Origin of the sequence: Kitasatospora sp. NPDC057015 (genome assembly GCF_042673745.1) — a bacterium.
Classification (GTDB): domain Bacteria; phylum Actinomycetota; class Actinomycetes; order Streptomycetales; family Streptomycetaceae; genus Kitasatospora.
Map to the genome: position 1 here is coordinate 1 of NZ_JBHUSG010000063.1, position 53571 is coordinate 53571.

Annotated in this window: 35 protein-coding genes and 6 pseudogenes; 17 read left to right on the forward strand and 24 right to left on the reverse strand. The window is 68.8% G+C overall.

Translation table 11 applies throughout. From position 1 onward, the window contains the following. The 4 genes and pseudogenes from ACFTWP_RS36875 to ACFTWP_RS36890 form a co-directional block, all read left to right on the forward strand. A pseudogene (locus ACFTWP_RS36875) lies at positions 1 to 285 on the forward strand (TolB-like translocation protein); the annotation flags it as partial. A 923-nt stretch (positions 286 to 1208) separates the two neighbouring features. Then, positions 1209 to 3341, forward strand: coding sequence for a ricin-type beta-trefoil lectin domain protein (locus ACFTWP_RS36880; RefSeq protein WP_380269464.1), 2133 nt, complete (start codon positions 1209 to 1211; stop codon positions 3339 to 3341). A gap of 170 nt (positions 3342 to 3511) precedes the next feature. Further along, positions 3512 to 3652: pseudogene (locus ACFTWP_RS36885) on the forward strand (DUF6009 family protein); the annotation flags it as partial. A gap of 390 nt (positions 3653 to 4042) precedes the next feature. After that, positions 4043 to 6601, forward strand: coding sequence for a SpoIIE family protein phosphatase (locus ACFTWP_RS36890; protein ID WP_380269499.1), 2559 nt, complete (start codon positions 4043 to 4045; stop codon positions 6599 to 6601). 357 nt (positions 6602 to 6958) lie between these two features. On the opposite strand, the gene ACFTWP_RS36895 is transcribed toward ACFTWP_RS36890, so the two are convergent. Beyond that, positions 6959 to 7234, reverse strand: coding sequence for a hypothetical protein (locus ACFTWP_RS36895; protein WP_380269465.1), 276 nt, complete (start codon positions 7232 to 7234; stop codon positions 6959 to 6961). Between ACFTWP_RS36895 and ACFTWP_RS36900 the strand changes: the two genes are divergently transcribed. After that, entirely contained in the window at positions 7233 to 7721 is a 489-nt protein-coding gene (locus ACFTWP_RS36900; RefSeq protein ID WP_380269466.1) for a hypothetical protein, read from the forward strand. The genes ACFTWP_RS36895 and ACFTWP_RS36900 overlap by 2 nt on opposite strands. A gap of 362 nt (positions 7722 to 8083) precedes the next feature. Here ACFTWP_RS36900 and ACFTWP_RS36905 read toward each other — a convergent pair whose 3' ends face one another. The 10 genes and pseudogenes from ACFTWP_RS36905 to ACFTWP_RS36950 form a co-directional block, all read right to left on the reverse strand. After that, positions 8084 to 8773 (reverse strand): discoidin domain-containing protein, encoded by a 690-nt coding sequence (locus ACFTWP_RS36905; RefSeq protein ID WP_380269500.1) that lies wholly within the window; start codon positions 8771 to 8773, stop codon positions 8084 to 8086. Continuing rightward, positions 8756 to 9646 (reverse strand): annotated as a pseudogene (locus ACFTWP_RS36910) (alkaline phosphatase family protein); the annotation flags it as partial. The pseudogene ACFTWP_RS36910 and the gene ACFTWP_RS36905, both read right to left, overlap by 18 nt. Positions 9647 to 10276: 630 nt before the next feature. Next, the gene (locus ACFTWP_RS36915) at positions 10277 to 13153 is read right to left on the reverse strand and encodes a ricin-type beta-trefoil lectin domain protein (protein ID WP_380269467.1); all 2877 of its coding nucleotides are present in this window, start codon (positions 13151 to 13153) and stop codon (positions 10277 to 10279) included. A gap of 57 nt (positions 13154 to 13210) precedes the next feature. Next, entirely contained in the window at positions 13211 to 14824 is a 1614-nt protein-coding gene (locus ACFTWP_RS36920; RefSeq protein WP_380269468.1) for a beta-N-acetylhexosaminidase, read from the reverse strand. Between the two features lie 9 nt (positions 14825 to 14833). Beyond that, the gene (locus ACFTWP_RS36925; RefSeq protein ID WP_380269469.1) at positions 14834 to 15694 is read right to left on the reverse strand and encodes a carbohydrate ABC transporter permease; all 861 of its coding nucleotides are present in this window, start codon (positions 15692 to 15694) and stop codon (positions 14834 to 14836) included. Beyond that, positions 15691 to 16647 carry a carbohydrate ABC transporter permease gene (locus ACFTWP_RS36930; protein WP_380269470.1) on the reverse strand — a complete coding sequence of 319 codons (957 nt, stop codon included), beginning with the start codon at positions 16645 to 16647 and terminating at the stop codon, positions 15691 to 15693. The genes ACFTWP_RS36925 and ACFTWP_RS36930 overlap by 4 nt, the downstream gene beginning before the upstream one ends. 127 nt (positions 16648 to 16774) lie before the next feature. After that, complete coding sequence (locus tag ACFTWP_RS36935; protein WP_380269471.1) at positions 16775 to 18103, reverse strand: extracellular solute-binding protein; 1329 nt, start codon at positions 18101 to 18103, stop codon at positions 16775 to 16777. 147 nt (positions 18104 to 18250) lie between these two features. Further along, positions 18251 to 19453, reverse strand: a complete 1203-nt coding sequence (locus ACFTWP_RS36940; protein ID WP_380269472.1) for an ROK family protein — start codon at positions 19451 to 19453, stop codon at positions 18251 to 18253. Positions 19454 to 20240: 787 nt separating this feature from the next. After that, positions 20241 to 23396, reverse strand: coding sequence for a glycoside hydrolase family 3 C-terminal domain-containing protein (locus tag ACFTWP_RS36945; protein WP_380269473.1), 3156 nt, complete (start codon positions 23394 to 23396; stop codon positions 20241 to 20243). An 813-nt stretch (positions 23397 to 24209) separates the two neighbouring features. After that, the gene (locus tag ACFTWP_RS36950; protein WP_380269474.1) at positions 24210 to 25556 is read right to left on the reverse strand and encodes a hypothetical protein; all 1347 of its coding nucleotides are present in this window, start codon (positions 25554 to 25556) and stop codon (positions 24210 to 24212) included. Between the two features lie 1344 nt (positions 25557 to 26900). Here ACFTWP_RS36950 and ACFTWP_RS36955 point away from each other — a divergent pair. From ACFTWP_RS36955 to ACFTWP_RS36975, 5 genes and pseudogenes are all read left to right on the forward strand, one after another. After that, positions 26901 to 27047, forward strand: a complete 147-nt coding sequence (locus tag ACFTWP_RS36955; RefSeq protein ID WP_380269475.1) for an ABC transporter permease subunit — start codon at positions 26901 to 26903, stop codon at positions 27045 to 27047. Then, complete coding sequence (locus ACFTWP_RS36960) at positions 27044 to 27229, forward strand: hypothetical protein (protein ID WP_380269476.1); 186 nt, start codon at positions 27044 to 27046, stop codon at positions 27227 to 27229. Before ACFTWP_RS36955 ends, ACFTWP_RS36960 begins: the two co-directional genes overlap by 4 nt. Next, the gene (locus tag ACFTWP_RS36965; RefSeq protein ID WP_380269477.1) at positions 27226 to 27546 is read left to right on the forward strand and encodes a hypothetical protein; all 321 of its coding nucleotides are present in this window, start codon (positions 27226 to 27228) and stop codon (positions 27544 to 27546) included. Before ACFTWP_RS36960 ends, ACFTWP_RS36965 begins: the two co-directional genes overlap by 4 nt. Before the next feature lie 58 nt (positions 27547 to 27604). Further along, a complete protein-coding gene (locus ACFTWP_RS36970) occupies positions 27605 to 30445 on the forward strand; it encodes a ricin-type beta-trefoil lectin domain protein (protein ID WP_380269478.1) in 2841 nt (946 codons plus the stop codon). Between the two features lie 201 nt (positions 30446 to 30646). Further along, positions 30647 to 31589: pseudogene (locus ACFTWP_RS36975) on the forward strand (transposase); the annotation flags it as partial. On the opposite strand, the gene ACFTWP_RS36980 reads toward ACFTWP_RS36975, so the two are convergent. The 8 genes from ACFTWP_RS36980 to ACFTWP_RS37015 all read right to left on the reverse strand — a co-directional run bounded on the left by ACFTWP_RS36980 (position 31541) and on the right by ACFTWP_RS37015 (position 40719). Further along, entirely contained in the window at positions 31541 to 32029 is a 489-nt protein-coding gene (locus ACFTWP_RS36980; protein WP_380269480.1) for a transposase, read from the reverse strand. The pseudogene ACFTWP_RS36975 and the gene ACFTWP_RS36980 sit on opposite strands and share 49 nt — an antisense overlap. A 316-nt stretch (positions 32030 to 32345) precedes the next feature. Beyond that, the gene (locus ACFTWP_RS36985; RefSeq protein ID WP_380269482.1) at positions 32346 to 34901 is read right to left on the reverse strand and encodes a ricin-type beta-trefoil lectin domain protein; all 2556 of its coding nucleotides are present in this window, start codon (positions 34899 to 34901) and stop codon (positions 32346 to 32348) included. A 90-nt stretch (positions 34902 to 34991) separates the two neighbouring features. Next, positions 34992 to 35942, reverse strand: coding sequence for a sugar kinase (locus ACFTWP_RS36990; protein ID WP_380269483.1), 951 nt, complete (start codon positions 35940 to 35942; stop codon positions 34992 to 34994). Next, positions 35935 to 36603, reverse strand: coding sequence for a bifunctional 4-hydroxy-2-oxoglutarate aldolase/2-dehydro-3-deoxy-phosphogluconate aldolase (locus ACFTWP_RS36995; protein WP_380269484.1), 669 nt, complete (start codon positions 36601 to 36603; stop codon positions 35935 to 35937). The genes ACFTWP_RS36990 and ACFTWP_RS36995 overlap by 8 nt, the downstream gene beginning before the upstream one ends. Beyond that, positions 36600 to 37538 (reverse strand): carbohydrate ABC transporter permease, encoded by a 939-nt coding sequence (locus ACFTWP_RS37000; RefSeq protein ID WP_380269485.1) that lies wholly within the window; start codon positions 37536 to 37538, stop codon positions 36600 to 36602. The genes ACFTWP_RS36995 and ACFTWP_RS37000 overlap by 4 nt, the downstream gene beginning before the upstream one ends. Before the next feature lie 26 nt (positions 37539 to 37564). Beyond that, a complete protein-coding gene (locus ACFTWP_RS37005; RefSeq protein WP_380269486.1) occupies positions 37565 to 38512 on the reverse strand; it encodes a carbohydrate ABC transporter permease in 948 nt (315 codons plus the stop codon). A gap of 5 nt (positions 38513 to 38517) precedes the next feature. Continuing rightward, positions 38518 to 39819: an ABC transporter substrate-binding protein gene (locus ACFTWP_RS37010; RefSeq protein WP_380269487.1), complete on the reverse strand. Its 1302-nt coding sequence runs from the start codon at positions 39817 to 39819 to the stop codon at positions 38518 to 38520. A gap of 15 nt (positions 39820 to 39834) precedes the next feature. Beyond that, complete coding sequence (locus ACFTWP_RS37015; RefSeq protein ID WP_380269488.1) at positions 39835 to 40719, reverse strand: NAD-dependent epimerase/dehydratase family protein; 885 nt, start codon at positions 40717 to 40719, stop codon at positions 39835 to 39837. A gap of 71 nt (positions 40720 to 40790) precedes the next feature. Here ACFTWP_RS37015 and ACFTWP_RS37020 point away from each other — a divergent pair, with 71 nt between their 5' ends. Genes ACFTWP_RS37020 through ACFTWP_RS37030 form a run of 3 tightly spaced genes read left to right on the forward strand, consistent with a single transcriptional unit; the run spans position 40791 to position 44333 of the window. Beyond that, on the forward strand, positions 40791 to 41996 hold the full coding sequence (locus ACFTWP_RS37020; RefSeq protein WP_380269489.1) for an ROK family protein: 1206 nt from the start codon (positions 40791 to 40793) through the stop codon (positions 41994 to 41996). Positions 41997 to 42034: 38 nt separating this feature from the next. Beyond that, positions 42035 to 43183, forward strand: a complete 1149-nt coding sequence (gene dgoD, locus ACFTWP_RS37025; RefSeq protein WP_380269490.1) for a galactonate dehydratase — start codon at positions 42035 to 42037, stop codon at positions 43181 to 43183. Between the two features lie 25 nt (positions 43184 to 43208). After that, entirely contained in the window at positions 43209 to 44333 is a 1125-nt protein-coding gene (locus ACFTWP_RS37030) for a lactonase family protein (RefSeq protein ID WP_380269491.1), read from the forward strand. Positions 44334 to 44573: 240 nt separating this feature from the next. Here the strand turns inward: ACFTWP_RS37030 and ACFTWP_RS37035 are convergent. Beyond that, a pseudogene (locus ACFTWP_RS37035) lies at positions 44574 to 45212 on the reverse strand (IS982 family transposase); the annotation flags it as partial. Here ACFTWP_RS37035 and ACFTWP_RS37040 point away from each other — a divergent pair. Continuing rightward, positions 45196 to 46519: pseudogene (locus ACFTWP_RS37040) on the forward strand (IS1380 family transposase). The pseudogenes ACFTWP_RS37035 and ACFTWP_RS37040 overlap by 17 nt on opposite strands. A gap of 198 nt (positions 46520 to 46717) precedes the next feature. On the opposite strand, the gene ACFTWP_RS37045 reads toward ACFTWP_RS37040, so the two are convergent. After that, a complete protein-coding gene (locus tag ACFTWP_RS37045) occupies positions 46718 to 47335 on the reverse strand; it encodes a DNA-binding response regulator (RefSeq protein WP_380269492.1) in 618 nt (205 codons plus the stop codon). Positions 47336 to 47626: 291 nt separating this feature from the next. On the opposite strand from ACFTWP_RS37045, the gene ACFTWP_RS37050 reads away from it, so the two are divergent. Beyond that, positions 47627 to 48388: a winged helix-turn-helix domain-containing protein gene (locus tag ACFTWP_RS37050; protein WP_380269493.1), complete on the forward strand. Its 762-nt coding sequence runs from the start codon at positions 47627 to 47629 to the stop codon at positions 48386 to 48388. 274 nt (positions 48389 to 48662) lie between these two features. On the opposite strand, the gene ACFTWP_RS37055 is transcribed toward ACFTWP_RS37050, so the two are convergent. Then, positions 48663 to 48974, reverse strand: coding sequence for a hypothetical protein (locus ACFTWP_RS37055; RefSeq protein WP_380269501.1), 312 nt, complete (start codon positions 48972 to 48974; stop codon positions 48663 to 48665). Between ACFTWP_RS37055 and ACFTWP_RS37060 the strand changes: the two genes are divergently transcribed. Then, positions 48937 to 50073, forward strand: a complete 1137-nt coding sequence (locus tag ACFTWP_RS37060) for an MFS transporter (RefSeq protein ID WP_380269494.1) — start codon at positions 48937 to 48939, stop codon at positions 50071 to 50073. The genes ACFTWP_RS37055 and ACFTWP_RS37060 overlap by 38 nt on opposite strands. Positions 50074 to 50238: 165 nt before the next feature. Continuing rightward, positions 50239 to 50511, forward strand: coding sequence for a hypothetical protein (locus ACFTWP_RS37065; protein WP_380269495.1), 273 nt, complete (start codon positions 50239 to 50241; stop codon positions 50509 to 50511). A gap of 757 nt (positions 50512 to 51268) precedes the next feature. Here ACFTWP_RS37065 and ACFTWP_RS37070 read toward each other — a convergent pair. Together ACFTWP_RS37070 and ACFTWP_RS37075 are read right to left on the reverse strand one after the other, a co-directional pair. Beyond that, the gene (locus ACFTWP_RS37070; protein ID WP_380269496.1) at positions 51269 to 52375 is read right to left on the reverse strand and encodes an ROK family protein; all 1107 of its coding nucleotides are present in this window, start codon (positions 52373 to 52375) and stop codon (positions 51269 to 51271) included. A gap of 186 nt (positions 52376 to 52561) precedes the next feature. Continuing rightward, positions 52562 to 53422, reverse strand: coding sequence for a carbohydrate ABC transporter permease (locus ACFTWP_RS37075; RefSeq protein ID WP_380269497.1), 861 nt, complete (start codon positions 53420 to 53422; stop codon positions 52562 to 52564). Positions 53423 to 53571: the final 149 nt, after the last annotated feature.

The following is a 53571-nucleotide window of genomic DNA, read 5'->3' on the forward strand; positions in this document are numbered from 1 at the left end:
TCCCTGTCGCCCGACGGCACCAGGATCGCCTACAAGAAGCGGGTGACCGGGGTCGACGACGCCGCGCCCTGGCGGCTGTACGTGCTGGACCTGGCCACCATGACGGAGACCGCGACCGCCGAACAGCGCAGCATCGACGACCAGGCCCTCTGGTCGGACTCCTCCACCCTGGTCTACGCCCTGCCCGGCGACTTCGGCGCCGACCTGTGGACCGTCCCCGCCGACGGCAGCGGCGCGGCCACCGAGCTCCTCGGCGCGGCAGTGGCACCGGCGTACTTGGAGTGACCCTGCGGGGGCCGCACCCGCCCGCCCCCGCAGCACCGGCTCGTGCCGGAAGGGGAAGTTGACGGGATGGGCATGAAGCACGACCTCTGCCAGGCCCTCGACATGCCGGTGAGTGGGTGTTCGGCCTGGTGGGGCTCCTGCATCCCGCGCACGTGCGGACCTCGGTCTCGCACTGCGGCTCGGCCACCCGGTGGACCCGCGCGGCGCCCGCGGCCGCCGGTTCGAGTCGGCCTACGACTGCCGGGGCCAGGGCAACGGTCAGGCGCGGTGAGGGAATCTCCTGCCGCCCGTCGGGCAAGCGCACGAGCACGAGCACGGCCTCCGGCTCGTGCTCGTTGCGCTTGCTCACCGTCTTCACCGGCGCCGGCCACCCGATGCGGGCCCGATACCGGACACCAGCTCACGTGGCGCCGCCGGAGCCTGGCGCATGGATCGCACCGGACTGCCAGACCGGCCGACTCGCCCGTACTGGATGCACAGCGTGGATGTGCGGACGCTCACTGCTTAGAAAGTGAGCTCAAGATGCTCGTTGTTGTTGACTGAGGCTCATCCCCGAGCAGATTATGTCATGTCCCGTTGGATTGGACTCTTCCAAGGGGCAGGCGATCCCAGGCCGTACGGCCCGGCGTCGAGGACGAGCTGCTGGCGCGTCCGGCACTTCGCTGGGCAACTCCGCGATTCCAGACCGGATCAACAGAAGCGATCGGACCGAGCAGCCCTCTGTTCTCAGCGGCCCGAGGGACGGCTGCCGACACACCCGCTGTTGCGCTCTGCCAGCACACAGCTCCACGGAGGTCGGAAGCCACCCAGGGGCCAAGACCTACCGGCACCTGAGGAGGCCGAGCCTTCCGGCCGGCCTGAGACCAACGATCAGGAGCACCAGAAGAGTCATGCGAAATCCACCCCGCCTCAGAGCCCTGCGTGTGGCCGCCACAGCCGCATGCACGATCACGGCACTCGCAGCCTCGCTGCTCACCCCGACCTCGACCTCGACCGCACACGCGGCGACGACGCCGGGCGCCCCGACCGGCAGCCCGCTGGCGGTGACACCGCCGATGGGCTGGAACAACTGGGCGCACTACGGGTGCGCTGCGAACAACCCGTACACGGGGCACGTCGGCCCGTCAGAAGCGCTGTTCCACACGGTCGCGGACAACCTGGTCAGCAGCGGACTGGCTACCAAGGGCTACACGACCGTCACGGTGGACGACTGCTGGATGGCCCGCAGCCGCAGTGCCGACGGGCAACTGGCCGCCGACACGGCGAGGTTCCCCGGCGGAATGAAGGCCCTCGGGGACTACTTCCACGCCCGCGGTCTGAAGTTCGGGATCTACCAGGACTCCGGCTTCGCCACCTGTACAGGACAGCCGGGCAGCGGCGCGTCGGCCAGCAGCCCGGACCACTACGTCGTGGACGCGAACGACTTCGCTTCCTGGGGTGTGGACTACGTCAAACTGGACGGCTGCAACCAGTACGTGCCCAGCGGCCGGACCAAGCTGCAGGCCTACGACGCCGCGTACACGGCGATGGCCCAGGCCATCGCGCAGACCGGCCGCCCGATGACCTACTCGGTGTCCGAGCCGGCGTACTTCTACATCGGCCAGACGAACAAGTCCGACTGGTACGCCTCGCTGGCCACCTCCAAGCAAATCGGTCAGCTGTGGCGTGAAGGCGACGACATGGCCATGTGGACCTCGACCGCGAGCCCCGGATACGCCAACGGCTTCATGAACACCAACTACCAGTACAACTGGCCGTTGGCGCGCTACTCCGGACCGAACTCGTGGAACGACCCCGACTTTCTGCTGGCCGGCGACGCCATCCTGACGCCGGAGCAGCAGAGGACCCAGGTCGCCCTCTGGTCGATGATGGCCGCGCCGCTCATCGTCAGCAGCGACGCCACCAAGCTGATCGACCCCGCCACGGTCACGATCCTGGGCAACAGCGCGATCCTCGGCGTCGACCAGGACCCACTCGGGGCCGCGGCGACCGTGGTCTCCAGGACCGCCACCACCGACGTACTGGCCCGCCCGCTGGCCAACGGCGACCGCGCGTTCGCGATCTACAACAGGACCGGCAGCGCGCAGAACCTCTCCACCACCCTGACCCAGGTCGGCTACACCGCGACCGCACCGTGCAACTACAGCGTGAAGGACCTGACCGCCGGCACGACGACCACGGCAGGCGCGACCACCGCGATCAGCGCCTCGCTCCCGGCCAACGGCACCGCGATCTACCGGGTGAGCAGCCCGTACGGTTGTGGCACGACCTCACCGTCCTCCCAGGTGACCGGGGCGATCAACAGCACCTCCGGCTGCGCCTCGGTCGGCGACGGCACAGCGGGTACCCCCGCCGGGCTCGCACCCTGCACCGGGGAGGCCGGACAGCGTTTCAGCCTGACGGGTGACGGCACCATCCACAACGGCAGCACCTGCCTGGCGGCGACCGGCGCCAACGGAGCCGCTGTCAAGGTGGCCACCTGTTCGCCCGGCGCGGCGGTCCAGAAGTGGACCTACTCGGCCACCGGCAACCTGGTGAACAGCTCCAACAGCCTCTGCCTGGACGTGTTCGGCGGGGTGGGCGGCACCACCCTGGACACCTGGCCCTGCGGCAACGCCCAGGGCAATCAGCAGTTCCAGCTGCCGGTGTCCCAGGCGACCGGTGAACTGCACGTCTTCACCACGGCTGCCAATCAGGGCACCTGCCTCACCGTGCAGAACGGCGCTACCAGCAACGGGACCCCCGTGGTCAGCTCGGCCTGCAACGGTAGCGCCTCCCAGAACTGGACGGTCCCGGGAGACGGCACCCTGCGTCTGGCCGGCAAGTGCCTGGACGACGCCGCGTCCGGCGGAGCGGGCACACTGGGGATCCTGTGGCCCTGCACCGGCAACCCGAACCAGGCCTGGACCTACACCCTCGCCGGCAATCTGATCAGCCACGTCCCCGGCGGACTGTGCCTTGGTATCAGGGGCGCCAGCACAGCCGACGGCACGCCTGTGGAGTTGGAAGGCTGCGGCTACAACACGGCCAACCAGATCTGGACGCTGCCGCAGTAGCCACCTGCCGGGCTCGATCGCAGCCCACCGGATGCCAGAAGGCCGTCGGAACGGTCCGGGCGGGTTGCCCCGGTCCCCGCGGCCTTCTGGCAAGCGCGCGGCCACCCGAGAGGACGGAGCCACATCGGGCGCGACATGCCGGGCAATGATCCACCGGATGTCCTTGGCGCGTGGCCGCGTGGCTGCTGCCTCACGACCGGGACGAACAACCCGACCGCCCCTACTCCACCCGAGCCCCCTCCGAGCCAATCGACCCGCGCACCGTCGCACCGCGCGGCAAGGGCCACAAGGCGAAACGCTCCGGAGGCGGCCCGCGTCGCCGGCGTGCTGGCGCTGGGGACAACGCCTCCCACGACCTGATCCACGGCGAGGTGGACCGGCTGCAGCCGGGCGCCGCGAAGTCATCATCGCCGAAGCCCTCCAGACCCCCGAGGTCGGCACGCTGCGCCCTGACCGGCGGCCGGTCGGCGCCGGCGGGTCGACTGCCGAAGAGGGCCTGGGACGCCGCGGTGGGGCAGACAACCGATAATGGCTATGAAGATGAGCCCGATCCCCCGGTATGCCGGGGCGGAGGGAGCAGTGACGTGCTCCGGCAGTCCGGACGTCGATGGCCGTGGAGGCGGTCCGGGGCACAGGTGCGCAAGCGCAGGCTCTCCGCTCGCATTCTCCTTGCCCTGCTGGCGATCCTCACGGTGACGAGCGTGATCGGGTTTGTCCTGCTGGCCCTGGCCCAGCGTGCCCAGCTGGATGTTCTCTACCAGAAGCAGGCTGTCTCGATCGCGCAGGTCGCGGCGTCGGATCCGCTGATCCGCAGCACGATGGCGTCCGGGGCCCCGCCACAGCGCGATGGCGTCGTACAGAGTCAGGCGCAGCGCATCGCGACCGCGTCCGGGGCTTCCTACGTGGTGGTGATCGGCCTGAACCGCGTTCGCTATTCGCATCCCCACCCGGAGCTGATCGGTCAAGCAGTCTCCGAGCCGATCGCGGTGCTGGACGGGAAATCGCACACGACCATCGATGTGGGCGCGACCGGCCGGTCGGCCAACGGCAAGGCTCCGCTGTACGGGCCGGACGACCGTCTCGTGGGGGAGGTCTCGGCGGGTATCCCGCAGGAGCAGGTGACCAGCGAGCTCTGGCAGGAACTGCCCACGTTCGGCCTTTACGCCGGTATCGCCCTGGCGATCGGAGCCGTCGCGTCCGTCCTGCTGGCCGCCCGGCTGAAGCGGAGCACCTTCGGACTCGAGCTGGACGAGATCGCCGGCCTGCTGCAGGACCGCGAGGCGATGCTGCACGGCATCGGTGAGGGTGTGGTGGGCTTCGACGCGCAGGGCCGGATCACCGTGATCAACGACGAAGCGCGCCGACTGCTGGCTCTGCCCGAGAACGTCGAGGGGAAGAGCCTTGCCGACCTGGGCGTGGACCGCGCCACGCTCGACATGCTGGCGCCGGGACACGTGGTCACCAACGAGGTGCTGAGCGTCGGCGACCGACTACTGGCGGTGAACAACTGGCCGACCGGCCGCGACGGGGGACCTCCCGGCGGCGTGGCCACCTTGCGCGACTCCACCGAGCTGAAGCTCCTCTCGCACAGGGCCGAGGCGGCACGCAAACGCCTCAAGCTGCTGTACGACGCCACCGGGGGCGTCGGTACCACGCTCGATGTGACACTCACCGCCGAGGAACTGGCTCAGGTGCCCGTCCCGCAGTTCGCCGACTACGTCACGGTCGACCTGGTGGACTGTGTCCTGCTCGGAGAGGAGCCGCCGGCGGACGCCAGCGGGCGGATGTACCGGGTAGCTGTTCACGGCATCAGCGCGGACCATCCCTTCATCCCGACGGGAAGCTCCTTCCAGCTGGTCGCCAGCACAGCGCCGGCGTGGGCCTTCGGTCACGGGCAGGCCGTGCTCGAACCGCACCTGCGCACCGCCACCGAGTGGCGCGCCCAGGACCCTGCGCGAGCCCAGGACGTTCTCGACTTCGGGATCCATTCGCGCATCGCCGTTCCGTTGGGCGCCCGCGGCATCCTGCTCGGCATGGTCACCTTCTGGCGCTGCGAGAAGCCCGAACCGTTCGAGGAAGACGACCTCTCACTCGTCGAGGAACTGGTCGCCCGAGCGGCGGTATCCATCGACAACGCCCGCCGCTACACCCGCGAGCACGCGGTGGCCTTCACCTTGCAGCGCAGCCTGCTCCCCCGCGCCCTGCCCGAACAGAACGCTCTCGACCTCGCCTACCGCTACCTGCCCGCCCAGTCCGGGGTGGGCGGCGACTGGTTCGACGTCATCCCCCTTCCGGGCGCCCGCGTCGCCCTGTCCGTGGGAGACGTGGTCGGCCACGGCCTGCACGCCGCCGCCACCATGGGCCGCCTGCGCACCGCGGTCCACAACTTCTCCGCCCTGGACCTCGCGCCCGACGAGCTCCTGTGGCACCTGGACGACCTGGTCGCGCGGATCGACCAGGGCCAGACGCCCACCGACGGCACCACGGCCGTCACCGGCGCCACCTGCCTGTACGCCGTCTACGACCCGGCCACCCGCATCTGCACCATGGCCCGGGCCGCGCACCTGCCGCCCGCGATCATCCTGCCGGACGGAACCGTGGAGTTCGCCGACGTACCGGCCGGCCCACCGCTCGGCCTCGCGTCCCTGCCCTTCGAAAGCACCGCACTGCAGCTGCCCGAGGGCAGCCAACTGGTGCTGTACACCGACGGACTCATCAAGAGCCGCCACCGCGACATCGACCAGAGCATGGCACTGCTCCGTGACGCCCTGAGCAACGGCGACCGAGAACCCGAGGACACCTGCACGGCCGTACTCGACGCCCTGCTGCCCGCCCATCCCACCGACGACGTCGCGCTGCTCGTCGCGCGCACCCACGCACTGGCCGATGACCAGATCGCCGAATGGGACGTCACCCCGGACCCGGCCACAGTGGCCGACATACGGAAGCGAGCGGTGGACCGACTCGCGCAGTGGGGCCTGGACGACGCGGTCTTCGCCACCACGCTCATCCTCAGCGAACTGGTCACCAACGCCATCCGCTACGGCAGCGCCCCCATCCGGGTCCGCCTCCTTCACGACCGCAACCTCATCTGCGAGGTCTCCGACACCAGCAGCACCTCACCGCACCTGCGCTACGCAGCCACCACCGACGAAGGCGGACGAGGCCTGTTCCTCGTCGCACAACTCGCCGAACGCTGGGGCACCCGCTACCTGGCCACCGGAAAGATCATCTGGGCCGAGCAGACGATCCCCACATGAGAGTCCTCCGGCAGCAGAGGAAGTGGCAGCATCCCTGCGGCACTGCATCCTCAAGATGCCGCCCGCTTCGCACACCGGCCCGGCCGCGCACCGCCGGCGCCGGCGTCGCACTGATCAACGGGCCCGAAGAATCGCCTTCCTGCACCGCTGACAACAGCCGTGGTGTGGGCGGACAGCCGCTACGCTGCCCGTCACACCCCGGCCCCCCGTCGTCCAAGCGGAGCATCCGGCAGCACGCGCGTGGCGTCGAACAGGAAGGTGGTGGTGCCTTCGCGAGCCGTCACCACGGCTCGCGACGCGCGCACCTGTTCGGCCGAGGGTGCGCGCGGTCGTTCGCGAAGTCGGGCGCCGCGGGGGTCAGTAGTCGATGTTGAAGGCGGCGACGAGGTTGCCGCTGCTGTCGATGGCGATGGCCGGGCCGGCGTTGCGGGAGCTGGCGTAGGTGAGTGCCTCCTTGTGCAGGGGGCTCTTGAACCAGGCGTCCATGATCTGTTCGGGGGTGTTGCTCTTGGATCCCGCGAACAGGTCCTCGTGACCGCAGTGGCTCAGGGAATGGTTCGCCAGACTCTTCTGTGCGCAGGCGTCGGCTTCCTGGACCTCGATGTTTCTGAGGTGCACCTCCACCAACCCCATGGCCCGGCGCCTTTCATTGAGCAGATCCAGCAGTTTCAACTCGTCAGCCGACAACTGGGCCGACGCCGCCGACGCCCCGGTTGTCGGCTTCGGCGTCGGCGGCCGTGTGATGCCTGCGGGACTCGGCACGGCTTTGGAAGACGGCACGCCGGCCGGCGACGGCAGGACTTTCACCGCGCTCCCCGACGGCGCCGCTGAGGCGGGACCCACGGCGTCCGAGGACGGCCCCGAGGCCGACGGGCTGGGCAAAGCCGAAGGGGTGGCTGCGCCAGGGGATGACGAGGCGGACGTCTGTACGAGCGGTGCCGGACCGGCGGCCTGCGACGTGGTCGTCGCTTCGCCGCCTTCACCGTTCGCGAAGCCGACGACTGCCAGGACGCCGACGGTCAGCGTCGCGGCTGAGGCCGCCGCGACAGCCGATATGCGGACGACCTTGTGGTGGCGCCCCGCCGGTCGTGGTGCGCTGCTTCTCGGCGCCGGCTGCTGATGAGGCATGGATTCGCTCCCAGGTGCGTGTGGGTGGGTTCCCGGTACGGGTACCGCGTCTTGCGGATCGGACGTGACGGGCGTCGGAACGCCTGACGGCATTGAAGAAACGGCGAAGTCGCCGCAGGCCAAAGGAAAGGTTTCCTTTTGCCGTCTCGGTGGTGGAACGTCTGGCACGTCCGAGCTCCGGTGGTTCGGGGCGCCGTGGGAAGGTCACCCCGAACCACCGGAGCCGTGGTGCGTGTGTGGCGGTCCGGCTGGAGAGCGCGGGCTTGCGGACTCACGTGATCACTCGATCACCGGCCACGGAAGTCCCGCAGAGACCGTTGGTCAGCCAGGTCGGATGGCGATCGTCCGGGCTTGCTAGAAGCCGTACACCTGGAAGGACCAGAGCGAGTAGCCGTAGACGGTGCCGCGGGTGGTGCCGGTCATCCGGATGTAGCGGCCGGAGCCGGTGAGGCCGGTGAGGTCGTCGGTGCCGCCGTCGCCGGTGGTGGTGGTGTAGATGGTGGTCCAGTTGGTTTGGTCGTTGGAGGTCTGGATCTGGTAGGCCTTGCCGTAGGCGGCCTCCCAGGTCAGCTTGACTTCCTTGATGGGCTGGGTGGTGCCGAGGTCGACCTGCAGCCACTGCGGGTCGGAGTAGTCGCTGGACCAGCGGGTGGCGGTGGTGCCGTCGGTGGCCTTGTCGGCGGTGAGGTTGGTGCTGTTGCCCTCGACGGAGGAGGCGGTGGTGAACCGACCCTGGGCGAGGTCGGTGCTGGTGACGGTCCAGGTGAAGGTGGCGGAGCCGGAGGCGCCGGTGGTGTCGGTGGCGGTGACGGTGACCGTGGCGGTCCCGACGCTGGTCGGGGTGCCGGTGATCTGGCCGGTTCCGGCGTTGATGGTCAGGCCGGTGGGCAGGCCGGTGGCCGAGTAGGTGAGGCTCTGGCCGGTGGCGGAGTCGGTGGCGCTGATCTGGACCGGGGTGACGGCGGTGCCGGCGGCCGTGCTCCGGGCGCCGGGGTTGGTGACGGTGACGGTGTTGCCGGTGCCGGTGGTCCAGATGCCGGTGATGGCGGAGGCGGTCGCGGCGTTGCCCGCGTGGCTGGTCAGGCCGGCCAGGTCCTCAAGAGTGCGCAGCACGTTGTAGTGGTTGTAGGTGGTGGCGGTGGAGCTGCCGGGGGTGACGTTCGCGCCGTAGAACACGGTCGGGATGCGGTTGCCGGCGAGGCGGTTGTCCTCGTCGAAGGTGACGACGAGCATGCTGTTGTGGGTCTTGGCCCAGGTCGCGTAGGCGCCGAGGTTGTTCTGGATCCAGCTGTCGCCGGTGCCGACCGAGCAGTCGTGCATGTCGTTGCAGAGGTCCGGGACGACGAAGGAGATCTTCGGCAGCGTCGTGAAGTCGGTCGTCGGGAACTGTGTCATGGTCTTCGCCGTGTTGGTCGGCACGTTGTTGAAGCCGAACCACGGGTTGTGCTTCTGTGCGTAGTCGCCGCTGCCGCACACGGTCGAACCCTGGCTGGGCAGGCCCTCGTTGTAGCTGGCCCAGGTCTTGCCAGCGGCGATCAGCTCGGAGGCCAGGTTCGGTGCGGACATCGAGCCGACGGACACGCAGCTGTCGTCGGTGCGGCCCTGGTTGGAGCCCGAGAACAGCTGGTAGTAGTTGGGCTCGCTGGGGTGGGTGATGCCGTACGACTGGGTGAGGCTGGCCCCGCCGGCCTTGAGGGTGTTGTTGATGTACGGCGCGTTGGCGCTGTCGACGACCTGCGAGTAGGCGTGGTTCTCCATCACCACGACCACGATGTGGTCCGGGGTCGGAAGGGTGGCAGCCTGAGCGGTGCCGCCGGTGGCGGCCCAGGCGCCGAGCGATCCGGCGGAAAGGGCCACCGTGCTCGCGAGGGCGGTGAAGGTGCGCCGGGTGCGCTTCGGGAACCGAACGGTAGTCATGCCCGTGAACTCCTCGGAAAGGTGAATGATGTTGCCATCCTTCGCAATGAGCGCCCTGAATGTAAGGAGTCGGAGGGAAACACCATGCGAACCTGCCGTTTCCAGAGAATACGTAACTCGTGCACGATCTCATGAATGCGCGCAGTTCCTGTGACCTGGCGGAGACTCTCGCCGAGAAAATCTCTGCCGCTTTCATACCGGCAGCTCAGGCGGTCTCTCCGCATTCGGCGATGCGGTGCTACTCGAACGGCGAAACCTCGATGCGGCGCACGCTCCGGACAATCCCGGTGGGACAGTTCTGTACCTTCCAAAGTTCCGGGTGATCTGCGAGGGCTGTTTGATCGGCCGCCCCGAAGGATTCCCTTGTCGTCTGGTAGTGGAACATCTGGCGGGGTACTCACGGGTCAGGGCGGGCGACGTGAGGAGACCGGTGGTGCCGGACTGCCGACATGCCCGAACTCCGGTGGTTCAGGGGTGCCTTTGGAAGGCCACCCCTGAACCATCGGAGCTGTGCGCGGCCCGGCCGGACGGCTTCCCGCCTGCGGGCTTTACGCGGTCACTTGTTCACCGATCGCGGAGGTCCTGCTGGAGCCGTTGATCAGACACAAGTCGGATGACGGAATCGTCCCGCTACCAGCCGTACACCTGGAAGGACCAGAGCGAGTAGCCGTAGCCGGTGGGGGCGCGGGTGGTGCCGGTCATGCGGATGTAGCGGCCGGAGCCGTTGAGGCCGGTGAGGTCGTCGGTGCCGCCGTCGCCGGTGGTGGTGGTGTAGATGGTGGTCCAGTTGGTTTGGTCGTTGGAGGTCTGGATCTGGTAGGTCTTTCCGTAGGCGGCCTCCCAGGTCAGCTTGACCTCCTTGATGGGCTGGGTGCTGCCGAGGTCGACCTGCAGCCACTGCGGGTCGGAGGCGGCGCTGGACCAGCGGGTGCCGGGGTAGCCGTCGGTGGCCTTGTCGGCGGTGAGGCTGGTGCTGTTGCCCTCGACGGAGGAGGCGGTGGTGAACCGACCCTGGGCGAGGTCGGTGCCGGTGACGGTCCAGGTGAGGCTGGCGGAGCCGGAGGCGCCGGTGGTGTCGGTGGCGGTGACGGTGACCGTGACGGTGCCGACGCTGATCAGGGTGCCGGTGATCTGGCCGGTTCCGGCGTTGATGGTCAGGCCGGGGGGCAGGCCGGTGGCCGAGTAGGTGAGGCTCTGGCCGGTGGCGGAGTCGGTGGCGCTGATCTGGAGCGGGGTGACGGCGGCGCCGACGGCCGTGCTCCGGTTGCCGGGGTTGGTGACGGTGATGGTGTTGGCGGCGGTGCCGCCGACGGCGGTCAGGGTGAGGGTCTGGGCGTTGGCGGGGCGGGTGTCGGAGCCGGTTCCGGCGTTGTCCCAGTTCCGCTGGGGGGAGGTCAGGACGGACTGGGCGCCCTGGTTGGTGAGGCTCAGCGCGAGGCCGCTGTAGCGGTTGACGAGCCGGAAGGCGCCGGTGGGGGTGGAGGCGCCGCTGGGGGTGGGCGTGGTCCGGGTGGCCTGGATGGACCACTGCTGGCCGATGCCGGCGGGGGTGCTGAGGGAGCCGGGGGTGACGGCGGCGCTCCAGGCGCGGCCGGCGTTGCCGGTGCCGACGCCCAGTGCCTGGCCGGAGGCGGTGTTGGTGATGGTGTAGAAGCCGTCACCGGTGGCGGTGAACCTCCACTGCTGGGAGGGGGCGGTGCCGCTGGTCACCAGGCTGCTGCCACTCTGGTCGAGGTAGCGGCCGTTGCCCGCGGCGATCTGGTACGTCCGACCGGTGTCCACCGGGGACGGCAGGTCGGCGCTGGTGCGGGGCGCGACGGTGATCTCCCGCGAGCTGCTCCCGCAGTCGGTGCTGCAGTAGGAGCGGAAGGTCTTGCCGAGGACGGTGCCGTCGGTCTTGTTACCGGAGTCGACCAGCCACCGGTACCAGGAGGCGTTCTCGGTGCCCGGGACCAGGCCCATGTCGGTCCACTTCTGGGTGGCCAGGTCGTCGGTGGAGTAGAAGTGCAGGGGGGTCATGTCCGCGTTGTTCTTGGTCAGCTCGTAGTTCTTCTGGGCGATGGTGTTCTGCGGGGTGCCGATGTACTTGCCGAGGTAGGCGTTCCAGGCGATGTTCATCACCGTGAGCGGGGAGTTGTCCGGCATGGTGCCGGCGGCGACCTGGGCGGCGGCTGAGCCGGTGGTGGACGGCTTGTAGTCCTCGTTCGGTGCGGTGTAGCCGGTGCCGCCGCCGTCGGCGGGGATGATGTTGCTCTCGGCGCCGCCGACGCCGGGGGTCGTCCAGGCGCCGTTGTACCACTTCGTCCAGGAGGAGCCCGCCATCTTCCCCGAGATCGGGGCACGGGCGACGTGCTGCTCCCAGACGTTGCCGCCGGTCGTGCCGGGCTTGGCAATGACGCGGGTGGCGTAGAAGACGTAGAAGTAGCCGGAGGCGTAATCGACGAACAGGCGCTGGTCGCCGTCGCCGTAGTAGTACGTCTGGTTCGGGAACGCCGCGGTGTCGCCCCGGGTGGTGCTGTAGGGCGAGGTGAGGGCGTGTTCCTGGATGGTCCAGGTGGCGCCGTGGTCCTTGGAGACGGCGTTGTCGATGCCGTCGAAGTGAGAGCCGTCGCCGAAGGGCGAGCCGGTGAACTCGTTGTGGACCAGGCCGTACCACCAACCGGTGTCGGGGTCGACCCACACCCCGGCCAGGTCGCAGTAGTTGGGCTGGGAGTAGGTGGTACCCGGCCCGGTGGAGGTGGCGGTCAGGCCGGTGGGGCTGGTGTTGCACCGCGAGATGGTGACCTTGTTGTCGGGGGTATCGCTGATGGGGTCGCTGAGGAGGCTGTCGTAGTTCGCGCCCGAGTAGAAATGCCACTCCTTGGCATCGTTGCCGTAGCCCGCGTTGGCGTTCTGGACGTAGAACTTCCCGTCGGCGTCGGTGTAGCCCGCGCTCGGGGTGTCGCTGCCGTTGCCGGAGGAGAGGCTGTTGCCCGCGGTGAGGATGACGCCGGGCTGGGGGACGGTGGTGGAGCCCCACTTCTGGGTGGTCTGCGCGGGGTCGCAGGTGGCGAGGCCGATCCGGGCGTAGTTGACGACGGTCCCCTGGACGGCGAGGCACTTGCCGGACTTGGCGCTGTAGATGGTGCCGTCGGGCAGGTACTTGAACTTCTGCTGGGGGCGTGCGCTGACGTCGCAGTCGTAGAGCTGGACGAGCGCACCGGTGGCGTTGGAGCCGCCGGTGACGTCCAGGCACTTGGTGACGCCGCTGATAGTGACGGTGAGGCTGCCGTTGTCCTGCCAGGTCCAGTTCTGCGCGGTGGCGCCGTTGCAGGTGAACAGCTGGACGGTCGCGCCGTTGGCGGTGCCGTAGTCGGCGTCGTCCAGGCACTTGCCGCCGATGGTGACGGTGCCGGGGGCGCTGGCCGCGTCGGCGGTGGGGGTGAGGGTCACGGCCGCGGCTGCGGCCACCGCCAGGGAGAGGACGGCGGCGATGCCGGCCCGTCCCGCGGTCATTCTTCGGTACATGGGGCGTTCTCCGTACCTTGTGGGGAGTGGGGGTGAGCTGAGCGCCGTGGGGGGCGCTCAGATCTTGATGTGGGCGACCAGTTGGTCGATAAGGGAGGCCCACTCAAGCCTGGTGGAGGGTTTCCCCTCGATGCCGGGCCGGGTCTGCCAGGGCAGGGGGCCGGTCTCTCGGCGGAATTCGACACCGATCGCCTCCAGCCGGGGCAGGTGCGCGGCGAGGCGGGTGCGGAAGTCCTCGAAGTCGCGTTCGCCGGTGCTCCACAGCGCTTCCGCGATGGCGCACAGCCGGGGGAAGGCGTAGTAGTCGACGGTGCGCGGGGAGTCCATGTGCTCGGTCCAGATGTTGGCCTGGCCACCGAGGACCTGTGCCGCCTCGTGCGGGGCGAGGCCGGGGGGGACCGGGTCGAAGCCGTAGGCGTCGTGGAGGGTCAGCGGGACGGCGAAGGGGATCGGCTCCTCGGGGTGCTCGGACTGGCGGTAGTCGAGGTAGACCTGGTCGTCCGGGCAGGAGACGACGTCGTGGCCCCTGCGGGCCGCGGTGCGGGCCCCGGTCATGCCGCGCCAGGAGGCGACAACCGCACCGTCCGGGACCGGGCCCTCCAGGATGTCGTCCCAGGCGAAGACCCGGCGCCCGCGGGTGGCGAGGTGCTCTCCGAGCCGGCCGATGAACCAGGACTGCAACTGCTTCTCGTCCGTCAGCCCGCGCTGACGCATGAGGTCCTGGGTGCGAGGGTCGGCGCGCCACTGGTCCTTGGGGCACTCGTCGCCGCCGATGCCGATGAACAGGCTGGGGAAGAGGTCGGTGATCTCATCCAGGACATCGCAGTAGAACGCGACCGTGCTCTCCTCGGTGTTGAGGACGTTCGGGTTGACGCCCCACCGGGTGTGGACCTCCAGCGGCTCACCGCCGACGCCCAGCGCCGGGTAGGCGGCGATGGCCGCCTGGGAGTGTCCGGGGACGTCGATCTCCGGCACCACGGTGATGTGCCGCTCGGCGGCGTAGGCGACGATCTCCCGGATGTCGTCCTGGGTGTAGTAGCCGCCGTGGGGCCGGCCGTCACCCGGCGCGCCCTCCTGCGCCCCGAGCTGGGACTCACGGCGCCAGGCACCGACCTCGGTCAGCCCGGGGTAGCGGCGGATCTCGACCCGCCACCCCTGATCGTCCGACAGGTGCAGATGCAGGACGTTCAGTCGGTGCAGCGCGAGCAGGTCGACGAACCTCAGCAGGTCGTGCTTGGGCATGAAGTGCCGTGCGACATCGAGCATCGCGCCGCGCCAGCGGAACCTCGGCGCGTCCTGCACCGTCACGGCCGGCACCGCCCACCGCTGCAGCCAGGCCCGGGAGCGGCGGTGGACCGCCGGCGGCAGCAGTTGGAGCAGCGCCTGACAGCCGTAGAAGACCCCCGCCTGCGAGCCGCCCTCGATCAGCACGCACTCGGCGGTGACGGTGAGACGGTACGCCTCCTGCCCGAGGTCCGAGCGAAGCCCCAGACGGATCGGCCGCCGGGCGACGGGGCTGATCGGGAGGGCCAGGCCGGTGGCGGGACGCAGGACGCTCTGGAGCCACAGGGCGGTCGGGGTGAGGTGATCGCCGGCGGCGATGGCGGTGGCCTCGTCGAGGAGGAACTCGCCTTCGCCGGTCCGGAGCGAGGCGGGGCGGGGCAGGAGCATGGGGTGGGGTCAGCCTTTCACAGCACCGGCGGAGACGCCGGAGACGAGCTTGCGCTGGATGATCAGGAAGAACACGACGACCGGGAGGGAGAAGATGACGGAGCCGGCCATCTGGCCGCCGAAGTCGGTGCCGGTGATCGGGGTGCTGAAGGAGGCGAGCCACACCGGGAGGGTGTACTGGTCCTGGTCCTTCATGAAGGTGTAGGCCACCAGGTAGTCGTTCCAGGCCGCGATGAACGCGAAGATGCTGGAGGCGACGACACCCGGGGCGACCAGCGGAAAAAGGATCTTGTAAAGGATCTGCCAGGTGGAGGCGCCGTCCAGACGGGCGGCCTCCTCGACCTCCACCGGAACGGCGAGGAAGAAGCCCCGCATCACCCAGATGGAGAACGGCAGCACCACGGCGACGTACGCGAGGATCAGACCCGCGTAGGTCCCCAGCAGCCCGACCCGGTTGAACACCAGGAACGTCGGGATCAGCAGGGCCGAACCGGGCAGCATCTGCACGACCAGGATCGCCACCATGATGGCGCGCCTGCCCCGGAACCTGAACCTGGACAACGCGGCGGCCGCGAACATCCCCAGCACCACGGCCAACAGCACCGTGCCGCCCACCACGATCAGACTGTTCCACAGGTTCCGGTAGAACGTGGTCTGGTTGACCGCCGCATCGAAGTTCGACAGCGTCGGGGACTTCGGAACGAACAACGGGGTCGAGGTCATCGCCTCGGAGCGCGGCTTGAAAGCGGTGTTCACCATCCAGTACACCGGAAAGACCCACACCAGGCAGAACACGACCGCGATCGTGTTGGCGAACGCACCGCCCTTCGGATTGCCGGCCCGACTGCGGCGCGTACGAAGGTAGTTCACAGGTCCTCCCCGGAGCGCAGCAGGTTGCGGATGTAGAGGGCGGTGATCGCGACGAGGATGGCGGTGGTGATGACCGACAGGGCTGCGCCCTGGCCGATCCTGAAGGCGACGAACGCGGTCCGGTAGGCGAAGATCCCCAGCGTGGTGGTCGCGGAGTCGGGGCCTCCGGCGGAGACCAGCCAGATCTGGTTGAACACGTTGAAGTCCCAGATCACCGACAGGAGCGAGACGAGCATCAGGGTGGGGCGCAGGAAGGGCAGGGCCACGTGCCACCAGACCCGCAACTCTCCGGCGCCGTCCAGGCGGGCGGCCTCCTGGAGCTCCAGGGGCAGTTGGGTCAGCGCGGCGTACAGGGTCAGCGCGATGAAGGGGACGGCCTGCCAGACGATCAGCAGCCAGATCGACAGGTAGGCCAGGAACGGGTCGTTGGCCCAGTCGGTGTTGGTCATGTCACCGAACACCCCGACCTGGGTGAGCAGCCAGTTGACGACACCGTAGCCGGGTTGGAAGAGCCACTTCCACACCAGGGACGACGCCACCGTCGGCATCGCCCAGGCAAGGATCAAAACGATCGTCACCGTCAGGCGCATCGCAGTGGCAAGACGGGTCAGGAGCTGGGCTACGGCCGTGCCCACCGCGACGCTGCCGGCCACCATCGCGGCCGTGAACAGCACACTGCGCAGCAGGGCGCGCCAGAACTGCGGATCGTCGAGCAGCACGGAGTACTGCCGCAGGCCCACCAGATGGTAACTGCCGGTGAACAGGGAACGCTGGTTGTAGTCGGTGAAGGAGGTGTAGATCAGGAACACGATCGGCGCGGCGGTCACGGTGAGCATCACCAGACCCGCCGGGGACAGCAACCACCACGGGGCCCACGAGGAGCGACGGCGGGAGGAGGTGTACGGGCGGAGCCTGCTGGTGCGGCTCGTGCCCGCCATGGGTTGGGTTGTCATTGGTGTTCTCTTGTCCGGTCGGCGTAGAGCGTGCCTCACCGTTCGCGTCGTGCGCCCGGCGGGAAAGGTGAGGCACGGCCTAGGGCGGGAGGGGCGCCCCGGGGGTTCGTCGGGGCGCCCGGGGGCGCTACTGACCGGCGTTGAGTGCCGTGTTCGCCGCGGCGTCGAAGGCGCTCGCGGCTTCCTGGGGGCTCTTGCTTCCGGAGGCGACCGCCACGAAGAGGTTGTTGATGTCCTTGTTGCTTTCCAAATGGGCCCAGTTGGCGTTGGCGGGGGTGGCCTTGGAGTTGAGGGCGGCGTCGAAGAAGCCCTTCTTCAGCTCGCCGATGGAGGCCGTGGCGGCCTTGATGCCCTCGATGCTGTTGGGGATGAAGCCCTCGTGGCCGACGACCCACTTGCTCTGGATGTCCGGGCCGGCGGCGATCTTCGTCCACTGCAGGGCGAGGTCGGCGTTGGCACTGCGGGCGGCGATGCCCCAGTCGGAACCGCCGAGCATGACCGGCTGGGCCTTGCCGGACTTGCCGGGCAGCGGGAAGGTGCCGAGGTCGGCGTCGGTGAGCTTGGGATTGGCCTTCTGGATGCGTCCGACGAAGCCGCCGGAGGCGATGATCGCGGAGGCCTTGCCGTCGGCGAAGATCTGGGCCTGGTCGGGGGTGGCGGTGTCGACGGTCCGCGAGGCGGCGGTGGAGAACTGGTTCTGGAAGGCCTTGAAGTCGGCGAGGCCGGCCTGCGCCTTGTCACTGCCGAAGCCCGCGGTCCACTTCGACCCTGTCTCGGCGGCGATGTCGCCGCCGGCGTCCCAGACGAACTGCATGCCCGCGTACCAGTTCTGGCCGGGGAGGTAGAGCGGGGAGAAGTCTGCGTCGGGGTTGGCGGCCTTGACCTTGGTGAGGTCGTCGGTCAGCTCGGCGAAGGTGGTCGGGGCCTTGACGACGCCGGCCTTGGCCCACATGGTCTTGTTGTAGATCACGGCGCGGGCGCCGGCGAAGCCGGGGACGGCGTAGAGCTTGTCGTCGACGGTCGCGGGGGCGACCAGACCCGCCAGCCAGGTCTGGCCCTGCCTCAGGTCGGCGGCGTAGGGGGTGAGGTCCTTGAGGCCGCCGTTGGCGGCGAAGCTGGCGACCTGGGTGTTGCCGAGGTCCAGCACGTCCGGCGGGTTCGAGGTGGCCAGCGCGGTGGTGACCTTCGTGTCGATGCCGTCCCAGGCCTGGATCTGGACGTCGACCTTGGCGCCGGTCTGCTGCGTGAACGCGTCGTTGATCGCCTTGAGCGACGGGTCCGAGTAGTCGCCGTCCATCACCCAGACGGTGAGGGTCTTGCCCTCGCCCTTGACGGTGGAGACGGGTTGCGGTGTGGTGTCCGCGGAGGTACCCGTGCCGGTGCTGGCGCAGGCGCTCAGGGCGACGGCGATGGCCAGGGCGAGGACCGTGGCGGCACCGCGTGATCTGTGGTTCATGGGATTTCCTAGCAGTATGTCCGGCGGGTAACATCACCGGACTGTTGGGTAGTACTCACGGGTGTCTGGGTCGGGCCGGCGACGAGCGGTTGCAGCCGCGGCGTCACCGGGTGTTCTCGGCCCAGAGATCTGTGGGTCGGCCGGAGCTCAGAGGACACCGAGCTCCGCGGCGAGCACCAGGCACGCCCCGCCGAGCAGGATCAGGTCGTCGTCCCCGGCCAGTGACCGGATGGTCAACGACGCGCCGATCGGGGCGAGCGTGCGCGCCTGCACCGTCTCGACGGCTGCGCGCAGTAACGGGCCGTCGATCAGGTCGGCGGGCCCGGTCAGGACGATCTCGTTCAGGTTGAGTGCGCAGGCGATCGGGGCGAGTACCGTGCCCAGGGCCTGGCCGGCGTCGGCCAGGATCGCGTCGTGCCCGGAGTCCGCAGTGGCCGCCAGGCGTGCTCGCAGATGCCCGGCGTCGATCATCGGGTCCAGGCAGCCCCGGCGTCCGCAGACGCACGGCTCGCCGTCGACGTCGACGTCGACCGTGAGATGTCCGATCTCGCCCGCCGCGAACTGCTCCCCCGCCACCAGCTCGCCGCCGACCACCAGCCCGGCACCGACACCGTGCTCGGTGGCGATCACCATCAGGTTCTGCGCCTCGGAGCCGCGGAAGTGCAGTACGGCCAGGGCCGCCGTGTTGACGTCGTTGCCGACGTAGGCAGGGATGCCGAAGCGGTCGGTGAGCCGGCGGGCCAGCGGCAGGTCGTGCCATTCCAGGTGGGCGGCCTGCCGGACGGTGCCCGTGTCGTCGACGATGCCGGGAGAGCCGACGCCGATCCCCAACACCCGTCGGGGAGCACGCTCCAGCAGATCGGCGACCAGCTCGTTCACCAGGTCGTGGGCCGCCTCGCCGAGCGCGTCGCCGACGGCCACCTGCGACCGCTCGACGACCTCACCCCGCAGGTTCGTCACCGCCCCCCGGAAGTACTCGCCGTGCGACAGGTCGAGCACCACCAGGTTCACCGCGTCGTCCTGGATCTCCACCAGCATCGACGGCTTCCCCTGACGCCGGGCGCCCTCCAGGCGGGGCACGACGTCCGCGACCAGGCCGTCCGCCTCCAGATCGGCCACCAGCGCGGAGACCGTCGGCGCGGTCAGACTCGACACCCGCGACAGGTCGGCGCGACTCATCGCACCCTCGCGGTAGAGCGTCGCCAGGACGAGCGAACGATTGTGGACCCGGTTGTCCTGAGTCTGCGCCTTCGTTCGCTCCTGCCGCCGGCGCCGCGTCGGCGGCAGATCGAACAGACCCCGCGGCGGGCGGCGGCCCGCGGCCACAGCGGTACGGACGGACTCACTCACGGCGTAGCACTCCTTCCGATTCCAGCCACCCGCATGCACTTTCTTAGACGGCTTTACTTAAGATGGTTTAAATAATCAGTTCTGGCCGAACCCCTGTCAAGGGCCTGAAACTCAGCGGATGTAACGATTGCGCACACCCGCCGAGCGGCCGAATCCGGCCTCAAGGGGGGAGAGAAGCACAGGTACGCGGTACGCGGTCCACCTGATGACTACGCGCTTCGGTGACTGCCCCGGTCGTGGCGGCGGCTGCCTCCGGCTCGGCAGCGTCCTCGCCGGGGCCCGTCGCTGCGGGACGGCCTGCGCGGTGGCGTGGGTCGCATGGCCCAGGGGTGAGCGAAGCGGCTGTTCCACGCCCGGCAGTGGCGTAGGGCGGCCTGGTGGGCCGGCCGGCCGTGTCCGGCCCCGCCTGCAGTGGCCGGTGTACTGGCGAGGGACGACGGGACCGGGAGCACCGGGGTGCAGGCCCAGACGGACGGGCCGCGCAGCCGCCAGGCCGGTCGCCACACGCGGTCACGGGCCGAGCGGGCGAAAGGCGGCACTTGGAGGGTTCACCGGACTGCCCAGTGGGTGACACCACGGTCGGGGTTCCCGGGTCAGTGCTGGCCGCCGTCGGGCTGGCCGCGCCGTTCCTCGACCTGGCGCAGGCAGCGCGAGGTCCGGGCGAACGACTTGCGCGACTTGCGAGCGAGCTGCAGCCTCGGCCTTACATGAAATGGTCGACTGCCCCATCCCGCGAGTGCGAGAGGGGCAGCCGACCAGTCTGGTTCGGGGTTGTGCCGTCAAGAGGTCAGGGCAGGGTCCACTTCTGGTTGGCGCCGGCGCTGCAGCTGAAGATGACCAGCTGGGTGCCGGAGGGGCCGGAGGCGGGGTCGGTGAGGCACTTGCCGGAGGCCGGGTTGCGCAGTTCGCCGGTGGCTTGCGGCTGCCAGTTCTGTGCGCCGGTACCGTTGCAGGTGTACAGCTGCACGAGTGTGCCGTCCGCCGTGCCGGCGCCGTTCACGTCAAGGCACTTGCCGAACGCCCGGAGTGTGCCGTCGGATTGGGTGGTCCAGCTCTGCGCGCCGGTTCCGTTGCAGGTGTACACCTGTACGGGAGTGCGGTCGGCGCTGCTGGCTGCGCGTACGTCCAGGCACAGTGAGGCGTAGCCCGTGACGGGTCCGGTCCGGGCCACGGTGGCCGCCGGTGCGACGGTCCAGGTGAACGAGGTTGTCGCCTGGGCGCCGTTGCCGTCCTTGGCGGTCACCGTGACGGTGCTGGTGCCCGTGGTCGTCGGCGTGCCGGTGATCAGGCCGGTCGAGGAGATCGACACTCCGGCGGGCAGGCCCGTCGCGGTGAAGGCCGGCGTCTGCCCGGCGGTCGTGTCGGTGGCGGCGACCTGCACGGAGGGGACGGTCGTGCCGGCCAGGCCCTCCTGCGGGCCGGGGTTGGTGACGCTCACCGGCTGGCCGAGCTGGCCGGCGGAGACCGTCAGGGTTCCGGTCAGGGTGAGTGCGGCGGCGGAGTCCGCGTCGCCGACCGCGATGCCGTAAGCGCCGGTGCTGGTGGCCCAGGCGTCCGTGCTCGTGTTCCAGTACCGCAGGTTCTGCTCGGTCAGCGGGAAGCTGACGCTCTGGCTCTGGCCCGGCTGCAGGTTCACCCGGGCGAAGCCCTCGAGATGTCGTGGCTGCTGCCCGGAGGCGGCCGGGTCGGTGACGTACAGCTGCGCGACATCGGCACCGGCGCGCGAGCCGGTGTTGGTGACGGTCGCGGTCACCGTCGCGGACCCGCCCCGCGTCAGGGGGCTGATGCTCAGGTTGCTGAAGGCGAACGTGGTGTAGGACAGGCCGTAGCCGAACGGGAACATCGGGGTCAGGCCCTGGCTGTCGTACCAGCGGTAGCCGACGTTCACGCCCTCGGGGTACTGCACTGTGAGGTTCTGGCCCGGCCACTGCGCGGGCGTGCCGGCCGGGACCTGGGCGAGCGAGGTCGGGAAGGTGATCGGCAGGTGCCCGGACGGGTTGTAGTCCCCGAAGAGCACGTTCGCGATGGCGGTGCCGCTGCCCTGTCCGGCATACCAGGCCTCGATCACGCCGGCGACCGAGGGCAGCCACGGCATGGTGACCGCGGAGCCGGTGTGGAGCACCACGACCGTGGGCTTGCCGGCCGCGGCGACAGCCGAGATCAGCTGGTTGTCGTTGGCCGACAGGTCGATGGCCCCGGGCCCGGTGAGGTCGTTGGGCTCTCCCTCGTAGTTGCCGGCGAACACCACGGCGATGTCGGAGTTCCTCGCCGCGGCGACGGCCTCGGTCAGCGGGTCCGGGGTGCCGGGCGGCTGCCAGCCCAGGGTGATGCTGGCGTCGTTGCCGCCGGCCTGGTAGTAGTCGGTCTCGATCGTCACCGGTGTCCCGGCGGTCAGGCTGATGGTGCCGGTCCTGGTGGTGGCAGCCTGGTTCTGCCAGGCGTCGATGACCGGCTGGCCGTTGACGAACAGGCGGCTGCCGTCGTCACTGGTCAGGGAGAACGTGTAGGTCCCGGTGGTCGGCGGGGTCAGGGTGCCGGTCCACTTGGCCGACCAGCTGGCGCCGTTGCTGTTGATCAGGCCGGGCAGCGGGGTGAGCGAACCCCATTCGCCCCTCCAGTTGAAGTCGACGGCGGCGTCCGTGCGGGTGGCCACCGGTGTTCCCGACAGGCTGGTGTTGGCGTAGTAGGCGCCGGTCAGGCCTGAGCCGCTGCCGGATGACGGGTGCAGCACACTTGCGGGAACATCGGGCAGGGCCCCGTTCTTGCGCGGGCCGAACGCCTGGGTGACGCTGATGCCGGAGGCTGCCGCGCGAGTGGCGATGCCCTGATAGGGGGTGACCTGGTTCTGGCCCAGGACCACCGCGCTGCCGCCGCCCGCGTACCGCGTCAGGGGCCCGGAGTCCTCGCCGATGACGGCGACCGAGTGCACGCCGGGGCTGGTGATGGGCAGCGCGCCGCCGTTGTTCTTCAGCAGAACCGTGCCCTCCTGGGCGATCTGCGTGGCGCTCGCCTGGTTCGCCGCGGTCGTGGCGTTCTGGTTCAAGGACCCGGGGTTGGGCTTGTCGAACTGTCCGAAGGCGAACATCTGGGTGAGGATCTGCGCGGTGAGCGTGTCCACCGTGGCCTTGGAGATCGAGCCGCTGTTGACCGCGTTCACCAGGGTCTGGCCGTAGAAGCCGCCCGCATCCGGCATGTTCTGGTTCAGTCCCGCGTTCACGGCGCCGGTGGTGGATTGTATGGCGGCCCAGTCGGAGGTGACGAAACCCTTGAAGCCGAACTGTCCGCGCAGCACCGTGTTGAGCAGGTAGGGGTTCTCACATGCTTTGGCGCCGTTGACCTTGTTGTAGGAGCACATCACCGAGGAGGCGGCACCCTGCTGGACGGCGGCCTGGAAGGCCGGCAGGTAGATCTCCTGCAACGCCTGGTTGCTGACGACCGCGTTTTCCTGCTCGCGGTTGGTCTCCTGGTTGTAGACCGCCAGGTGCTTGACCTGGGCCATGACACCGGCGGACTGCACGCCGCGGATGTCTGCGGCGCCCATCTGCCCGTTGAGGTACGGGTCCTCGCCGATGGACTCGAAGGCGCGGCCCCAGCGCGGGTCGCGCACGATGTTGATGGTCGGCCCCAGCTGGACCGTGGTCCCCTTGGCCGCCTGCTCGGACCCGACCACCCGGCCGTAGGTCTGCTGGGCCGAGGTGTCCCAGGTGGCCGCGGCGGCGACCGGTGCGGGCAGCTGCGTCGCTCCCCCCAGGCTGTCGCCGACCCCGGCCGGGCCGTCCTCCAGGTGCATCGCAGGGATGCACAGCGAACCGATCGGCGCCGTGGACCCGACATAGCCCTGGGCGTACTGCCCGTCCCCGGTCATCAGCTGGACCTCCTGGGCCAGCGTCATCTGCGACATCAGCTGGCTGACGCGCTGCGGGATCGGGGCGCTGGAACCCACCCACGGACACGCGCTGCTGACATCAGCAACCGCCGTGGCGCCGGCGCCCGTGGTGCCAGCGTCCGTGCCCAACACACCGACACCTGACGCGACCAGAGCCAGGGCGGCGAGAGCGGACGTTCGTCGCCTCGCTTGCCTTCGAGACTTGTACACAGGACCTCCAAGGATACGTGGGGATACGTTGGGGTCGAGCTCAGGACTGGCCGGGACCGCACGGTGAGGGAATACCGCGGTCGTTCCTGTGAACAGCGGAGATAGCGGCATATGGGCGCAGGAACAGTCCTGGCGATGCACCTGCATGAAAGGTGCGCTGCTGGGTTGCAGCATGAGACTGCCTATGGGTGCCGTCAAGACTTCCGTCGAAGATTTAACATGCTTCAGCCCATGAACCTGGATGACGTTGGTCCTGCGAGGATCCGCCCATGCCCACCCGGCACAGGTGCCGATCGCTTTGATCGAGCCGCGGTGCGACTGGTTGACGGATCGGACCCAGGTACGAATACCCAGGTCACATGGGTAATCACCGTTGCCCACCGGGCCTGTATGACTGGTCGGCGGGGCCGCCCACAGGCCGAGCACGGCGATCCCCCGCTGGGGCGAGCTCGAAATCAGGCATGCTGCTCGCCCAAATGACGGCCGACCGCGCCCACCCAGATTTGGTATAGACCTGTCACTACTCGAAGGCAAGGGGTCAGCGCCTTTTGACCGCCGAGATGAAGCGCCCCCGAAGTATCGGTCAGTGCCGCACCGGACGCGGGCCCTTCTCTCCGCCTCCCAACGGGAGTGCGCCGCCCGGAACCGGGTGGTGCGGTGTCAGTGTTTGCGGTGGGTGTGGTGTGTGCGGCGTCTGCGGAGGATGAGCAGGGTGCTGGCGCTGGTGGTGATGAGGGCGGCGATGATGCCGGCTCCGGTGTTGCCGCCGCTGGTGTGGGCGAGCCATCCGCCGTCGGTCCGTGTGGCGGTCGGGGTGGTGGAGTCGATGGCGGTGTGGTCGTCCGGTTGGTCGGAGGAGGGTGGGGCTGGTGGCGTGGCGGAGGGGAGGGGTTGCGTGGGGGTGCTTCCCGGGTCGGTGGGGGTCGGGGTGGGGGTGGTGGGCTTGCCGGTTGGCGGGGTGGTGGGGTCGTCGCCGAACTTGATGGCGATGTCGGCGCCGGTGGCGGTGGTCTGGGTGATGCTGATGGATAGGTGTGCGGTGGTGTCGGAGAGCGGGGTGCCGGTGGTGGTGAAGGAGCCGGTGGCGGTCTTGTTGTCGTGTTTGGTGTTGCTGATCATGACTGCGTGGTCGTAGTGGCCTGCCGGTATCCGGTAGACGTCCACGCCCTTGGCGACGTCGCGGTCCGCGGTGGCGGGGTCGGGTACGCGGTACTCGACGACGATGCGGTCCTTGCCGGTGCCGAGGGGGAGGTCGACCGCGCGCACTCCGGAGGTGCCGGGTGCGTGGAGTGGGGTGAGGTGCACGGTGGTGGTGGTCGAGGGGGTGGTGACCTGTTGGGCGGTGAGCCACTTCTGGGAGAGGAGTTCTGGTGCGGTGAGGCCCTTCTTCTCGCCGCCTCCGCCCATGGGGGTGCGGGTGCTGTAGCCGTCCGCGGTGCAGGTGGTGTAGCTGCCGGTCTTGCAGAGTTGGCGTTCCTGGTGGGCGAATCCGAGGTTGTGGCCGGATTCGTGGACGATGGCGGCCTTGTCGGCCATGGCGCCTTCGTGGTACCAGGAGTTGGGGCCGGGCATCGAGCCGAGTCCCCACCAGTCGCTGCAGTAGGCGCTGTTGAAGACGACTGAGATGTGGTCGAACGTCACGTCGGGGATCGTCTTGCGGGCGAGGTCGTTCATCTGTCCGGTGTCGCAGGTGGAGGGGTCGTCCATGTCGATCGTGAACGGTCCGAAGACGCCGTCGCCCTTGGCGGGGAGGATGCTCAGCCGGTTTCCGGAGTTCGCGGCGTAGTAGGCGGCGAGGGAGTCCTTGGCGCCGAAGAAGTTCTGTACGGCCTGGTCGTGGGCCTTCTGGGGGTCGGCGAGTGCGCGGTTGCGGAAGTTGACGAGCACCACGGCGCGGTGGTCGACGCTCTGGGGCGCGGGTTCGGCCGCGGCCGGTGCCGCGAGGACGGCCGATCCGACGGTCACCGCGCAGGCAGCGGCCGCGCCGAGCAGCACGGGGACCTTCACCACAGTGGCTCCCGCGGAGCGGGGTGCCGGGGCTGCACCTGTGGGTCGGGCCGGGAGTAGGCGGAATGCCATGAGTAGGGAGTCCTTGGTCGTTCGGTCCGAGGGCGGTCGCGCAGACGGGTTCTCGGGGCGGCCACAGCACCATCTCGTCCACGCCGGGCAGGAGCGCTGCCGCTTGAATCTGCTCGATGGGCCGCCAAAGCAAGCAGATTCAAGCAACGGTGCCAGTAGCTGAGAGTTACGTCAAGGAGGAGGAAGTCGCCTCCTTGACGTCCGGGGCGGAGTGGCCGCCCGACAGGTACAGCCCTCCCGCGGGTCCAGCCCTGGCGGGGAGCGTATCCCAGCTCGGGCCGAACGTGGCTCTGCATGACCGTCCTTCGCGCCGGATCTCGACTGGCACCGCAGGGCGCTCCCCGAGGAGGGACCTGCGACCGGCGCGGGCCCCGGCGGCAGATCGCCCTGCTTACGCTGAGCGACCAGCCCCGGGAGTTGTGCGATTTTCGACCCGCGCACCTCTTGACAGGGGCGAGAACGTGGACCAAATATTTAAACCATCTTAAGTAAAGGCAGCTTAAGAAAGACCGGACGGGCGATCTGAGGGAGTGCCCGCGTGACCGACTTTGCTGTTCCCACAAAGCCGCGCGCCTGCAGCGCGGCCTGTTCCAGGTGTCCCCCACCGGGCGCAGACCGGCGGGTCGCACGAAGGCAAGCACGCAGGACAGCCGAGCCCACAAACGCTCGCTGGTGCTGTCCACCCTGTACCACCAGGGTGTGATGAGCCGCTCCGACATCGCCCGGCCATCGGGGCTGACCGCTCCGACGATCTCGGTTCTCGTCGCGGACCTGGCGCGCGACGGACTGGTCGCCGACGTGGGTCCCCGTCAGGACGGCGGTGCCCGAGTGGGCAAGTCGGCGTCCCTGCGCCGGCGCAGGCCGGCGGGTCCTCGGCACCGTCCTCGCGCCGATCATCAGCGTCCTCAACCTGCATGAGGTCGTCCTGACCGAACCTGCCGACCCCATCGAAGGCCCCTCCTCCCGGACACGGCCCTTGAGACCGCGAGGGCGCACACCCTGTCGCCCATCAGCGCCTTTCTGAGGATCCGCTCCCTCGCGGGCGACGACGACCTCGTCCTCCTCGGTGTCGGTGCCGCCAGCCCTGTCCTCTCCGCGGAACCGGGGATCCTCTGAAGCCCCTGCCCGCCCCCACCTGTCCACCCCCTACACATCCGTCCCCGACCGCCTCGCGGCGACGCGACTCGCGCACGTCCGCTACCTGCAACGGGGCCAGACACCCGTGACCCCTGTCCGGCGGCCGGCCCGCCGGACGCACCCCTGGGGAATGCGATGAACGGTGCGCGCATCGACGGCGCCTCCACCTGGCAGATCCTGCGCAAGATCCTCTTCCCGCTTGTCGTCCCCGGCGTCGTCGCCACCGGCATCCCTGCCTTCATCGCCGCCTGGAACGACTACCTCATCACTACACCTTCATGAAGGACCGGAGCCGCTCCACCGTGCCCGTGTGGCTCGCCTCCTTCAGCACTCCCCTCGCCGGGACCGATTTCGGCGGCCGGTCGGCCGGGTCTGTCATCTTCTCCCTCCCGGTGGTCGTCTTCTTTCTGATCATCCAGCGCAAGCTCGTCTCCGGGGTCTCCGCCGGAGCGGTGAAGGGATGACCGACGCCATGCTCGTGCCCCGCCCCTCCCGTCTGCGCGCCGACGAGGGCCAATTCCTCCTTCATCGAGGCTGGCGACATCGCTGGGTGTTCTACGCCTGCCAGCCACTCCTGCAACTCCTCCTCGCCGCCGTCTACGACGACTTCCGCACCCGCCTCGCCGCGCACCTGCCCCGACTGGGAGCGGTCGGCGTGGAATTCCGCCGCGAGACCGGCCCCCTGCCCTGGCAGACCCGGCCCGGCATCGAGGGCAAGCCCTCCACCAGGCTTGAGTGGGCCGCCTTCATCGACCAACTGGTCGCCCACGTCAAGATCTGAGCGCACTCCACACCGCGCTCGTCCGCAGTACCCGATCCCCACTAGGTAAGGAGAAACGATGCGCCACAGAACAACCACCGCCAGGGCAGGCCTCGCTGCGGCCCTCTCCCTGGCGGTGGCCGCAGCCGCGGCCGTGACCGTCACCCCCACCGCTGAAGCGGCCAGTGCCCCCGGCACCGTCACCATCGGCGGCAAGTGCCTGGACGACGCCGACTTCGGCACCGCCAACGGCGCGACCGTCCAGCTGTTCACCTGCAACGGCGCCAGCGCGCAGAACTGGACCTGGCAGGACAACGGCAGCCTCACCGTCACCATCGGCAGTACCACCAAGTGCCTGGACGTCACCGGCGGCTCCAACGCCACCGGTGCGCTCGTCCAGCTCTACGACTGCAACGCCGGCGCCCCCCAGCAGAAGTTCAAGTACCTGCCCGACGGCACCGTCTACAGCGCCAAGTCCGGCAAGTGCCTCGCCGTCCAGGGGACCGTCGTCAACTACGCCCGGATCGGACTCGCCCCCTGCGACCCCTCGCAGACCACCCAGAAGTGGGGCTCCACCACCGCACCCCAGCCCGGCGTCATCCTCACCGCGGGAGCCACCGTCTCCGGGGGCGGCGGAGACGCCCCGACCGCGGGCTACACCGACGCCGACGGGAAGTTCTACTTTCAGAACGCCAACGCGGGCTACGGCAACGATGCCAAGGAGTGGCATTTCTACTCGGGCGCGAACTACGACAGCGCCACCCGCGACCCCATCAGCGATACCCCCGACAACAGCAACACCACCTCGCGGTGCAACAACAGCCCCACCGGCCTGACCGCCACCTCCACCGGGCCGGGCACCACCTACTCCCAGCCCAACTACTGCGACCTCGTCGGTGTCTGGGTCGACCCCGACACCGGCTGGTGGTACGGCCTCGTCCACAACGAGTTCACCGGCTCGCCCTTCGGCGACGGCTACCACTTCGACGGCATCGACAACGCCGTCTCCAAGGACCACGGCGCCACCTGGACCATCCAGGAACACGCCCTCACCTCGCCCTACAGCACCACCCGGGGCGACACCGCGGCGTTCCCGAACCAGACGTACTACTACGGCGACGGCGACCAGCGCCTGTTCGTCGACTACGCCTCCGGCTACTTCTACGTCTACTACGCCACCCGCGTCATTGCCAAGCCCGGTGTTGCCGGCGGCAACATCTGGGAGCAGCACGTCGCCCGTGCCCCGATCTCGGGGAAGATGGCGGGCTCCTCCTGGAAGAAGTGGTACAACGGCGCCTGGCAGACCCCCGGCGTCGGCGGCGCCGAGAGCAACATCATCCCCGCCGACGGCGGCGGCACCGGCTATACCGCACCGAACGAGGACTACAAGCCGTCCACGACCGGTGGAGCCGCCGCCCAGGTCGCCGCCGGCACCATGCCGGACAACTCGCAGCTCACCGTCATGAACATCGCCTGGAACGCCTACCTCGGCAAGTACATCGGCACCCCGCAGAACGACATCGCCCAGAACACCCGCGTGTTCACCCCCCTGCACTTCTACTCCACCGACGACCTGGCCACCCAGAAGTGGACCGACATGGGCCTGGTCCCGGGCACCGAGAACGCCTCCTGGTACCGGTGGCTGGTCGACTCCGGTAACAAGACCGACGGCACCGTCCTCGGCAAGACCTTCCGCTCCTACTGCCTCGTCGACTGCGGGAGCAGCTCGCGGGAGATCACCGTCGCGCCCCGCACCAGCGCCGACCTGCCGTCCCCGGTGGACACCGGTCGGACGTACCAGATCGCCGCGGGCAACGGCCGCTACCTCGACCAGAGCGGCAGCAGCCTGGTGACCAGCGGCACCGCCCCCTCCCAGCAGTGGAAGTTCACCGCCACCGGTGACGGCTTCTACACCATCACCAACACCGCCTCCGGCCAGGCACTGGGCGTCGGTACCGGCAACGCCGGACGCGCCTGGAGCGCCGCCGTCACCCCCGGCTCCCTCAGCACCCCCGCCGGCATCGGCCAGCAGTGGTCCGTCCAGGCCACCCGGACCACGCCCACCCCCAGCGGCGCCTCCACCCCCACCGGCGCCTTCCGACTCGTCAACCGCTACAGCGGCCTCGCGCTGAGCCTCACCAACCAGGGCACCCAGTCCGTCCTGACCTCCCCCCAGCGGAACTGGGACAACGCCGGAACCGGCTCCGACACCCGCCCCGCCAACGCCCAGACCCTCACCCTGACCGCCGTCGGCGGCACCAACACCAACACCATCACCGTCACCAACCCCGGCAACCGGACCACGTCCCCCGGCGCACCCATCACCCCGCTCCAGATCAGCGCCACCGACTCCGCCACCGGCCAGAGCCTCACCTACACCGCCACCGGCCTGCCCCCCGGCCTGACCATCAACGCCGGAACCGGCCAGATCACCGGCACCCCCGTCAGCGTCGGCACCACCGCCGTCACCGTCACCGCCACCGACACCACCGGCGCCTCCGGCTACACCATCCTCACCTGGACCGTCACCGGCACCGACCTCGCCCAGGGCCGGCCCACCACCGCATCCTCCGTCGAGGTCAGTACCCTCGGCGCCACCCTCGCGACCGACGGCAAGCCCGCAACCCGCTGGGCGAGCAACTACTCCGACCCGCAGTGGCTGCAGATCGACCTCGGCACCACCCAGTCCGTCAAGGAAGTCAAGCTGACCTGGGAGGCCGCCTACGGCAAGGCCTACCAGATCCAGACCTCCAACGACGGAACCACCTGGACCACCATCTACACCACCACCACCGGCACTGGAGGCACCAACGACCTCACCGGCCTCACCGGCTCCGGCCGCTACATCCGAATGAACGGCACCACCCGCGGCACCACCTTCGGCTACTCCCTCTACTCCTTCGAGGTCTACAACTTCTGACCATCAGGGCTCGGCCGGCGCAGTGACCTGCGCCGGCCGAGCCGGCGCGCGCCGGCCTGGGCAGCCATAGAGGTTGCCCGGCCGGTCGCCGCCGACGTCCCCGACACGCACAGGACCCCGACGCGGGAATCGAACCCCGGGTCGGGGTCCGTCGGTCATCGGTGTAACTCCCGATCGTGGAAGTAGCACCTGCTGAGCGACATGACTGTCTCGGTTGAGGCGGTTGAAGAGGTCCGGCTGGCAGAGCTGTCGGCGGACCTGCTGGATGACCGGTTGACCGGGCAGCTGGTCAACCGGGCCCGTGCAGGCGGCCTGCAGTGACCGGCACGGGCGGACTGCTTCAGCAGCTGACCAGGCGCGGGCTGGAGTCCGCCCTCGAAGGCGAGATCACCGACCGCCTCGGCTACGAGAAGCACGACCCGGCCGGGGTGGGAAGCGGCAACTCCCACGACGGGATCCGGTCCAAGACCGTGCTGACCGAGGTCGCCCCGGTCGCGATCGAGGTGCCCGGCGACCGGGACGGGAGCTTCGAGCCTCAGATCGTCAAGCAGCGGCAGCGCCGCCTGGCAGGCGTGGACGAGATGGTGCTGTCACTGTCCACCAGGGGTCCGACGCACGGTGACATCTCGGCCCACCTGGCCGAGGCCTACGGCTCGAACGTGTCGAAGACGACCATCTCCAGCATCACCCACAAGGTCACGGACGGGATGCCGGACTGGCAGAACAGGCCGCTCGGCCCGGTCGGCCCGGTCTGCCCGGTCTGCCCGGTGACCTCCATCGACTGCGTGCACGTGACGGTCCGCGACGGGCACGTGGCGAACCGACCGGTCCACGTCGCCCTGGCCGCCAACGTCGACGGCACCCGCGACATCCTCGGGCTGTGGGCCGGCGACGGGGTGAGGGCGCCAAGTACTCGGCGGTCGTTCGGTTCTGGGAGAACGCCTGGGCCGAGTTCGTACCGTTCCTCCGGTTCGACGCGGAGATCCGCCCTATCGTGTGCACGACCAACGCCATCGAGTCGGTCAACGCGCGCATACGCAAGGCGGTCCGAGCCCGCGGGCACTTCCCCACGGAGACAGCGGCGCTCAAGTGCGTCTACCCGGCCGTGATGAGCCTTGATCCCACCGGCCAGGGACGGAAGCGCTGAACCATGAGGTGGAAGCCCGCACTCCAGGCGTTCGACATCGCCTTCGACGGTCTACTCTCGGTCGGCCGCCGGTAACTCACACAACCCGAGTTACACCGCTGGCTGGCTGTACGGACCCGCCACTCGCGCTCGGCCTTACGAAGCCGCACGGGCTCGGCCCGCTCGCCGTCGTTCAGCGCCGGCCCGGGCACCGCCGTCTCGGCGTCGGCGGCCCGCACCCGGTTCCGCAGGGTCTCGTGGTTGACCGCGGTCGTCCTCGCGACCGCGGCGAACGTGCGTCGGCCGCCTGCGGCTCGGTACAACGCGACAGCATCACGTCGGAACTCGTCCGAGTACTTCGCCGGACGTCCCATCTGGACTTGCCTTCCCGCGTCGAACGCGATGCCCTGCCACGGGACGTCAGCACCTACGCGGTGCTCAAAGGGAACCTCCGCCATTCACTGAGGTGCTGGCGGCGGGTCGACGCACTGGACTCATCGGGCCGACCCGATGTTTCGAGCGAGGACGAGCCGCCGTCTGTTCATCACGCCGACGATGCCGGCCGCGCTCGGCCGCGGTAGAGCATGACTGGTGTGCGTTGCGGGCGGACGTGCCTCGTTGTGGAAGGTTGCGGAAGGAGCTGCTGTGCTCCGTCGACAACGCCCGCCTGTTCCGACAGTGGAGCCATGGACCAGCGCTGTGCCTCGCCCGACCCAACCGACGCCCAGGGACCGCGGCGCACCGTGGTGCGCCGCGGTCCGAGGTGACGGAGTACTACCTCACGCTGAAGGCGTCGAGGCTGACGAACGTCCCGGAGGAGCGGGGATCGGTCCGCCCGGTGGAGCTCACCACCACCGTGTGGCTGCCTGCGGAGAGCAGCGGGCTGGTGTAGACGGGCAGGCCCAGGGTCTTCGTCGGCGCGTAGAGGTTGACGTCCACGGCAGTCCCACCGTCGATCGAGATCGACGCGATTCCGTTGTCGGCGGTCTGTGAGGCGTAGTAGGTCACCTCCGTTCCGGCGAACGTGAAGGACGCCGACGCGCCCGAGCCGTTGGTGTAGTGGTCGTTGTGATTACTGCAGGTGGTGCTGCCCCCGGAGCTCCAGGGGCCGGCGTACACCACTGTGGCCGCGCCGTCGTCCGTGCACGTGGCCGCTGCGAGGGCGGGGCCGCCGTACGCTCCGCGGTTCGGCGTGGTCGGACCGGCCGGGTTTCCCCAGTAGTCGACGGCCGAGGTGCCGCTGAGCGCGATCCCACTCTGGTAGGCGGGCGATCCGGAGGCGAGCTGGTATCCCCCGACGGAGTTGATGCTGTAGTTGGCGGTTCCCGGGGCGGTGAACTTCGGGTCTGCGGTGGAGGCTGCGGGGTCGGTGCTCGGTGCGGCGAACCCGACGTACGTGTTGTGCTGGTAGGCCGGGCCGACGGGCAGCGTCGATCCCGCCGCGGCGCCGGTGAAGATGTTGTTCGCGACGGTCGTCTGGTTCGGCAGCTGAATCGTGGCTGCCTTCCCGCGGCAGTCGATGGTGTTGTTGGCGAACAGGAAGTTGTAGGGCGAGCCGGTGTTGATGATGCGGCAGTCGTTCACCGAGACGTTGTTGCGGAACACGATCGAGGGCGTCGTTCCGCCTCCGCAGCCACTGCACTGCAGGAAGATGCCGCCGAAGTTGTCGTGGTCGTAGTTGTACTGGTAGGTGCAGGTTCCGGTCATGAAGCCGTCGCAGTCCCAGGCCTCGCTGTCGAAGGTCTGCGCGACGATGTTCGACACCTCGTTGAACTGGAACGTGGGGTTGTCGTCGGCCCAGCCCCAGATGCCGGCGATGTTCTCGGGGTTGATCGCGTTGGTCCCGGCTCTGTCCGAGGTGTTGTACTCCACCAGCGGGGAGTCGGAGACGCAGATCACGATGCCGTCGCTGGTGTTCCGCTGGATGGTGTTGCCGAAGATATGCACGAACCGGTTGTGGACTGCGTTGCTGTTCTCCCCGGTGGCCTGGTTGCCGTAGAGGCCGATGCCGTTGACGTGGCTGTCACGGACGTAGTTGCCCGAGATCGTGATGCCCTTCACGAAGCTGCCGTCGGTCGGCAGGTCCACGCCGATGCCGTGGGAGAGGTAGAAGCCAGTGTGGTTCGCTCCCCGGTCGGAGACACCCATCACGTCGTGGACCACGTTGTTGCGAATGGTGATGCTGTCGTGTTCGGTGAGGTCGTCGACGACGACGAGGATGCCGGAGCGCTGGGATTCGGTGGCGGCATTGTTGGTGACCTCCAGGCCTTGGATGATCCAGTAGGACTGGTTGTGCAGCAGGACCGCGGAGGTGGTCGTGCCGCCGGCGGCGATCACGGGGCGGGTGCCGGTGCCGTAGGAGCCGAGGGTGACGGGTGCCGTCGCGCTGCCGCTGCCCGAGGGGGCGAGCTGCCCGTTGCAGGTGGTGCCTGCCTTGATCAGCAACGACTCGCCCGGGGTGTACGTGTGGCCGTTCGCGGAGGCCAGCGTGTTCCACGGGGAGGACTGGGTCCCGGACCCGTTGCCGGGCGCCGAGCAGTCGACGTACCAGGACGTCGCGGTGGTCGCCGAGGTGATGTTCCACGTGAAGGTGGTACTTGCGCTGTTTCGGCGGCTGTCGGTTGCGGTCAGGGTGACCGTCGCGGCACCGGTTGAAGCCGGCGTGCCGACGACCGTTCCGGTGACGTAGTTGAGCCGCATCCCTGCGGGCAGGCCCGAGGCGGACCAGCTGATGGGCGCGACGCCGCCCGATGCCGTGGGCAGGAGACCGGTGGCCACCCCGATGGTGCTCACGCGCGTGCCGGGGTTGGCCACGGTGGGCGCAGGGGTGCTCGGCGGCGTCCAGATCTGGCTGGTCGCGGTTCCGCAGGCGGCGAGTGCGGTCCTCGTGCCATCGGTGGAGGAACCGCCCACGACGTCGAGACAGTTTCCCGACTTGGTGTTGACGATCGTGCCGTTGTTCACCAGGGTCCACCGCTGGGCGCCGGAACCGTTGCAGTCGTAGAGCTGGATGAGCGTACCCGGCGCGGTGGCCCCGTTCGTGGCGTCGAGGCATTTGCCGAAGACCTGAATGCTGCCGTCGGCTGCCGGAGTCCAGCTCTGCGCGGCGCCGGCGTTGCAGGTGGAGATGGTGATCGGGTTTCCGTTGGCGGTGCTGGCACCCGAATCGGTGAGGCACTTCCCTGCGATGCCCGTGATGGTGCCGCTGCCGGTGGCGGCCGCGGCGGGGGTCGCCGTGGCTCCGGCGATGACGGCGAGGGGTGCGATGCAGGCCGCGGCCACGAGGGTGGTCGCGGCGCGTTTGAGTCGAGAAGGCTTCAGGAGATTCATGGGGGGGTCGTCTCTTGCCTTTCGTTGGTCGGTCGATCTTGGTCCTCGTGGTGTCCGCCGACCGGCGGGCACCACGAGAGTCGAGGTGGCTCAGCGGCTGACCTCTCCGGGTGCCGCGGCGCTCTGGACGAACTCGGCGTGGGACGGCAGGCCTTCCCAGTCGCCCTGGGCCGAGACGGAGAAAGCCGCGACGCGGCCCGCGATGGCCAGGCGTGTCGCCTCATCGGCCCCGGAAAGCACACCGACGAGATATCCGGCCACGAACGAATCGCCGGCTCCAACGGGGTCGGTCTCGGTCACAGCCTCTGCCGTGCCGCGCAGGATGCCTCGCGGGCCGGCGGAGAGCGCGCCGTCGGCGCCCATGGTGAGGACAACGGTGTGGGGTCCGCTCTCCAAAAGGGCCCCGGCCAGGACGGCCGGTTCGGTGATGTCGCTGCCGAGAAGTATCTGCGCCTCCTCCAGGCTTGCGAACAGCAGGTCCACGGAGGGCAGCAGTCGCGTCACGGCGGAGCGGAATTCCTCCGCCGCCCACAGCTTCGCCCGGTAGTTGGCGCCGAAGGAGACCAGCGTGCCGGCCGCCCGTGCCCGGCGAACGGCCTCGTCCACCGCCGCGGCGGCAGTCTCGGACAGCGCGAGGGTGATCGCGCCGGTGTGCAGGATCGCAGCCTGCTCGATCACGTTGTCGGGGAGATCGGCGGTGCTCAGACGTGACCCGGCCGAGCCCGACCGGTAGTAGTGGACACGGCGCTGGTCCGCGGTACGCCTCTCCTTGATCATCAGGCCGGTGGCGGCGAGCGGGTCCTCGCCCGCATGCACCGCGACACCCTCGGCTCGTAGCGTGGCGCGCACGAGTGCACCGAGCTCGTCGGCGCCGAGGCGTCCGATCCAGGCCGCCGAGCGGCCCAGGCGGCACGCTCCGACGGCCACCGTGGATTCCGAACCGGCGATCGACAGTTCGAGGGAGCGCGCGTGGCGCAGGGGACCGATGCGCATGGCGGCCAGGGCTGCCATGGTCTCGCCGAGGACGGCCAGCTCAGCCATGCCAGCCACTGGCCGCCGCAGCGACGAACTGGCCGGCGCGCCGGGTCAGGACACTCAGATCCTCGCCGATCAGCGCCTCGCCGAGCAGTGGGGAGCCCACCGCGACGGCCACTGCGCCCGCGTTGATCCACGCACTGACATCGTCGAGCGCGATCCCTCCGGTGGCAACGAAGGGCAGGTCGGGCAGGGGGCCGCGCAGGGCCGCCACGAAGGCCGGACCGAGGACATGGGCGGGGAACAGCTTGGCCGCGGTTGCGCCGCCCTGCCAGGCCGCCACCGCCTCGGTCGGGGTGAACACCCCGGGAAGAGTTGCGAGACCGAGCTTCTGGGCGGCCTGGACGACGGGCTGGTCGAAGTTGGGGCTGACGATGAACTGAGCGCCCGAGTTCGCGGCGTGCTGGACGACCTTGGCGGAGAGCACGGTGCCGACGCCGATCATGACGTCGTCGGCGAACGTCCTGCGCACGACCTCGACGGCAGCGAGGCTCCCGGGGGTCGGCAGCGTCACCTCCAGGCAGCGCACCCCGGCGTCGACGAGGGCACGGATGGCCGGCAGCAGGACGGAACCGTCGTTTGAGCGCAGGATGGCGAGCAGCCGATGAGTCCTCAGCGCGGCCAGCAGGCGCGTCCCTGCATCGGGAGCGGGGGTGAAGGCGCTCACTTGCTCACCCCGGCGGTCATACCCGAGATGAGGCGCTGGCCGAGGACCGCGAAGACGGTGAGCACCGGCACCATGATGAGTACTACGCCGGCGAACATGCCGCCCCAGTCGGTGCCCTGGAACTGTTGCTGGTCGATGAAGGACAGCAGGGCGACAGGCAGAGTCCTGTTGTCCGAGCTGGTCAGCAGGACCAGTCCGAACAGCGTCTCGTTCCACGCGCCGAGCACCTGCATGGTGAACGCGGTGATCAAGCCGTTGCGGGCCATGGGGAGCACCACCTGGACGAAGGTGCGCAGGGCCCCGGCTCCGTCGAGGCAAGCGGCCTCCTCGACCTCGACCGGCAGGGAGCGGAAGTAGCCGGTCAGGAGAAAGACCGTGAACGGCATGGCGAGACCGACGTACACGAACATGAGGCCCTGCATGCTGTCGAGCAGCTTGAGGTGAGTGAGGGCCTGGGTTTTGGCGAGCGCCACGTAGACCGGGATGATGATCAGCTGTGTCGGCACGCCCAGACCGAGCGCGAACAGCATCGTCAGCGGGCTTCCCACCTTCCGCTTGGTCCGCGAGAGCGCGTACGCGGCGGGGGCGGCTATGGCCACGGCGATGACCGCGGAACCGACCGACGCGAGGAGAGAGTTCACCAGCGCGGGGCCGAAGCCGCCGGTCTGCCAGGCCCGCGTGTAGTTGTCCCATTGCGGATGCGTGGGCAGTCCGACGGGACTTTCGAATATCGACTTGGTGTCGCGGAACGAGGTGAGCACCATCCAGAGGAGCAACAGGATGTTCACTGCGCACAGGGCTCGGATCGCTCCGGCGCCCAGGTGCCGCGGCCGCAGGTAGGCCAGGGCGTCGCGGGGGCCCCGGGGGCGCCGGCCGGATGTGTGCCCGGGCCGGTTGACCCGGCTCGTGCCGGGGGCTCGTGTTGTCACGGTCATTGCGGATCCCTTGGGGCGTTCATGGGCTACGAGAGCTGGATCGAGTCACGGCGCAGCATCCGCCGCAGGACTACTGCGACGACCGTGATGAGGACGAGGCTGACCAACGCGGCCGCCGAGGAGACCCCGAAGTCCCGGGCACTCCTCGCCGAGAATGCGCTCTCGTAGACGTACAGCGCGGTGGTGTAGGTGCCGTTCGGCGGGGTTCCGCCAGTGCTGCCCCCGAAGACCAGGACCAGTTCGAACACCTTGACGGTGGAGATGGTCCAGAGGACCGCGCAGACGGTCACCACGTCCCAGGAGAGCGGCAGGGTTACGTGGCGGAAGCGGCCCCAGGCACTGGCGCCGTCAAGTTCGGCGGCCTCGTAGTAGGTCGTGGGGATCTGCTCGACCCCGGACATCAGCACCGTGGTGTAGAAACCGGTGCCGGCCCACACCGTCACAGCGATGATCATCGTCATGAGGTTCTGTTCGGCGAGCCACTTCGGCGGGTCGCTGACTCCGAGGTGGCCGAGCAGGGTGTTGACGATGCCGGAGGGCCTGAAGAGCAGGCCGGTCATCACGCCGAACACAAGAGGATTGACGAGTACCGGGAAGAACAGCACGTACCGGACGAACTTTCGGCCCGCCATCTCGCGCAGCAGCACCGTGATGGCGAAGCTGAGCGCGAAGACGAGGGCGCCGCCTACGAGGAGGATGAGAGCGGTGTTCTTGAGCGCGGTGGTGAACACCGGGTCATGGATGAGGTTGACGTAGTTCTTGAAGCCCCTCGGTTTCACTTCCGTCACGCCGTCCCAGCTGTGGAGGCTGAGCCAGCCGCTGAAGACGATGGGAGCGACGAAGAACAGGACGAACATGATCAGCGCGGGGGCCAGGAAGGGCCAGAACGTACGACGCTGGGCCCGTTCCATCGGACTGTCCGCCGGGCGGCGGGTGCGCTGCACCAGCCGCCCGGGTCGTGTTGCAGAGGACACGGTGATCAGCCCTTGGCCTTCCAGTACCCGGCGCTGGCGCCGGCAGCGCGGGAGACGAAGGAGGCCGCGTCGGCCTTGCCCAACCACAGGTCGTTGAACTGCGCCACCAGCACCTTGTCCTGCCAGTCGCCATCGACGTTGTCGTCGGGCAGGCGCAGCGGATCGCCCTTCAGCTCCTGGGCGACGTCGGCCAGTTCGGCGGGCGCCGGGATGTCCTCGCGGGGGGTGATGTTCTTGGCCACCGTCGATATCGCGCTGAGCTGGTCCTTCTTCAGGAAGAACGCGATGAACTTCTCGGCGGCCTCGGCGTTCTTGGAGCCCTTGGGAATCGAGAAGCCGAACGGGATGACGTCGACGGCGTTGCGGTCCGGGTTGGCGGTGACCGGGAAGGCGACGGACTTGAACTCGAAGCCTTCCGGCTTGAACTTCTGTTCCTCGCTGGGCAGCCAGCTCCCCATGAGGAAGAACACGGACTCGCCGCTCACCCAGTGGTTCTGCTGTTCGGGGTACTTGGTGGCGTCGTAGTCCTTGGCCAGGTAGCCGCCCTTGACCAGCTCCTGGATCTGCTGGGCGGTCTTGAGTACGGCCGGGTCGTTGAACGCTGCGCCGCTCTTATCCGTTGCCAGGGCCGCAACCGAACCGCCGTTGCGCTGGAGCAGGTAGTCGAACCAGTACTGGGTGGCCCAGCCCTGGTCACCGTCGGTCCCGATGCACGCCTTGCCGGCGGTCTTGGCGGCCCGGCAGATGGACAGGAAGTCGTCCCAGGTCTTCGGGGCCTTGGCAACCAGCGGGTCCTTGCCGTTGTAGAACAGGGAGACGGAAACCGTCTCGTAGGGGATCATCCACGGGGTGCTGCTATTGCCCGCCGGAAGCACACCCAGGAGCTTCTGCGGGATGACGTCGACGACCTTCTTACCGTCGCCGACGTCCATGGACAGGACCGGGGTGAGGTCCTCGGCCTGACCGTTGGCGGCAAGCGTCGGGAGCAGGCGGTCGAAGCCCTGGTCCACCAGGTCGGGCGCGTTGCCCGACAGGAGCGCGGGGCCGACCTTGTCGAGGACCTTGCGGCCCTGCCACTGCACGTCGACCTTGATGCCCGTCTCAGCAGTGAACGCGGTGATCGAGCTCTGCAGGGCCTGGGCCTGGGGCTCGGTCTGGGTCCACATGGACCAGTAGGTGAAGTGCTTGGAGGCCTGTGCGCCGTCGCCGGTGCCACCGGAGGTCGTCGAGCAGGCGGCGGTTGCCAGCACGGCGAGGACTGCCGCGGCAGCGCCCGCTTTGGTGGACTTGGAGGAGAATCTTTGCATGGTTGTTCCCTTGGTTCAGGTTGTCGGCGCGGTGGTACCGGTCGTGTGTGGGTCGAACATCAGGCAGGGTGGTGAGGGCGCCCACGGCAGGCTCTCGGCGCGGGCCGGTAGTACGTCGCGCGGCTTCCAGCCCAGGTCGGTGCGGGCGTTGGCGAGACTCCAGAACGCCTCGGCGTGGCGGGACATCCCGAAGTAGACGCCGTGGCCGACGGGCGAGCGCAGTACCGCACCGACGAGGGCGGCGGCGTCCCGGTCCGAGAGCCACATGGCGTTGTAGTCCCGCTCCGCCAGCGCCCAGCCGACCAGACCGAAGCGGATGCTCATGACGGACGCACCGGTTCGCACCGCATGCAGCCGCCCCAGGGCCTCCTCGGCCAACTTGGCCGTGCCGTAGGCACAGCACGGGCGGGGCGCCGCGGCCGGGTCGACGGGGCACTCGCCGTCGCGGTAGTTGAGCCCAGCCGCATGGTTCGAGCTCGCCAGCACCACTTTGTCGATGCTGTGGTGCTCGGCGGCAGCCAGGACGTTGTGTGTCATGGCGATGTTGGGCGCGATGGCCGGCCAGGGAGCTCTCGGGCTGGCGTAGGCCGCCAGGTGCAGGATCGCGTCCACGCCTGCGACGGCCTCCGTTGCGAAGCCTGGGTCTGTCAGGTCGCCGACGAGAACCTCGTCCGGACCGGACGATCCTGCTGCGTCGCGATCGCTGACACGAAGCGAGTACTGATCACGCAGTGTGGGGCGGAGGAGGGATCCGAGTACACCCCGGGCGCCGGTGACCAGCAACAAGGGTCGTTGAGGCAAGTTCTCGCCCCACTTCCATGAACGGTCCGGTGTACCCGGTCCTTGTGGTGGTGCCTCATTTAGGGGCCCAGCTCCAATGAGTGTCAACACTCTCAACACACATTTGACATGCGTGACCCATTCGTTAGGAGTATTGACGCACTTTCGGAGCGCATGGCACTGTCTCCTCTGTGACAGAGCAGACCGGTGGATCTTTGAAGTCCCTTCGGCGGACGAACCAGGAGCGTGTCCTGAGGCTCCTGCTGAAGAACGGCGCCATGCATCGCGCCGAGATCGCCCGACAGATAGACGTGTCGCGGGCCACGGTCTCCACGATCGTCAACGAGATGCTCGAACGGGGGGTCCTGGTCCCGGTCGAAGTGCCGACGGCGGGCGCACTCGACGGGCGCATCCGCGAGCAGGTGGCCATCAGCCGGAGGGCCGGCGTCGCCGCCGGCCTGGACTTCACCCTCGACCGGGTCGCCGTGCACATCAGCGACCTGGAGCACCACGAACTCGCCAGCCACAGTGTCCGGGTCCCCGCCGACGCCACCGCCTCCGAGCGCATGGAAGCGGCAGCCCTGCTGCTCTTCGGATCACTGCAGGAGCATGGACTCGGACAGGACGACCTGGTCGGACTGGGCGTCGGCGTACCGGGCCAGGTGTCAACCGTGAGCGGTGTGGTGGGGCCGTCCCTGCCCGGTCAACCATGGGCAGGCATCAACGTCCGCTCGATGTTCGCCGAACGCTTCGGCCAGCCCACCCTGGTGGACAACAACACCCGCCTGGAGGCGATGGCCGAGTACCTCTGGGGCGCCGGCCGGCAGGCCTCCACCATGCTCTACGTGTCGCTGACCAGCGGCATCGGTGCAGCCCTCGTCACCGGAGGGACGCTCTACCGGGGCGCCCTCGGCGGGGCAGGAGAGTTCGGTCACGTCTCCGTCGACTTCGACGGCCCCGCATGCCCCTGTGGCAACCGCGGCTGCCTGGTCCAGAAGGCCGGATCGCCGGCCATCCTCCAGCTCGTGAGACCCCTGCTCGGTGCCGACGTCGGCATCGGCGAGGTGATCGCGGCCGCCCAGGAAGGCGACCGTGCCTGCCTCGGCGTGCTCGCCGACGTCGGCGCCGCAGTCGGTCACGCCCTGGTCAACGTCTGCAACCTCCTCGACCCCGGAAGGATCATCGTTGGAGGGCCGATCACCGCCCTGGGGGACATCGTTCTCGATCCCATCAGGGCCGCGATCAGCCGGCGCGCCATGCAGGCCGTCGGCTCTACCACCGAGGTCGTGCGCGCCGAGTTCGAGGAGGCCACTCAGGCCGGAGCGCGCGGCGGCGCCGCCCTGGTCCTGCAGGAAGCACCCCAACTCGCCTCCGTACTGAGGCGCCTGGCCGGCTGACCGGCCCGCACGCATCCCCACGAGAGACCGAGGACACCTTGAAGATCGCAAAACTGGAGACCTTCCTCGTTCAGCCACGCTGGCTGTTCCTGCGCATCGAGACCAGCAGCGGCCTCGTCGGCTGGGGCGAGCCGATCGTCGAGGGAAGGGCCGAAACCGTCGCAGCGGCGATCCGAGAACTCTCCGACCTGCTCATCGGGGCCGAAGCATCGCGCATCGAAGACACCTGGCAGACCCTCACCAAGGGCGGGTTCTACCGCGGCGGACCAGTCCTGAGCAGCGCCGTCGCCGGCATCGACCAAGCACTGTGGGACATCAAGGGCAAGGCACTGGGCGTGCCCGTCTACGAGCTCCTCGGCGGACCGGTCAGGGACAGAGTCCGCATCTACTCCTGGATCCACGGCGACGAGCCCGAGGAACTGGCCGACAGCGCTCAGAAGGCCGTGGCCGCAGGTTTCGACGCGATGAAGTTCAACGGCTCCGACCGGCTACGCCCCCTGGACACCCCCGAGGCCGTCAAACGCCTAGCGCTTCGGACCGCCGCCGTCCGGGCCGCCATAGGCGACCGCGTCGACCTGGCCATTGACTTCCACGGCAGAACCTCGACCGCGATGGCACTCAGGATGCTCCCGCTGCTTGAGGAACACCTCCCCCTGTTCGTGGAGGAGCCCGTACTGCCGGAGTACTCACGCGACCTCGGCCGGATCGTCCGGAGCACCTCCATACCGGTGGCCACCGGCGAACGCCTCTACTCCCGCTGGGACATCCGCGACGTGCTGCCCACGGGTGTCGCGGTCCTCCAGCCCGACCTCAGCCACGCCGGAGGAATCTCCGAAGTACGGCGGATCGCCGCGATGGCCGAGGCCCACGATGTACAGATCGCGCCGCACTGCCCGCTGGGCCCCATCGCACTGGCCGCCTGCCTCCAGATCGACTTCGCCACCCCCAACTTCCTGATCCAGGAACAGAGCCTCGGCATCGGCTACGGCGACTCTCCCACGGGCTTCCTCGACTACCTCATCGATCCCGAGATCTTCGCCCACCAAGACGGACACGTCACACGCTCGAACGCACCAGGTCTCGGCATCGACGTCGACGAGGCCGCGGTACGAAGCGCCGCTGCAACGGGCCACCGATGGCGCAACCCCCTCTGGCGCCACGCCGACGGATCACTGGCCGAATGGTGACGACGAACGAGGCAAGATCATGCACATGACCACACCGGCCGACCCCCTGTCCATCCGACGAAGCCCCGAGCCCCGCACCCCCGGAAACCTGCTGCTCATCGGGAGCTACACCAGCAGAACCGGCCAGAACCCACCCGAAGGCGGCGGACTGCACCTCACCCGCTACGACGACTCCGGGCACCTGACCCATGAGCAGGTCCTGTCCATCACCAGCCCGTCCTACTCCGCCTTCGACGCCCCTCATGGGATCGTGCACAGCACCGTCGAACAAGAGGCCGGGCAAGTCGTCTCCACCGGGCTCGACCGACGGCGCGGCCTGCACGGACCACTCACCGCCGCCTCCACCGGAGGCTCCCTGCCCTGCCACATCGCGATCCATCCCCGTCACACGCACGTCTTCGCCACCGACTACGGCTCCGGTACCCTCGCAGTCTTCCCCACCTCCACGGATGGCCGGATCACCGTGACCCAGCCATCCCAGCTCTTCCGTCACCCCGGGCGCTCCCCCCGGGAAGGGCTCCTGGAGGGGCCGAACGCCCACATGGCCGCCGTATCCCCCGACGGCCGCTTCGTCCTCTGCACCGACCTCGGCACAGACAGCCTCTACACATACAGATTCGACGCCACCACCGGAACGCTCACACTCCATCTGACCATCCACCTGCCTGTAGGACGCGGCCCCCGCCATCTCGTGTTCCACCCATCGGCCCGATACATCTACCTCCTGAACGAGCTCTCCTCAAGCATCACGATCTGCGCCTTCGACCCCGAATCCGGATCCGTGGACCCCGGCCTCGACCTCCCGGTCCGTCATCCCCACGCCACCGGGGCGAACTACCCCGCAGCGATCCGCCTCTCCCTCGACGCCCGGTTCGTCTACACCTCGAACCGCGGTGACGACACCATCGCCACCCACGCGATCACGGCAGACGGATCCAGGCTGCAGCTCCTGGGAACAGTGCCCTGCGGCGGTACCTGGCCACGCGACATCGCCCTCTCACCCGATGGAAGCCTGCTGTTCTGCGCCAATCAGCGTTCGGACTCCGTGACCGTCTTCCACATCGACCGAGGCTCCGGAGCCCTGAAGCCGGCCGCAGCCCCCTTCCCCATCACCTCACCCGCCTCAGTACTTCCCCTGCCGGCCGAATGAGCCAGTCCTCGGAAGACCTCGGACAACCGCAGGGCCGGGGAACGGCGGCACCTGCTTGCCCTGGACGGTGGGCAGTTGGAGCTGGTGGTCGGGGTGCGAGCTCATCCGCCCAGCCACTTCACCATTGCGACGTCATCTCGATCAGCGGCCCGGTTCATCGGCCGATGAACCGGCTCGCCGCCATCAACGGTGACGCCGAAGTCCCTTGACCGCCTGCCCAGATGATCGATTCCAAGTGGTTCAGTGGTCGTAGGCGATCAGCGAGCGCATGGTCGGCTGGCCGGTGTGGTCGTTGTGCCAGATGACGGCGGTGAGCGCGAGGATGCGTTGCAGGACGCGGATGGCCACGCCGCCGGGGGTGCGGGCGCGGTGTCGTTCGAGGTCGAGTTGACCCTTGAAGGTCTCCTTGACCGACTCGACGACCTGCCGCAGCGGCTTGAACAGCTGCGCTCCGGCCCGCTCTGCCTCGCCCCTGCGAGCCGGCCGGAGCAGCCGGATGTCCAGCTCGACCAGCTGCTGCTCGAAGTCGCGGCCGGAAGTAGTTCTCGTCTCCGATCAGTGTTTGCCCGGGGCGGTCGGCGAGGAGTCGGGGCTGGACGGCGAGCAGGTCCAGCAGGGTCTCGCGTTCGTCGGCTTTGGCGCCGGTCAGCGCGAACGCGACGGGGAAGCCGTGCAGGGTGCACACCAGGTGCAGCCGTAGTCCCCAGAAGTATCGACTGTGGCTGGCGTAGTACCCGTACTGCGCCCATCCGGCCAGGTCGGAGCACTTGACGGTCTCGCGTGAGTGGCCACACTCGACGGCGTGGAGTCCACGACCCACACGTCGTCGCTCCACAGTGTGGTGTCGCCGGCCAGCGTGCGGATGAAGCGTCGGAGGAGCGGTCAAGGCCCGGTGGAGACGGTCCGCAAGACCGGCCTGAACAGTGCGATATCGGCGGCGCTGGAACCGTGGCGCAAGCCGCGGGCGGTGCACGATCCGGGCAAGGTGCTGCTGGATCTCGCGCTGGCGGTGGCGCTGGGCGGGGACTGCCTGTCGGACGTGGCCGTGCTGCGGGCCGAGCCGCAGGTGTTCGGACCGGTGGCCTCCGATCCCACCGTCTCCAGGCTGGTCGACACCCTGGCCACCGCCGGCCCTCGCGCGCTGACGGCGATCCGCCGGGCAAGGGCCGAAGTCCGCGAGCGGGTGCGGAAGTTAGCCAATGCCGATGCCCCCGACGCGGGTGGCCAGGTGGTCGTGGACATCGACGGTGTGCTGGTCCTGGCGCACTCCGACAAGCAGGACGCTGCGGCGACCTGGAAGCGGACCTTCGGGCACCATCCGCTGGTCGCGTTCGTCGACCACGGAGCGGCCGGGGCCGGGGAGCCGGTTGCCGGGCTACTGCGGCCGGGCAACGCGGGCAGCAACACCGCAGCCGACCACATCACCACGACCCGCCTGGCTCTGGCCCAGCTACCGAAACGCCACCGGCGCGGCCGGCGGGGACCCTGATACGCACCGACTCCGCCGGCGGCACCCACGACTTCCTGAACTGGCTGACCGCGCGGGGTCGGTGGCTGTCCTACTCGGTCGGGAGGACAATCACCGAGGCCGTCCACCGCGCTGTCCTGCACGTTCCTGCCTCGGCCTGGACCCCAGCGGTCGAACCCGACGGCCAGGTCCGCGACGGTGCCTGGGTAGCTGAACTGGCCGGTGACGTCCTCAAGAGCTGGCCCGCCGGAATGCGGCTGATCGTGCACAAGGAACGGCGGCATCCCGGTGCGCAGTTGAGGTTCAGCGACGCCGACGGGATGCGTCTGACCTGCTTCGCCACCAACACCACCCACGCCGCGATCGCGCGTCTGGAGCTGCGGCACCGCCGGCGCGCCCGCGCCGAGGACCGTATCCGGGCCGCCCGCGAGACCGGCCCTGCGCAACCTTCCGCTGCACGACGCCACCCAGAACCAGGTCTGGCTGGAGGTCGTCCAGATCGCCCTGGACCTGCTGGCCTGGATGCCCATGCTCGCCCTGACCGGCCAGGCCCGCCGAGCTGGGAACCCAAACGCCTGCGGCTCCGACTGTTCTCCACTGCAGCCCGCCTGGTCGCCACCGGCCGCCAACGCATCCTCCGCCTGGCCCGCCACTGGCCCTGGACCGACACGATCACCACGCGTTCACCCGACTGCAGGCCCTGCCGAATCCCGGCTGACCAGCAACACCGACTCACGCCGACGAACAGCCGAACGCCTCCGGATTCGTGGAACCCGGCGCCCACCCGACGCGACAGCCGGGTCCTCAGTCCTCAGCCCGCCCACCACCGCTCCAACAAGCCGAAACAGCCCGCCGGACAAACCGGCAGACCGTCACGAACGTTCGGGGCTAGTGCATATAGGGCAATTCGCCTACGTCAAACGCCGTCATACAGCCAGCCCGCCTCCTTGGCGATCCGGACGGCGTCCAGCCGGTTGCGCGCGTTGAGCTTGGTGACGATGTTCGTGAGGTAGTTGCGGACCGTGCCCGAGGCCAGGAACAGCCGGGCGGCGATCCGCCCCACATCCTCCCCTTCGGCGGTCAGCCGTAGCACCTCGATGTCTCGCGGTGTCAGCGGGCTCACCTCGGCCTCCAGGGCGGCCAGCGCGAGTTTGGGGTCGATCGAGCGCCCGCCGCCCGCCACGCAGCGGATCGCGTTGGCGAGCATGTCCGGGTCGGAGTCCTTCATCATGTAGCCGACGGCGTGCGCCGCCAGGGCGCGCCGCAGGTTGCCCGGCTGCCCGACGCTGGTGAGGATCAGCGTCCGGCAGGAGGGAAGCTCCTCGTGCAGGTGCCGGCTCGCGGTGATGCCGTCCACGCCGGGGAGTTCGATGTCGAGGACCGCCACGTGGGGTCTCAACTCCAGAGCCAGCGGCAAGATCTCGTCGCCCCTCGCCGTCTCCCCGACGACGTCGAGGTCGTGCTCAAGACTCAGCAGGGACACCAACGCCTTCCGAAGCATCACCATGTCCTCGGCGATCAGGATGTTTATCAACGCACTCCACCGTGTCTCCCCCGGGACTACTGTCGGAATGTATGACCACATGTCGTACGACAGCGTCAGCATACGGGCCAGCCGGCCGCGGCGGACGCTGTTGGATCGACGGGGGTGCGCGGGGGCCACAGTCTGGCCGCTGCTGAAGTTGAATGCGTGATGTCGCTCGGATGGGTGAAGCAGTAGTGTTCGCCTGCCGGTGGAGGGTCGGCCCCGGTAGTTGTGTGCTGTGAGGTAGGCACAGGGCGGCGGTTTGACCTACGCGGAGAGGGCCGTGCGGGAGCGTATCCGATGGCAGGCTGTGGAACGTTTCGAGGCGGCGAGGAGAGCCGGGAGATCGCGGCCGCGCTACGGGTGAGCGTGCGTTCGGTGGAGTACTGGCGCCGGCAGTGGTGCGAGGACGGTGCTGCGAGAGTCGCCTCGAAGGGCTCGCCCGGTCGCCCGAAGCTGTCCGATGCCCAGATCGCGCGGCTGGAGGGGGAGTTGGAGCGTGGGCTGCTGGCACACGGCTGGGAGGACCAAGGGCGGACTCTGGCACGGGTGAAGACGTTGATCGGCCGGCTGTTCCACGTCTCCTACATCGTGGAGGGCACATGGGTCCTGCTCAAGCGGCACGGATGGTCCTGGCAGCAGCCGGCCCGCCGGGCGGTCGAGCGCGACGATACGGCCGTTGAGTTGTCTGTTCTGCGGCGAACCGCTCAGCTACAACCAGGTCAGGGCCTGGCGGGCAGCCGCTCCCAGAGCGTGATCACGAACCTCTACGGGCCGACCGAACTCACCATCAGCTGCAGCGACTACACGGTGCCCGGCGACCCACGGGAATGGCCCCCCCACACCCAATGGAACGGTCCCGATCGGCGGTCTCTATCCGGGACTCGAGTACACCATCCTCGACGACCTCGGAGAGCTGACCGACAGCGGCGAGCTGTACGTCCGAGGCCGACAGCGCTTCGAAGGCTACCTGGACCCCGGAACGAATGCAGGTTGCTTTCACCCCGAGCCGGCTGCGGACCAGCCCACCGTTCCCCCAGACCGCTGGTACCGGACGGGTGACCGCGTCACGGTCGACCAAGGCCTTCTGATCCACCTCGGTCGAACCGACCAACAGATCAAAGTCAACGGCCACCGCGTCGAACTGGGCGATGTCGAAGCAGCCGTGCGGGCCCTGCCGAACGTCATCGACGCCGTAGCCGTACAGGTTGCCGAGCCCGTCGGCGCCGGAGTCGCGACAGGCATCTACGGGGTCTGCGTGGCCCCGAGCGGTGATCCCACCTTGCTCCGCACCCTGCTGGCGGGCGCACTGCCCGTTTACATGCTGCCCAGGCGCCTACTGCTCGTCGACCGACTCCCCACCAACCCCAATGGGAAGGTCGATCGCGCCGCAGCCCAGGAACTCGTCCGTAACTCGCTTCGCTCGGCAAGCAAGCCGGAACCCAACAGGGCCTGACGGCGGCAGCAGCCCTCTCCGCGCAGGTCCGCTCGCCAGCTCAACAGCAACCAGGAGGCACCAGCCAATGGTCGGCGCATACTGACAGCTCTTCTCCGCGAAGGGCAGCGTCACTTTCACACTGGCGGGACTCGTCGCCAGACTGCTGATGTCCATGTTCGGGATCAGCATCGTCCTGCTCGTGGCCGACACCACCGGATCGTATGCCATCGCCGGCGGTGTGTCCGCAGTCGGCCTCGTCGGCGTCGCCGTCAGCGCCCCCCTCGTCGGACGGCTCGTCGACAGGCACGGCCAAGCCAAGATCGCAGTCCCGGCCACTCTCATCTCGGTCACGGCGTGTACTGGCACCGCCCTCTGCGCCGAGTTCGGTGCGCCCCGCTGGACGCTCTACATCACCTACCTGGCTTCTGCGGGCGTGCCGTTCGTCGGAACGATGGTGCGGGCACGCTGGGTCGCCATCTACGAGGGCGACGAGCAGAGGTTGCACACGGCGAACGCCTTCGAGCGAATAGTCGACGAGTCGGTGTTCATCTCCGGACCCGCGATCGCCGCGGCTCTGTGCGGCACGCTCGGCGCGTCCGCCGGTCTGATCGCCGCCAACGTCCTGCTCCTCGTGGGCACCTTGCTGTTCGCCATGCAGCGATCCACCGAACCGGCTCCGCATCCTGCCGGGCCTGACGACGTGCGGCCTCGCCTGGTCGATCACAGGATCAGCTCCGCAATCGCGCTCTTCCTGATCCTCGGCCTGGTCAGCGGTGCGATGGAAGTGGTGACTGTGGCGTACGTCGCCACGATCGGATCGAAGTCCGCCGCCGGTCTGTTCCTCGGGCTCGCCGGACTGGGTTCCTGCCTGTCGGGCGTCGTGTACGGCACGTACAGGCCCGAAGGGGACGTGCGCAGGCGCACCCTTCTGTTCGCCGCGATCCTGTCCTGCTGTCTGCTGCCCTTCCCCGTCCTGGTGCAGGGCAACCTGTGGGTCCTCGGACTGTGGGCGTTCCTGGTCGGTACAGCATCGGCGCCCATTCTGATCACGAGCATGTCGCTACTGCAGCAATTGACGCCCAAGGAGCGGATGAACGAAGGCATGGCGATGGCGGACGCCGGAATCGTCGTCGGTATGGCCGTCGGTGCGCTGGCAGGCGGATGGATCGTCACACGCTACGGAAATGTCAGCGGTTTCTGGACCCTGACCTTCGCCGGCGTCCTCGTCCTTCTTATGGCAGTCGGCGGCACACTGCGATGGAACACGAACCCGGCCGGAGCGAACACCGAGGAGGTTGGAACTCCATGATCCACAGGGGATCCCCACCACGCTCGACACATCCACAGCCGACCACCGAACGGGTGATCTCTCCGTGACGACAATTCAGAAGACCAGGGTCGTCCTGGTGCGGCAAGGCGTCTGGGACATGCCGCTCGAGTCCGTGCCGCTCGCCGTTCCGGATATCTGAAAGCCATGATCCTCGACGACCCGGAGCTGACGGCCGGGACGACGGTCGGCATCGCCAACTTCCGCGGCAAGCTGACACACGGTGAAACGGCCCGGAAGCGCTTCTCCGGGGAACTGCCGGACATGATCGCTTTCTCCGTGCTCGACTGGAACGTCCGGGCCTTCGGTGCACTCGCCGCCACCTTCAAGCGGCTGAACCCGGACGGCTGGGTGGTGTTCGGCGGCACCCACGTCAGCCACCAGGCCGAGCGGGGTGCTGCGCGAGCACCCCGCGGTTGACCTGGGGGTCGCCGCGAAGGCGAGATCACCTTCCGCGAGTTGGTCCGGGCCCGGGCCGGCGGCCGCGCGGTCACCGGCCTCGCCGACCTGGAGGGGATCTCCTTCCGCGACGCCAACGGGCGCACCGTCACCACCGCGGACCGGCCCCGAATCGAGGACCTCGACCTCATCCCCTCGCCGTTCCCCACCGGGGCAATCGAACTACTGGACGAGGAGGGCGAGTTCCGCTACTACGTGGTACTGATCGAGACCAACCGCGGCTGCCCGTACAAGTGCGCGTTCTGCTACTGGGGCGGGGCGGTCGGGCAGCGCGTGCGGGCCTTCTCCCGCGGGCGGCTCAAGGCCGAAGTGGAGCTGTTCGCCAAGATCGGCGTGCACACCACCCTGCGGAACTACGTCCATCCCCTGCGTCCCGAGCACCGGGCCGCGGGGAGTACGCCACCGATGGCCCGGCCTCCCTCGTCCCGTCAGGCCACCCGCTGGATCATGGGCCACCCCGATCACCTGCGCGAGGACGACCAGCAGCAGCTCAAGGCCCTGCTCACACGCTCACCCGAACTCACGGCAGCCGCCGGCCACATCCGAACTTTCGCGTCCATCATGGCGTCGAAGCCCTGCCGCCCAACCCCGCGTACCATGCCTGAACAGCGAAAAGTCATACGCCGCAAGCGGATTGCGGATGCCTTCTCACCTCCAGGCAACACTCCTGACGAGGCGTCCGTGCGCGGCAGCCGCCTCACCAACCGGGCCGGGTTGCTCATCCCCCAGCTGCCGGAGCTTGGAAGAGCAGTGCGTCCACCTGCTCCAATGCAAGGCACACGGCCCCCAGGGCGACCGCTTCCATGCCCAGGGTCGACACGACGACATCCGGCGGATCGAGGCACATCCTGGCGAGGTGTCCGCGGACCGGGCCGAGGAGTTGCTCGCCCGCGAGGGACATGCCTCCACCGATCACGAGCAAGTCCGGGTTGACGGTGAGAACCATCGCCGCAGCACCTTGTGACAGTCGCATCGCGAACCGGTCGATCGTCTTCAGCGCTCTGACGTCTCCGGCCGCCGCATCGGCGAAGAGCTTCTCGACATCGGGCGCCGCCTGGAGCTCGGCCATCTCGGGGCCCTCCCAGCCGACGAGGGAGAGAGCGCCGATCTCCCCGGCTGCTCCCCCGCGGCCGCGGTACAGGCGTCCGTCGAGCATCAGGCCGGCCCCGCTGCGGTACCCGCTGATGAGGTGGATGAAGGTTCCTGTCGCTTTCGCCGCGCCCCGCCAGTGCTCGGCCACTGCCGCGCAGTTGGCGTCGTTCTCCACGAAGACCGGGCAGTCGAACCAGCCTCTCATCGCATCCGCCAGGTGCAGGCCGCTCCATTCCGGGATCGGCACGGAGAGTCGGACGTCGCCCTCGTGGATGATGCCGGGCACGCCGGCGCACAGCACCTCCAGGTGGACAGGAAACTCCTCGACGAACGCGGCCACCGCTACGCGCAGCTCGTGCAGGCGCTCGTCCTTGCCGAGGTTGGGGGCCACCTCCAAGCGGCGCGAGCCCACCGTGGCGCCGTCGAGGTCGGCCAGGAGGAGGTAGTTGCTGTGCACCCCGAGGTCGATACCGAGGACATGGCCGCGCTCGGCCCGGAACCGGAAACGCCGGGCGGGCCTGCCAAGCGCCTTCTCAGGGGCCAGCTCCGCGACCCACCCACTGTCGCAGAGTTCTGCGGTGATTGCGTCGACCGTCTGCCTGGACAGGGCAGCGGCCTGGCTGAGTTGGGAGAGGGTCATGGGCGAGCCCGACCTGCGCAGGACGCTCAGCACGGTGCGCGTGTTGAGGCGCCTCAGTAGTCCGAGGTCGCCTCCTGTCAGATCGGCGCTCATTGCAGTCTCACACCCCACAGTGGTGGATTTTGTCCATATTATGCATCTTTGTTACGTAAAGCATTGAATGACCCTTCCAAATCTCGCGCCTCCTGCCTGGCAGACCGCCGGCCCGGCAGGGTCGAGGTGGAACTCGCCTTCGCCGGTCCGGAGCGAGGCGGGGCGGGGCAGGAGCATGGGGTGGGGTCAGCCTTTCACAGCACCGGCGGAGACGCCGGAGACGAGCTTGCGCTGGATGATCAGGAAGAACACGACGACCGGGAGGGAGAAGATGACGGAGCCGGCCATCTGGCCGCCGAAGTCGGTGCCGGTGATCGGGGTGCTGAAGGAGGCGAGCCACACCGGGAGGGTGTACTGGTCCTGGTCCTTCATGAAGGTGTAGGCCACCAGGTAGTCGTTCCAGGCCGCGATGAACGCGAAGATGCTGGAGGCGACGACACCCGGGGCGACCAGCGGAAAAAGGATCTTGTAAAGGATCTGCCAGGTGGAGGCGCCGTCCAGGCGGGCGGCCTCCTCGATCTCCACCGGAACGGCGAGGAAGAAGCCCCGCATCACCCAGATGGAGAACGGCAGGACCACGGCGACGTACGCGAGGATCAGACCCGCGTAGGTCCCCAGCAGCCCGACCCGGTTGAACACCAGGAACGTCGGGATCAGCAGGGCCGAACCGGGCAGCATCTGCACGACCAGGATCGCCACCATGATGGCGCGCCTGCCCCGGAACCTGAACCTGGACAACGCGGCGGCCGCGAACATCCCCAGCACCACGGCCAACAGCACCGTGCCGCCCACCACGATCAGACTGTTCCACAGGTTCCGGTAGAACGTGGTCTGGTTGACCGCCGCATCGAAGTTCGACAGCGTCGGGGACTTCGGAACGAACAACGGGGTCGAGGTCATCGCCTCGGAGCGCGGCTTGAAAGCGGTGTTCACCATCCAGTACACCGGAAAGACCCACACCAGGCAGAACACGACCGCGATCGTGTTGGCGAGCGCACCGCCCTTCGGATTGCCGGCCCGACTGCGGCGCGTACGAAGGTAGTTCACAGGTCCTCCCCGGAGCGCAGCAGGTTGCGGATGTAGAGGGCGGTGATGGCGACCAGGATGGCGGTGGTGATGACCGACAGGGCTGCGCCCTGGCCGATCCTGAAGGCGACGAACGCGGTCCGGTAGGCGAAGATCCCCAGCGTGGTGGT

What these genes read in the sequence shown, in the direction of transcription:
- ACFTWP_RS36900 (WP_380269466.1), top strand. Translation starts at nt 7,233, where the DNA reads ATGGCCCGGCGCCTTTCATTGAGCAGATCCAGCAGTTTCAACTCGTCA.
- ACFTWP_RS36895 (WP_380269465.1), bottom strand. Translation starts at nt 7,234, where the DNA reads ATGGGGTTGGTGGAGGTGCACCTCAGAAACATCGAGGTCCAGGAAGCC.
- ACFTWP_RS36915 (WP_380269467.1), bottom strand. Translation starts at nt 13,153, where the DNA reads ATGTACCGAAGAATGACCGCGGGACGGGCCGGCATCGCCGCCGTCCTC.
- ACFTWP_RS36920 (WP_380269468.1), bottom strand. Translation starts at nt 14,824, where the DNA reads ATGCTCCTGCCCCGCCCCGCCTCGCTCCGGACCGGCGAAGGCGAGTTC.
- ACFTWP_RS36930 (WP_380269470.1), bottom strand. Translation starts at nt 16,647, where the DNA reads ATGACAACCCAACCCATGGCGGGCACGAGCCGCACCAGCAGGCTCCGC.
- ACFTWP_RS36935 (WP_380269471.1), bottom strand. Translation starts at nt 18,103, where the DNA reads ATGAACCACAGATCACGCGGTGCCGCCACGGTCCTCGCCCTGGCCATC.
- ACFTWP_RS36955 (WP_380269475.1), top strand. Translation starts at nt 26,901, where the DNA reads ATGAACGGTGCGCGCATCGACGGCGCCTCCACCTGGCAGATCCTGCGC.
- ACFTWP_RS36960 (WP_380269476.1), top strand. Translation starts at nt 27,044, where the DNA reads ATGAAGGACCGGAGCCGCTCCACCGTGCCCGTGTGGCTCGCCTCCTTC.
- ACFTWP_RS36965 (WP_380269477.1), top strand. Translation starts at nt 27,226, where the DNA reads ATGACCGACGCCATGCTCGTGCCCCGCCCCTCCCGTCTGCGCGCCGAC.
- ACFTWP_RS36970 (WP_380269478.1), top strand. Translation starts at nt 27,605, where the DNA reads ATGCGCCACAGAACAACCACCGCCAGGGCAGGCCTCGCTGCGGCCCTC.
- ACFTWP_RS36980 (WP_380269480.1), bottom strand. Translation starts at nt 32,029, where the DNA reads ATGGCGGAGGTTCCCTTTGAGCACCGCGTAGGTGCTGACGTCCCGTGG.
- ACFTWP_RS36985 (WP_380269482.1), bottom strand. Translation starts at nt 34,901, where the DNA reads ATGAATCTCCTGAAGCCTTCTCGACTCAAACGCGCCGCGACCACCCTC.
- ACFTWP_RS36990 (WP_380269483.1), bottom strand. Translation starts at nt 35,942, where the DNA reads ATGGCTGAGCTGGCCGTCCTCGGCGAGACCATGGCAGCCCTGGCCGCC.
- ACFTWP_RS37000 (WP_380269485.1), bottom strand. Translation starts at nt 37,538, where the DNA reads ATGACCGTGACAACACGAGCCCCCGGCACGAGCCGGGTCAACCGGCCC.
- ACFTWP_RS37010 (WP_380269487.1), bottom strand. Translation starts at nt 39,819, where the DNA reads ATGCAAAGATTCTCCTCCAAGTCCACCAAAGCGGGCGCTGCCGCGGCA.
- ACFTWP_RS37030 (WP_380269491.1), top strand. Translation starts at nt 43,209, where the DNA reads ATGACCACACCGGCCGACCCCCTGTCCATCCGACGAAGCCCCGAGCCC.
- ACFTWP_RS37050 (WP_380269493.1), top strand. Translation starts at nt 47,627, where the DNA reads ATGGCAGGCTGTGGAACGTTTCGAGGCGGCGAGGAGAGCCGGGAGATC.
- ACFTWP_RS37060 (WP_380269494.1), top strand. Translation starts at nt 48,937, where the DNA reads ATGTTCGGGATCAGCATCGTCCTGCTCGTGGCCGACACCACCGGATCG.
- ACFTWP_RS37065 (WP_380269495.1), top strand. Translation starts at nt 50,239, where the DNA reads ATGATCCTCGACGACCCGGAGCTGACGGCCGGGACGACGGTCGGCATC.
- ACFTWP_RS37070 (WP_380269496.1), bottom strand. Translation starts at nt 52,375, where the DNA reads ATGAGCGCCGATCTGACAGGAGGCGACCTCGGACTACTGAGGCGCCTC.